Below are 55551 nucleotides of genomic sequence, written 5' to 3' on the forward strand. Positions count from 1 at the left end.
CCTCCGCCAGCGGTTCTTCCATGCTGCGGGACGCCTCGGCGGTGGCGGGCTGTTCGCCGGCTTCCGGCGCGTCCTCGTTCCCGGGGGCGCCTTCCACGTTGAATTGCAGGCCGAACTGGACGCTGGGGTCGAAGAACCCCTGCACGGCGCTATAGGGCACGACGAGGCGTTCGGGCACCTTGTTGAAGGTCAGGTCGACCGAGAAATGGTCGTCCAGCACTTCGAGATTCCAGAACTGATGCTGGAGGACGATCGTGATCTCTTCCGGGTACTGGCTGCGCAGCCGCTCGGAGATTTCGACGCCCGGCGCGCCCGTCCGGAAGGAGATGTAGAAGTGATGTTCGCCCGGCAGACCCTCGTCGCGCGCGATCCTGAGCGCTTTTCGGATCACCCCGCGCAAGGCTTCCTGCGCCAGCAGATCGTATCGCATCTGATCTTCGGACAAGTCACTTCCCCTGAGTTTGCTTTCGCGCGCAGCCGACTCGCCGCGCGACAGAAATGTTTCAGCGATTCAAGCAGCCTTATCGCACAACGTCCAGCCGATGCGGAGGGATTGGCGGGCAGGCGCCGCAGAACGCGCGGAGGGTGTGTCGTAACGGACAGTATTTCGTTCCGCAACGGTACTGACTACGGGCGGTTCCGCTGAAATGCCGACAGATATGAAAGTGGAGGCTTCTGTTGCCAGGTGCCTCCGAACCCCGCCTTACCTTGCTACAGGCAAGGACTTAAAAGAGGTTGTCGCACCGCTTACGCAGCGAGACGTGCCTCAGCATAGTTGTCGTTGGCAACTATTGAATCGGCCCGATAACGGCGGAACCATGCCGAGCGGAAGAGAAGTCTTTACGCCCTCGTCGATCCTGTTTCGCCCCCGGAATGTGCCGGCGAACCGGCAACACGCTCCTGCCTTCGCAGGGAAATCTGGTGGAGGCGCCGGGTACTGCCCCCGGGTCCGATGGGTTTATTACACAACCAGTTTACCGCCATAGTCGGAACAAGCCCGACAAGTGGAATATAGGGCCAAAGGCGGCGCTTTTAAAGAGATATGACAGGCGGTCATGCGCCGTCCTTCAGGGGTTCCGCGGGTTTCGGCGGGAGGTTTTCCCGCATGAAACGGATGATGTTGCCGCCCATCACCTTGGCGATCTCGTTCCGGGTGAAGCCGGCTTCCATCATTTCGCGCGTGAGGACGGCGAGTTCCGAGACGTCGAAAGTCGTGCCCACCGCGCCGTCGAAGTCGGAGCCTAGCGCCACATGGTCTTCGCCCAGAAGGTCGATGGCATAGCGGATCGCCTTCACCACGCCCGCGGGGCTTGCATCGCAGACGGCGCCTTTCCAGTAACCGATGCCGACGAGCCCGCCCGCTGCGGCCACCTTCTTCATCAGCGCATCGGAGATGTTACGCGGGCTGTCGCAGGCGCCCCTGACGCCGGTATGGGAGATGACCACCGGGCGGGCGGCGGCCGCCAGTACGTCGGTCACGATGGCGGGCGAGGCATGGGCAAGGTCCACGATCATGCGGCGTTCTTCCATGGCTCGCAGGACCTCGCGCCCGAAATCGGTCAGGCCGCCATCGTTCTTGCCATGGAGCGAGCCGCCCAGCTCATTGTCGAAAAAGTGCTGCAGGCCGATCATGCGATAGCCGGCGCGGTAGAAATCCTCGATATGGGCGATATCGCCTTCCAGCGGATGCGCGCCTTCCATGGCAAGGAGGCCGCCCACCACCTCCCGGCCTTGCGCGCGGGCGGCGAGAACGGCTTCGAGGTCTTCGCGCCAGCGGACGATCGCCAGCCGGCCTTCCGAGCGGCGCTCGGCATCCTCGAATTTTCCGGCCTGGTAGACAGCGCGTTCGTAAAGGCTCGTCCAGGCGCGGGCGGGCCAGCGCTGTGCCACCGAGAGGGGAGAAATGACATCCGAGCCTGCGTCGTTTTCTTCGTAGTTCTGGCCCATCGGCACCTTGGTGACGACGGAGAAGACCTGGAGCGCGACATTGCCGTCGATGAGGCGGGGCAGGTCCACATGGCCGTCATCGGCGCGGTCCAGCGGATCGCGTATCCACAGCAGCGTGTCGGCATGGAGGTCGGCGACGGTCAGCCCCTGATGCAGCCGCGTAATCTCCTGCGGAATGTCATAGGGCTCGTGATTGGCGACGCGATTGATCCTCCCGTCGAGAAAATAGGGCAGGAGGAAGAAGCCGCCGGCGAGGAGAACGACCAGCGCCGCGAGGCCGCCGATGAGGAAGCGTTTCAGTTTCATGACGTATTTTGTCCCTCCGGGTCGGCGGTCCCCCTTGAAATCATTGGGTTTTCCACCGCTTCAAGTCACTTTTGTCTGCTGGCGTGTGAGCGGGCGTCACGCTACAATTGCCGCCTATCGATTGGCTGAAATCGATGCGCTGCGTCAAGTCTTCCGGACCGGGGTCCGAGGCGGGACGGGCGGGGGGTACAGATGGCGCGCGAACTCACCGGCGGCAACCGGCTTCATACCACGAGACGGGTCTTTCTGACGGGACTGCTGGCCAGTGCTGCGGCGGGCTGCGCTTCCGCGCCCAAATCCACCGTTCAATGGGTCGATCCCGCGACGTTGCGCGCCCGCCGTCTCATCCGCGCGGCGGAAGCGCAGGTCGGCGTCACCACGACCTATGACGGTTCCTACCGGAAGATCGGTTTTCCGGGCGGCGACGTGCCGATGGACAAGGGCGTCTGCACCGATGTGGTGATCCGCGCCTATCGCGCGGCCTTCGGGCTCGATCTCCAGCGCCTCATTCACGAGGACATGGAAGCGCATTTCGACGCCTACCCGAATCTGCCGAAATGGGGCCTGAGCGCACCCGATCCCAATATCGACCATCGCCGCGTGCTCAATATGCGCACCTTCTTCCAGCGCTATGCGCAGGAACTGCCGATTTCTCCGCGCCCCCTGGACTACCGGCCCGGCGACATCATTACCCAGTCGGACGGGCAGACCTTCAACCATGTGGCGATCGTCACCGACAAGCTGTGCTGGAGCGGCAAGCGCTACGAGCTTGTCCATAATATCTCGCGCGGGACGCAGGTGAACGACATGCTGTTCGCCTATCCCATCAACGGGCATTTCCGCTTTCTGCCGCCGCCGGAAGCGACCGATATGCCGGTCGCGGCGCTCAAATCCTATATGAACCGCGCCCGGGCCTGAGCCTTTCCGAACGACTCGCCCGAATCTCTCCTTTGCGGCTAAACTCGGCTGAAACCGAGGATACCGCCATGCAGCAATATCTGGACCTGATGCGCCTTGTGAAAGAGCAGGGCGTGACCAAGACCGACCGGACGGGGACGGGGACGAAAAGCATTTTCGGCCATCAGATGCGCTTCGACCTGTCGGAAGGCTTTCCGCTCGTCACCACCAAGAAGCTGCATCTGAAGTCGATCGTCCATGAGCTTCTCTGGTTCATCGCGGGCGACACCAATATCGAATACCTCAAGAAGAACGGGGTTTCGATCTGGGATGAATGGGCGGACGAGAACGGCGATCTCGGCCCCGTCTACGGTCATCAATGGCGTTCATGGCCGACGCCCGATGGCGGCAAGATCGATCAGCTTAAAAACCTGCTGGATCAGATCGCGACCAATCCGGATTCGCGCCGTCTCATCGTTTCCGCGTGGAACGTGGCCGATGTGGACAGCATGGCGCTGCCGCCCTGCCATTGCCTGTTCCAGTTCTATGTCGCCGACGGCAAGCTCTCCTGCCAGCTTTACCAGCGTTCGGCGGACATCTTTCTCGGTGTGCCCTTCAACATCGCGTCCTATGCGCTCATGACCATGATGGTCGCGCAGGTGACGGGGCTCGAGGCGGGCGATTTCGTGCACACCTTTGGCGATGCGCATCTCTATCTCAATCATATGGAGCAAGCCGAGCGTCAGCTCGCGCGCGATCCGCGCCCGCTGCCGCGGATGAAGCTCAATCCGGATGTGACGAGCCTGTTCGATTTCACCTATGACGATTTCGAGCTGGTCGGTTACGACCCGCATCCGCATATCTCCGCGCCGGTCGCGGTATGAACGATGCCCGGCTGGGGCCGCAAGCTGGGGTTGGCCTTGCTGACGGTCGCAACGCTCGCGCTCGCTGCCTTTGCCCTGTTCCTCATTCTCGAAAACATGCGCCCGCTCAATCCGGAGCGGTTCCGCGACCGGGTTTATTCGGCGCTGCCGGTCGCTGACACGAAAGACCTTGCCTGATGACCAAACTCGCACTTGTTGTGGCCATAGCCGAAAACGGCGTGATCGGACGCGGCAACGGCATGCCCTGGCGGCTTTCGGGCGACATGGCCTTCTTCAAGCGCGTCACCATGGGCAAGCCGGTCGTGATGGGCCGCAAGACGTGGGAGTCGCTGCCGCGAAAACCGCTGCCGGGACGGCCCAACATCGTGGTGACGCGCGATGAGAGCTACAAGGCGGCAGGCGCGGACGTCTTTACCGATGTGGCGGAAGCGGTTGCCCACGGGATCGATCTCGCGCGAGAGAGCGGCGCGGAGGAAGTCGCCGTGATCGGCGGCGCGCAGATCTATGCGGAAACCATCGACGCCTGCGACCGGCTCTATATCACCGAAGTGCATGCCACACCGGAAGGCGACACGCATTTTCCGGATTTCGACCGGAGCGCATGGCGCGAGGTCTCGCGCGAGCGGCACGAGGCTGGCGAGAAGGACAGCGCCGCCTATTCCTTCGTGACGCTCGAAAGATAAGAAAGATCGGGGGAGAACGATGACTTCAAGTGACATGCAGATGGCAACGTCGCTGCAATATGTGACGTTTCCCTCGTTGCACGAGACGCCGCTCGATATCGCGGCGCGTATGTCCACGCCGACTGTCGGGGGAAAGAAGCCTGCCGTCATCATCCTGCACGGCTCTGCCGGTCCTTCCATGCGGGAGACCGGTTACGCCGATGTGCTCAATGCCGCGGGTATCGTGACGCTGGAGCCCGATCTCTGGTCGGCGCGCGGCATCGGCGGCGGGTCGGAAGGGCGCCCCAAAACGGTGGTTGAAACGCTGCCCGATGTTTACGGCGCACGCGCCTTTCTCGCGGCTCATCCGGAAGTCGACGGAACCCGTATCGGTGTCATGGGCTTTTCCTTCGGCGGTGTCGCTTCCATGCTGGTTGCCACCCATGCGCAGAACGACCGCTTTCTGAAGGATGCGCATTTCAAGGCGATGATGCCTGTCTATCCGGTTGCCTCCGCCTATAACCGCGTGCCCGGCTTCGAGTTCGGCGATCTCGTCGACGCGCCGGTCATGATGGTGACGGGCGAACTCGACGAGTATGACGACGACCCGGAAGCCGGGCCCAAGCTCGTCGCCTCCCTGGACCCGGCGGATGCGGCGAAGGTCAAGGTACATGTGATGAAGGGCGCGCATCATTGCTTCGACATGCCGGGGGCGAATGTGGTCGTGACCGACCCGGTATCCCATCGTGGTGCGGGCGGGGAGGTGCACATGCTTTTCAATGACGAGGCCATGGAGACCGCGCACAAACTGGCCGTCGATTTCTTTTCGGACGCTTTGTGAGTTTCAGGCCGTTCGGCGCTTGAGTGTCGATGACCCTGTTGTCAGAATGCGCCCTCCCCAAAACCGAGGTGATGTGATGGATGTAAAAGCGGCAGTGGCGTTCGAAGCCGGCAAACCCCTTGAAATCGAAACGGTACAGCTTGAAGGCCCGAAAGAGGGCGAGGTGCTGGTCGAGATCAAGGCGACGGGCATCTGTCACACGGATGCCTTCACGCTTTCGGGCGCGGACCCGGAAGGCCAGTTCCCCGCCATTCTCGGTCACGAGGGCGCAGGCGTGGTGGTCGATGTCGGCCCGGGCGTGAAGTCGCTCAAGAAGGGCGATCACGTCATTCCGCTTTACACGCCGGAATGCCGCGAGTGCAAAAGCTGCACGAGCCACAAGACCAATCTCTGCACCTCCATCCGCGCGACGCAGGGCAAGGGCGTGATGCCCGACGGCACGAGCCGCTTTTCCTACAAGGGCAAGCCCGTCCTGCATTACATGGGCTGTTCCACCTTCTCCAATTACACGGTGCTGCCCGAAATCGCGCTCGCCAAGGTGCGCGAGGACGCCCCTTTCGACAAGATCTGCTATATCGGCTGCGGCGTGACCACGGGCGTGGGCGCGGTCGTTTTCACCGCCAAGGTGGAGCCCGGCGCGAATGTCGTGGTGTTCGGTCTCGGCGGCATCGGTCTCAATGTCATTCAGGGTGCGCGTATCGCAGGCGCGGACAAGATTATCGGCGTCGATCTCAACCCGGCGCGCGAAGAGATGGCGCGCAAATTCGGCATGACGCATTTCGTCAATCCGAAGGAGGTCGATGGCGATCTCGTCGCGCATCTCGTCGAACTCACCGATGGCGGCGCGGATTACAGCTTCGAATGCATCGGCAATGTGGATGTGATGCGCCAGGCGCTGGAATGCTGCCATCGCGGCTGGGGCGAGAGCATCATCATCGGCGTCGCCGGCGCCGGGCAGGAAATTTCCACGCGTCCGTTCCAGCTCGTCACGGGCCGCGTGTGGAAGGGCACCGCTTTCGGCGGTGCGCGCGGGCGCACCGATGTGCCCAAGATCGTGGACTGGTACATGGACGGCAAGATCGATATCGACAGCCTCATCACCCACACCATGCCGCTCGAAGACATCAACAAGGCGTTCGATCTGATGCATGAGGGGAAATCGATCCGCTCCGTCGTCGTCTATTGAGGTCGTAAATGAGTATCGAAATTCTGGAAGAGCATCGCTGTTTCGACGGCGTACTGAAGATCTGCCGCCATGCGTCTCAGGCGACAGGCACCGATATGCGCTTTTCCGCTTACGTGCCGGATGGCGACGGGCCTTTTCCCGTCGTCACCTGGCTCTCGGGTCTCACCTGCACGGAAGAGAACTTCACCACCAAGGCCGGGGCCTATGGCGCGGCGAGTGCGTTGAAGCTCATCGTCATCGCGCCGGATACGAGCCCGCGGGGCGAGGGCGTCGCCAATGACGAGGCTTACGATCTCGGGCAGGGCGCAGGCTTCTATATCGATGCGACGGAAGCGCCCTGGGTGCCGCATTTCAGAATGCAGAGCTACATCACCGAAGACCTGCACGCCGTCGTCGCGGCGAATTTCCCGGCGGACATGTCGCGTCACGGCATCATGGGGCATTCCATGGGCGGGCACGGCGCGCTGACGCTCGCGCTGAAACGGCCCGACCTCTACAGCTCCGTTTCCGCCTTCGCGCCTATCGTCTCGCCGACGCGCTGCCCATGGGGCGAGAAGGCGTTCACCGCCTATCTCGGTGCCGACCGCGAGGCATGGAAAGCGCATGATGCCTGCCTGCTCATCGAAGGCGGCGCGGCGAAGGGCCATTACGACGACATCCTCGTCGATCAGGGGCTCGGCGATAATTTCCTCGAAAAGGAACTGAAGCCGGAACTTCTGGAAGAGGCCTGTGCCGCCGCGGGGCAGGGGCTTACGCTGCGGCGCCAGCCGGGGCATGACCATTCCTACTACTTCATCCAGTCCTTCATCGCCGATCACCTGGCCTTTCATGGCGAAAGACTGAAAAAATGAGCGAGGTGTATGACGTCGTGATCGTCGGGGCGGGGGCCGCGGGCCTCTCCGCCGCGCGGCAGGCGCGCGAGACGGGGCTGAGCTTCAAGGTGTTCGAGGCGAAGAACCGGATCGGCGGGCGGACCTTCACCGATACGACGAGCCTCGGCATGACATGGGATCGGGGCGCTCACTGGCTGCATTCGGCCGACGTCAATCCGCTGACGAAGATCGCGGACGAACTCGGTCATCCTTATCACCGGCAGGAAGGCAGCTTCTATCGACATCTCTTTCTGGGTCGGAAGGCGGGCAAGCCGGTCTGGGCCGATGAGGAAACCTACGAGGCCTATCGGGCGGAGTTCGAGTCGGCCTATGACGTCGCGCATGTTCAGGGCGAGGCGGGGGAGGACATTCCGGTTTCCCGGACGCTCGATCCCGATACGCGCTTCAATCGCATCACGCGCCATCTTTTTCAGGCGATTTGCGGTGCGGATCCGGAAGATTTGTGTGCCGTCGATTTCGCCCGCTACTCGGACACGGAAAAGAACTGGCCGCTGGAGCGCGGTTATGGCGCGCTGATCGCCGCTCTCTTCGCCGACATTCCCGTCACGCTTTCCTGTCCCGTGCGGCGTATCGATATGACGGACGCTCATGTAAAGGTCGCGACCGATGACGGCGTGGTGGAGGCAAAGTCCGTTATCGTGACGGTCTCCACGAATGTGCTTGCTTCCGGCGCGATCCGTTTCCTGCCGCAATTGCCCGCCTCCCTGCAGGAGGCGCTAGACGGCGTGCCGACCGGCCATGCGAACAAGGTGGCTTTTGCCTTCAGGCGCGACATATTCGGCCTGCCGGAAAAATCCCATGCGCTGGCGATCGACGAAAGGAAACCGGCACGCTCTGCGCTGTCCTTCCAGATCCGCCCCTTCGGGCAGAATATGGCCATCGCCTATTATGGCGGGTCGGAGGCGGCCGATCTTGAGCGAGCGGGACGCGACGTCATGATCGCCCATGCGCGCGGCATGTTGGGGGACATGTTCGGCACCGGTATTTTCAAGGAGATGAGCGGCGTGGAGGCGACCGCGTGGACGACCGATCCGCATATGCTGGGCGCCTATTCCTATGGCAAGCCCGGCAAGGCCGACATGCGGGCGCGTCTTTCGGAGCCCGTGGGCGACCGGCTGTTCCTTGCGGGCGAGGCGGTGCCGCTCGACTGGTACTCGACCGTCCACGGCGCCTATGAAAGCGGGATCTCCGCGGCGCAAAAAGCCGCGCATTGTCTGGGACGGGGCGTTGCGGGAGAGGCGTCGGCCTGAGAAGATACCCTCATCAAAATCAATAATTCGCCATGGGGAGGATCAAATGGCAGAGATGAAACTGATCGCGGACGGCCTGAAATTTCCGGAAGGCCCGATTGCAATGCCCGACGGCAGCATCGTGCTCGTGGAAATCGCGGCGGGCCGTCTCACCCGCATTACGCCGGAGGGCAAGAAAGAGACGATCGCGGAACCGGGCGGCGGGCCGAACGGCGCGGCCATCGGGCCGGACGGGGCCTGCTATGTCTGCAACAATGGCGGCTTCGACTGGCACGATCAGGACGGTTTGCTGATCCCGGGCGACATTGCGACGGATTATTCGGGCGGGCGCATCGAGCGGATCGACCTCGAAACCGGCAAGGTCGATGTTCTTTATACGGAAGTAAATGGCGAGCCGCTCAAGGGGCCGAACGACATCGTGTTCGACAAGTCGGGCGGGTTCTGGTTTACCGATCTCGGCAAGGGCCGCGGTCGCGTGCAGGATCGCGGCGGCCTCTATTATGCGAAGATCGACGGCTCCATGGTGAAGGAAGTCGTCTTCCCGATCACCAGCCCGAACGGCGTCGGCCTGTCGCCGGACGAGAAGACGGTTTTCGTGGCCGATACGATCCCCGGCCGTCTCTGGGCCTTCGACGTGACGGGCGAGGGCGAGGTCGCGCCGAGCCAGGGGCCGCTCAATGGCCGTTTCGTCGGATCGCCGGCCGGGCTCAACTTCTTCGATTCGCTGGCGGTGGATGCGGACGGCAATGTCTGCGTCGCGACGATCTTCAATTCCGGCATCACCATTTTCGCGCCGGACGGATCGAGCATCCGTCATTTCCCGACCGACGATCTCATCACCACCAATATCTGTTTCGGCGGCAAGGATCTGAAGACGGCCTATATCACGCTGTCGACCACGGGCCGTCTGGTGTCGACGGAATGGGAACGTCCCGGCCTCCCGCTCAACTTCCTCAACAAGTAGGGCGCGGCGTGTGAATTAGCTGTTTCGGATACGGAACATTCATTCCGGCCTTCCGTTAACCATGTCAGGATGCCCGCGCCCGAGGAGGGGTACCCCCCGAAAAAGGGGCGGGCATTCAACATGTCAGGGAGGAGAAACATGCGCCTGATTTTCAGCGCGGCCATTGCATTGCTCATGCTCACGGGCGGGGCCTATGCCGCCGACGCGTTTGCGAGTTTCTACGGCAACACCGTGAAGATCACGGGCGAGGCCGGCAAACGCACGGTGATGATCAATGAAGACGGCACCTATTCGAGCACGCTGCCGGACGGTTCCACCATCACCGGCACATGGACCAACAAGGACGGAACAGCCTGCTTCAACCAGGACGGCAGCGATGCCGAGCCCTATTGCGTGGCTGCCGAACCTCGTGAGGTCGGCGAGACGTGGGAACTCACCGCGCCCGACGGCACCAAGGAAAAGGCAACGCTGGTGGCCGGCAACTGATCGGCATTCTTCGGAACGACAGGATGGGGCCGGCCCGGTTTCGGGCCGGCCTTTTCATGTGCCGGGTGCCGGGGTGCGATCGTCAGCCTTCGACGGAAATGCGCGGCGCCTTGCGTCCCCCGCCGCCGAGCGCCTCGTCGATATGGCCGGCCACTTTCCGCGCGATCTCGATGAAGGGTTTCGCTTCCTCGCTGTCGGGCGCGGTTGCCGTGATGGGCGCGCCGCCGTCAGAGGTTTCGCGAATCGTCATGTGAAGCGGCACCTCGCCGAGGAAGTCGCAGCCCAGCGTTTCCGCCATTTTGCGCGCGCCGCCCTGGCCGAAGATATAGGAGCGCTCGCCTGAATCCGGGCTCACGAAATAGGCCATGTTCTCGACGATGCCGAAGACGGGCACATGGGTCTTTTCGAACATGGCGACGCCCTTGCGCGCGTCGATCAGCGCGATTTCCTGCGGGGTGGAGACGATCACGGAACCGGTCAGCGGTATGCGCTGGGCAATCGTCAATTGCGCATCGCCCGTGCCGGGCGGCATGTCGATCACCAGCACGTCGAGTTCGCCCCAGTTCACGTCGCTCATCATCTGCATGAGCGCGCTCTGCACCATGGGGCCGCGCCATATCATGGGCGTGTCCTCTTCGACCATGTAGCCGATCGACATGGTCTTGATGCCGTAATTCTCTTTCGGCTGGATTTTCTTGCCGTTGCTTTCGGGCTTCCCCTTGAGGCCCATCATGCGGGGAATGGAGGGGCCGTATATATCGGCATCCAGCAGTCCCACCTTGCGGCCCAGATGGGAAAGGGCCAGTGCCAGATTGACGGCGACGGTGGATTTGCCGACGCCGCCCTTGCCGGACGCGACGGCGATAATGGCTTTCACGCCCGGTATTTCGAGCCGGCCTGTCTGCTGTTCGCCTTGCGGGTTCCCCTGCCGGCCGTGCGAATGTCCGGCATGCGCGCTCTGCTGCGGTGCGGAAGGCTTGTCGCTATGGGCGGTCAGCACGGCCGTGACGCTCAATATGCCGGGAATTGCCCGCACGGCCTCCTCGCAGGCCTTCCGGAGCGGCTCCTTTTCGGCCCCTTTGGCCGGATCGACCTCGATCGAGAAGCCCGCATGGCCTTCGCGCAGCACGACCCCTTGGATTATGCCTGCCGAGACCACATCTTTTCCCAAGTCTTTATCGGTGACACGGGAGAGCGCGGTAAGAATGTCTTCTTTTGTCGGGGTCGGCTTTTGGGGCGAAGACGTCATGAGGGGCTTGTCCGGGTTTCATTGCACGGGCCTAATGGGTGTCATATAACCTCCGGCAAGTGTGTTTCCAACCGATCTATCATCACGAAATCAAAAGGATTTTTGATGCCCTGGAGCAATGAGAACGGCGGCGGCGGCTGGCAGGGAGGCGGCGGTAACCGCGGCCCCTGGGGGCAGGGACCTTCGGGAGGCGGCGGTGGCGGCGGCAACCAGCCTCCGGACCTCGATGAATTGCTGCGCAAGGGCCAGGACAGGTTCAAGAAAATCTTCCCCGGCGGTCAGGGGCAGGGGGCCGGCGGCAATGGCCGCGGCATCGTCCTGCTTCTCATTGTGGCCGTCGTGGCGCTTCTCGCCTACAGCTCGGTCTATCGCGTCAATACGGACGAACAGGGCGTGGTGCTGCGCTTCGGCAAGTTCTCGCGCGAAGTGCCGCCGGGCCTGCATGTGAAGCTGCCTTACCCGCTTGAGGTCGTCTATACGCCGACGGTGACGCGCATCAACCGCGTCGATGTGGGCATGCGCGACACGGGCGGCGGCAAGCCGATCGCGGTGCCGGAAGAAAGCCTGATGCTGACGGGCGACGAAAATATCGTCGACATCAACTTTTCGGTCTTCTGGCGTATCAACAGCGCGGAAAGCTACCTCTTCAATGTGGAGCGTCCCGATCTTGCCGTGAAGCAGGTCGCCGAAAGCGCCATGCGCGAGGCTGTGGGCCAGTCCAAGATCGAGTTCCTGCAGACCACCGGCCGAAACGACATCCAGAAGCAAGTGCGCGGCTATATGCAGACCGCGCTCGATACCTATGGCGCAGGCGTGGAAATCACGGAAGTGAAGCTCCAGAAGGTCGATCCGCCCTCTCAGGTGATCGATGCCTTCCGCGACGTTCAGGCGGCGCGCGCCGACCAGGAGCGTCTGCGTAACGAAGCGCAGTCCTATGCCAACACGGTCGTGCCCAAGGCACGAGGCGAGGCCGCCAAGATCACCGAGGCCGCCGAAGCCTATCGCGAACAGACGGTCGCGGAAGCGCAGGGTGAGGCGCAGCGCTTCATCTCGATCTATGACGAGTATCGCAATGCAAAGGACGTGACGCGCAAGCGTATTTATCTGGAAACGATGCAGGACGTTCTGGGCAACACGAACAAGGTGGTGACCACGGATCAGTCGGGCGTTCTGCCTTATCTGCCGATGGATCAGCTCAAGCCGTCCGCGCAGCGCTCTTCGTCATCATCCGGCAACAACTCGTCGAGCGTCGGCTCGTCGGGCTCGAATTGAGGAGGCCGAAGTCATGAATAAATCCATCGGACTCGGTCTTGGCGTCGTTGCGGCCCTTGTCGCTTTCGTTGCCTATTCCTCCACATTCATCGTCAGCATGACGCAGCAGGCGATCGTGCTGCAGTTCGGCGACCCGAAGGCGCTCATCACGGAGCCGGGGCTGCATTTCAAGCTGCCCTTCGTGCAGAACGTCGTCTTCATCGACAAGCGCATCCTGAACCTCGATGCGCCGACGGAAGAAATCATCGCGTCGGACCGCAAGCGGCTCGTGGTGGATGCTTTCGCCCGCTACAAGATCGTCGATGCGCTGAAGTTCTATCAGGCGGTGGGCGATCCGCGTCTGACCGAGAACAGGTTGCAGCCGAACTTCGCGTCCTCGCTCCGCAACGTGCTGGGCGATCACACGCTGGAGGCTGTGGTGCGGGACGACCGTTCCGGCCTGATGCAGCAGATCGAAACGGCGTTCAACCAGACTGCGAAAAGCTTCGGCATCGAAGTGGTGGATGTGCGTATCCGCCGCGCCGACCTGCCGGAAGCGAACAGCCAGGCGATCTTCCGCCGTATGCAGACCGAGCGTGAACGCGAGGCGGCCGAGATTCGCGCGCAGGGTCAGGAAGAGGCCCAGCGTATTCGCAGCCGTGCCGACCGCGACCGCACCGTTATCGTCGCCGATGCGCAGCGCGATGCGGAGATCACCCGAGGCGAAGGCGATGCCAAGCGAAACGGGATTTTCGCTAGCGCCTTCCAGAAGGACCCCGAATTCTTCGACTTTTACCGGTCGATGCAGGCCTACAGACAGAGCCTGAAGGGCGATAACACCACAATGGTGATTTCTCCCGACTCGGAGTTCTTCCGGTACTTCCGGAGCGATGCCGGTAAATAGCCGGTCGCCCATTGCGTGATTTGGATTTGGAGTTCGCGGGCTTGTCCGCCATTCGTCGCGGAGGCGAACTTCAAATCCGAAGCCGCATTGCATTCCTCAAGGCCGTTCGGGTTTCCGACGCCAGACGCTGAAGGCGAAAATTGACCGATCTCCTGGCCGCTCTCGGACTGGTTCTCGCGCTGGAAGGTGCGCTTTACGCGGCTTTTCCCGGGCCGATGAAGAGGGCCCTGGCCATAGTGGCGGTGCAGCCGGAGGGGCAGATCCGTTTTGGCGGGCTTGTGGCCCTTGCGCTGGGCGTGTTGCTGGTCTGGCTGGTGCGCGGGTAAGAGCGCGGTGACATCGTTTCGGAGGCGAAATTCCACGGCGATGGTGCGCAGGCGCCGATTTTCCGCTTGAATGGCAGCCGAGGCTGGTGGGCAGGCCGGGAATTGGCGCTTTAAATGTTTTCGATCGGTGAGATGACGCGACAGGTTCAGACAAACCGGAACGATTTCCGATCGCTTCGGGGGGCGGGCTTTCTCGTCGTCCTGTTCTCGCTGCTGACCCTGTTTGGGGGGAGTGGCCCGGCGCGCGCCGCCGATGGCTTCGGCGATCTTGTGCATCGCCTTTCTCCCGCCGTGGTGAATATCACCACGAAGCAGCAGCAATCATTGCCCGACAAATTCAGGAACCTGCCGGAGGATTCTCCGTTGCGGGAATTCTTCGACGACGAGGGGGAGGCGGGCACGACGACCAGTGCGCTCGGCTCCGGTTTCGTCATCGATCCGTCGGGCGTCATCGTCACCAACAATCATGTGATCGACGGTGCCGATGAAATATCCATCGTCTTCGCCAACGGCGAGACGCTGGATGCAACGCTGCTGGGGCATGACGAGAATACCGACCTTGCCGTTCTGAAAGTCGACAGTCCGCATCCGCTGCCGTCGGTGCGTTTCGGCGATTCCGACGATCTGCGCGTCGGGGACTGGGTCATGGCCATCGGAAATCCGTTCGGCCTTGGCGGCAGTGTGACCTCGGGGATCGTGTCCGCGCTCCATCGTGCCATCTATGCGCGCGGCTTTACCGATTTCATCCAGACGGACGCGGCGATCAACAAGGGCAATTCCGGCGGTCCGCTTTTCGATATGCAGGGCCGCGTCGTCGGCATCAACACCGCGATCATTTCGCCGTCGGGCGACACCGTGGGCATCGGTTTTGCCTTGCCGTCCTCCACCGCGAAGGTCGTGGTGGACGACCTCATTCATTTCGGCGAGGTCCATCGCGGCTGGCTGGGTGTGCGGGTTGTGCCGCTGACGCGCGATCTGGCGCGTGCACTTCGGGCGCCGGCCGATGCGGGCGTCGCCGTCGCCGCCGTCGTGGAGCACGGTCCCGCCCAGGCGGGCGGGCTCCGGGCGGGCGATGTCGTCACCCGGTATGACGGCATGACGGTCGATCGGGTGCGCGATCTGCTCCGTCTCATTGCCGAAACGCGCGTCCGCAAGCGCGTCGAAGTCGAGATCCTGCGCGAGGGAAAGCCTCTTGCCGTCTGGCTGACGGCAGGCGAGCTGCAGCGCGGCGAAGCCGGTGAGGACGAAGCCGGAGAAGCCGTGGCGGAAAAGAAGCCGGTCCCGAGGCCGCGTGCGCGCGACGAGATGCTGGGGCTCGATCTTTCTGCTCTGACGCCGGATATACGCTCCGCCCATCATGTGCCGTTGCAAGTGAACGGCGTCGTGGTCATGGGCGTGGCGGCGGGCGGCGCGGCGGACGGCAAGGGCATTCGCGCGGGAGACGTGATCGTCGAGGTCAATCGCAAGGCGGTGGATGCGCCGGACGATGTGAGGCGCGCGGTGAACGAGGTCCGGCAGCGCGGTGACGGCACCAAGGTATTGCTGCGCGTTTATTCCAACGGCCGAACGCGCTTTTTCGCGATCGACGTCAAACCGAGCTGAGGCCTAGACGCCGGCGAGGTCGCTTTCCCGGTAGCCCTGAATGAAGAGCAGGGCGGAAAGATCGCCATGGTCGATGCGTGCATCGGCGGCTTCGGCCACGACGGGCTTTGCGCGAAAGGCGACGCCGAGGCCCGCTTCCCCGATCATGCCGAGATCGTTCGCGCCGTCGCCGACGGCCATGGTTTCGTGCCGGGCGAGGCCGAGCGTGGAACGGAAATGCACCAGCGCGTCGATCTTGGCCTGACGGCCCAGAATGGGTTCGCCGACGTCGCCGGTCAGCAGGTCGTTTTCGAAAATGAGTTCGTTGGCCTGATTGTGGTCGAAGCCCACGGCCTTCGCGACGCGGTGGGTGAAGAAGGTGAAGCCGCCGGAGACGAGCGCGCAGGTGGCGCCATGGGCGCGCATGGTGGCCGTCAGCAGGCGCCCGCCGGGCGTTTCGGTAATGCGCTTGTCGAAGACCGCTTCAAGCGAGGCCGCCTTGAGGCCCTTCAGCAGCGAGACGCGCTCGCGCAGGGCGGGCTCGAAATCGATCTCGCCGCGCATGGCGCGCTCGGTGATTTCGGCGATCCGGTCCTTGATGCCGAGTTCGGCGGCCAGCTCGTCGATGCATTCCTGCTCGATGATGGTGGAATCCATATCGGCGACCAGCAGCTTCTTGCGCCGGCCTTCGGCGGGCTGGGCGACGATGTCGATGGGGGTTCCCTGAAGCGCCTTGCGGGCCCCGGCTTCGGCGTGGGCCATGTCGTCGGCATCGAAGGGCAGGTCGCAGGCATGGGCGTCTTTCAGCCAGTCCGCCCGGGGTTGGCCCGGAAGCGCCGCCGCCGCGGCCTCGACATGAGCCTTGTCGAGCGGCGTTTGCGAGTTGCCAATGAGCGTCAGGACGTATTTCATCGCCAAACCAGAGTTCTCCTGAAATCTTCGTCTAGAGTTCGTCGTGCCGGATCACGCCGTCAAAGCGCCTTTGAAGCTGAAAACCGCCGTCCTTATTGCAGGGCCGACCGCCAGCGGCAAGTCCGCGCTCGCCATGAAACTGGCCAAGCGGGTGGACGGCGAGATCGTCAATGCCGACTCCATGCAGGTCTATCGCGAGCTGCGTGTGCTCACCGCGCGGCCGAGCGAGGCGGATGAGGCCCGCGTGCCGCATCACCTCTACGGCTTCATGAGTGCCGCCGAGGCCTGTTCGGCGGGGATATGGGCGGCTCATGCGGCGCGGGTCATGCAGGAAATCGAGGCGAGGGGCCGCATTCCCATCCTTGTGGGGGGAACGGGGCTCTATTTCCGGGCGCTGGTGGACGGGCTGTCGCCCATTCCGGACGTTCCGGCGGAGGTCACCGCCGAGGTGAGGGCGGAGGTGGCGCAGGCGGGCCCCGGGGCGCACGGGTTGCTGCGGGCCGCCGATCCGAAACTTGCCGAAACGATCTCGCCCTCGGACAAGCAGCGCATCGCCCGCGGCCTCGAGGTGAAAAGGGCGACCGGCAAGCCCCTGAGCGCATGGCAGGCCTTGCCGCCGGAGCCGCCGGTCGCGGGGGATTTCCTGAAGGCGGTTCTCGCGCCCTCGCGGGAGTTTCTCTACCGGCGGATCGATTTCCGGTTCCGTCATATGGTCCGGGAGGGCGCGCTGGCGGAGGTCGAAGGGCTGATGGCGCTCGATCTCGATCCCTCGCTGCCGCTGATGAAGGCGTTGGGCTTGCGGCCGGTCATGGCTCATCTGCGCGGCGAAATTTCGCTTGAGGAGGCCATTCTGCTCGGTCAGGCGGAGTCCCGGCGCTATGCGAAACGGCAGGAAACCTGGTTTCGGACGCAAATGATTTCGTGGAACAGGCTCATCGCGCAAGATTTGGAAAGCCTTGAGGTGAATTTCTTTCCATTAATTGATGATTTTGGCTTGACCGGGGCATGAGGCGGGGCTAGTTTGCGCCCGCTTTCACGCGGCATTGCGTGCCGGTGGCCGGTTTTTCGCTCTTTTCAGGATGAAACGGGGCTTTGAGAACGGGCCGGGCGCGAGGCCGCGTTGTTGTTTACCGCGATCGATAATCTTCAAGACGTAAGGACCCGACCCATGGCCGAAAACGAGATGACTGGCGCAGAGATCGTCATCAAATCGCTGGTCGATCAGGGCGTAGACACGATTTTCGGCTACCCCGGGGGCGCGGTGCTTCCGATCTATGACGCGCTTTTCCAGCAGAACAAGATCCGGCATATCCTCGTCCGGCACGAGCAGGGCGCCGTCCATGCGGCGGAGGGCTATGCGCGCTCCACGGGCAAGCCGGGCGTCGTTCTGGTGACGTCGGGGCCCGGCGCGACCAATGCCGTGACGGGGCTGACCGATGCGTTGATGGATTCCATCCCGATCGTCTGCCTGACGGGGCAGGTCGCCACCCATCTCATCGGCTCGGACGCCTTCCAGGAGGCGGACACGGTCGGCATCACGCGCCATTGCACCAAGCATAACTGGCTGGTGAAGTCGCCGGAGGAGCTGACGCGCGTCATGCACGAGGCCTTCTATGTCGCGACGAATGGCCGTCCGGGGCCGGTCGTCATCGATATTCCGAAGGACGTTCAGTTCCAGTCGGCGGAATATGTCGGGCCGAAGAATGTCGCGCATCGCACCTACCGTCCGACGGTGAAGGGCGATGTCGAGGCAATCAAGGAAGCGATCGACCTCATCGCGAATGCCAAGAAGCCTGTCTTCTATACGGGCGGCGGGATCATCAATTCCGGCCCGGTCGCGAGCCAGCTCCTGCGCGAATTCGTGAAGCTGACCGGTTATCCGATCACCTCCACGCTGATGGGCCTCGGCGCTTTTCCGGCGAGCGACAAGCAGTGGCTCGGCATGGTCGGCATGCATGGCACCTTCGAAGCCAACAATGCGATGCATGACTGCGATGTCATGATCAATATCGGCGCGCGCTTCGACGACCGCGTGACGGGCCGCCTCGATGACTTCGCGCCGAACTCGAAGAAGATTCATGTCGATATCGACGCCTCGTCGATCAACAAGAATGTCCGTGTCGATGTCGGCATCATCGGCGATTGCGCGCATGTCCTGGAAGACATGCTGCGGATCTGGAAGGCGAAGGCGCGCCAGCCCGACAAGGCGGCGCTCGGCGACTGGTGGAAGCAGATCGAGGTCTGGCGTGAGCGCAAGTCGCTCTCCTTCAGGCAGAACGGCGAAACCATCAAGCCGCAATACGCCGTCCAGCGCCTTTACGAGCTGACCAAGGATCGCGAGACCTACATCACCACGGAAGTGGGGCAGCATCAGATGTGGGCGGCGCAGCATTATCATTTCGACGAGCCGAACCGCTGGATGACGAGCGGCGGCCTCGGCACGATGGGCTATGGCCTGCCGGCCGCCGTGGGGACGCAGATCGCGCATCCCGACGCGCTCGTCGTCGATATCGCGGGCGAAGCCTCGATCCTGATGAACATGCAGGAGATTTCCACGGCGGTTCAGTTCATGCTGCCGGTGAAGATCTTCATCCTGAACAATGAATATATGGGCATGGTGCGCCAGTGGCAGGAATTGCTGCATGGCGGGCGCTATTCGCACAGCTATTCGGAATCGCTGCCCGATTTCGTGAAGCTCGCCGAAGCCTATGGCGCGAAGGGCGTCCGCGCGGAAACGCCGGACGAGCTCGACGCGAAGATCCAGGAGATGCTGGATACGCCCGGGCCGGTCATTTTCGACTGCATCGTGGACAAGTACGAGAACTGCTATCCGATGATCCCGTCGGGCGCGGCGCATAACCAGATGATCCTCGCCGACGACGCGGATGCGCCGACCGTCACCGAAGCAGGCAAGATGCTGGTTTGACCGTCGCTGCCGTCATAGCCGGGGTTAACCCATCGCCCTCCAATCAGAGTTCGGGAATGAGCCAGGAAGAAAAAATCGAACGGCATGCCATTGCCGTGCTTGTGGATAACGAGGCCGGCGTGCTCGCCCGCGTCATCGGGCTGTTTTCGGGCCGCGGCTACAATATCGAAAGCCTGACGGTGGCCGAGGTGGACCAGGCGGAGCATACCTCCCGCATCACCATCGTCACCTCGGGCACGCCCATGGTGATCGAGCAGATCAAGGCGCAGCTCGACCGGCTCGTGCCGGTTCACCGGGTGATGGACCTGACGGCGGAGACCCATGCGGTCGAGCGTGAAATGGCGCTTGTGAAAGTCGCCTCCACGGGCGAAAAGCGCGTGGAATCGCTGCGGCTGGCGGATGCCTTCCGCGCCCGCGTGATCGACACGACCCACACCTCCTTCATTTTCGAGGTGACGGGCGCGCCGGACAAGATCGATGCCTTTATCGGCCTGATGAGGCCGCTGGGGCTGGTGGATGTATCGCGGACCGGCGTGGTCGCGATCGCCCGCGGCCCGGAAGCGATGTAACGAACGAGGATATAAACCTTCGTCCCGTGTTTGCGCGCGGGGGAGGGATGTTGGAAGAAGGAAACAAAGACCATGCGCGTTTATTACGACCGCGATGCGGACGTGAACCTGATCAAGGGCAAGAAAGTCGCCATCATCGGTTACGGCAGCCAGGGCCATGCCCATGCGCTGAACCTTCGCGATTCCGGCGTGAAGGAAGTGGCCGTGGCGCTGCGCGCCGGCTCTTCTTCCGCGAAGAAGGCGGAGGGCGAAGGCCTGAAGGTGATGACCGTTGCCGAAGCCGCCAAATGGGCCGACGCGCTGATGATGCTGACGCCGGACGAGCTGCAGGGCGACATCTATTATCAGGATCTGGCCGACAACATGAAGGAGGGCGCCGCGCTCCTCTTCGCGCATGGCCTCAACGTCCATTTCAACCTGATCGAGCCGCGCAAGGACATCGACGTCCTCATGGTTGCGCCGAAGGGCCCGGGCCACACGGTGCGTTCCGAATACAAGCGCGGCGGCGGCGTGCCCTGCCTCCTCGCGGTGGAGCAGGATGCAAGCGGCAACGCGCATGATCTCGGCCTGTCCTACGCCTCCGCCATCGGTGGCGGCCGCGCGGGCATCATCGAGACGACCTTCCGCGAAGAATGCGAAACCGACCTCTTCGGCGAGCAGGCCGTTCTCTGCGGCGGTCTCGTGGAGCTTATCCGTGCCGGTTTCGAAACGCTGACCGAAGCGGGCTATGCGCCGGAGATGGCCTATTTCGAGTGCCTGCACGAGGTGAAGCTCATCGTCGACCTCATCTATGAGGGCGGTATCGCCAACATGAACTACTCGATCTCCAACACGGCCGAGTATGGCGAATACGTCACCGGGCCGCGCATCATCACGCCGGCAACCAAGGCGGAAATGAAGCGCGTGCTGGACGACATCCAGAGCGGCAAGTTCACCCGCGACTGGATGCTCGAGAACAAGGTCAACCAGACGAGCTTCAAGGCCACGCGCGCGCGCAACGCAGCCCATCCGATCGAGGAAGTGGGCGGCCGTCTGCGTGAGATGATGCCCTGGATCACGGCCTCCAAACTCGTAGACAAGGAAAAGAACTGACGCGATCTCGCGAACAGCACCCTTTGGATGGGCCCGCCGCGAAGATCGCGGCGGGCCTTTTCTTTTTGGAACTCCCTATTTTTTGGAGAGTGGGCCCATGCCTCCTGCCCAATATGCTCACGGCGCCGCCATTGCCTTTCTGCACAGCTCGGCGCTTCACATCGGCACTTTCAATGCGCTGGGCGCGGCGCTCGCACCGGGGCTGAAACTTGCCCATACGGTGCGCGAAGACCTGCTGGTGGCGGCGGAGAAAGCAGGCGGCGTCACGCCCTCCATCGAGCTGAAGGCGGGCGAGGCGATGCTGGCGCTGGCGGAGGGCGGCGCGCGCGTCGTCGTCTGCACCTGTTCGACGCTGGGTCCCGTCGCGGAGCGCGTTGCCGACGATGCGGATATACCGGTCATGCGTATCGATCGTCCGATGGCGGATGAAGCGGTGAGAAGCGGCGCGCGCATCGGCGTCTGCGGCGCGCTGGCGCCTGCCATGGAAACGACGTTGCGCCTGTTGGAGGATTCGGCGGGTAAGGCGGGGCGGTCATGCCGTTTCACGCCCGTTCATTTCGAGGATGCCTGGGACCGGTTCAAGGCCGGGCGCCTTGGCGCCTATCATGAACGGATCGCGGAAGGTCTGGCGCGCGCAGCGGCTGACCATGACGTGTTGGTTCTGGCGCAGGCGTCCATGGCGCCCGCGGCGCAGCAGGCGGGAGATCTCGGTATTCCCGTCCTGTCCAGTCCGCAATCCGGTTTCACGGCGGCGGTGCGGATCGCCAACCGCTTCAAATAGGGCGGTTCAGGGCTGGCGTATCATGTGAGTTCCATGCCGTATTTTTCGGCATGGGTGGCGATGACCTCATGCAGATCCGCCAGCAGGGCCTGCCAGGCGGCCTCCGTTTCCGACGTCCATTCCGCGCCCAGAATGTCGCGGAAGGTTTCCGTCACCACCTCGAAGAAGGTGGCGAAGACGCGGGGCGGTACGCCCAGTCCCTGATGGTTGGTCAGTTCGCACTGGATCAGCACCGGCGCATAGCTTCTCGGGCCCAGCATGTCGAAGACGCAATTCAGCGCCTCGCTCAGCATGTGGCCGCGCGCATTGCCGTCCAGATCGAGCACGAAGAGCGCCTTCATCTCCGGCTGTTGCGTAAAAAGCTTTTCGTAAACCAGCGGGGTGGGGTCGCCCGCCAGTTCGGCGGCGCGTTCGATGCTGTGCGAGATGATGTCGGCGTCGTGTTCGCTCAGGGGCATGGGCGGCTCCTCCGGCTGTTTGTTTTTCTTTTTGCAATGGCAAGCCTACCCGAAACCTGCCTCCCGGTCCCTTCCGGGGTGGGTGGCGCGTCCGGGGCCCGGCTTGCATTTGCGACAGATTGACACTTGCACCTATAGTTGAGAATGAATATCAGTAACCAAATTCTCATCCCCACGAAAGGAAACGCCATGCTTCGCTCCCTCTCGGCCAGGACGCTGCTTACCGCGACGGGCATTGTGGCGTTGATTTTCGCCGCGGCGGCTTTCCAGCCTGCCCGGGCCGCCGACGAAATGCCGACCTTCGAAATCCACATCAAGGATCACAAGTTCGACCCGTCGAATTTCGAGGTGCCCGCCGATACGCGGATGAAGCTGGTGGTCCATAATGACGACCCGACGCCGGAAGAGTTCGAGTCGCATGACCTTTTCCTGGAAAAGATCATCCCCGGCGGCGGCAAGGGCATCATGTATGTCGGGCCGCTCGAAGCGGGGACCTATCACTTCTTCGGCGAGTTCAACGAAGCGACCGCGCAGGGCGATCTGACCGCCAAGTAAAAGCCAATTCAGGCCGGCTTACACAAGCCTCATTCAGGAAGGCCCGACATGCTTGCCACGCTCATCATCGTGTTCCGCGAAGTGCTTGAAGCGGCATTGATCGTCAGCATCGTCGCCGCCGCCACCAAGGGCGTCGCGGGGCGGGGGCGCTGGCTGACGGCCGGTATCGTGGGCGGACTTGCCGGCGCCAGCCTCGTCGCGGTCTTTGCAAGCGCCATCTCCAATTCGGTGGAAGGCACGGGGCAGGAAATCTTCAATGCGAGCGTGCTCTTTCTCGCCGTCATCATGCTCGGGTGGCACAATGTCTGGATGGGCAGTCATGGCCGCCAGCTCGCCACCGAGATGAAGGAAGTCGGGCATGACGTGACCGTCGGCACCAAGCCGCTCTATGCGCTGGCCATCGTGGTCGGCGCGGCGGTGATGCGCGAAGGCTCCGAAGTCGTGCTTTTCCTCAACGGTATCGCCAGCGGGGGTGTCGGCAATATGTCGATGCTCGCGGGCGGTCTTCTCGGTATCGTGGCGGGCGGGGCGCTCGGTCTTGCGCTTTATTTCGGCCTGCTCAGGCTGTCGCTCAACATGCTTTTCCGCGTGACGGGCTGGATGATCCTGCTGCTGGCCGCCGGCATGGCCGCGCAGGGGGCCAAGTTCCTCGTGCAGGGCGGCTTTCTGCCGCCGATGGGCGGGTTCATGTGGAACACGTCCTGGCTTCTGTCGGAAAACAGCCTGATCGGCCAGACGCTCCACACGCTTGTCGGCTATACGGCCCGGCCGCTGCCCGTTCAGGCGATTTTCTATGTCGGTACGCTCGTCATCATCGGCGGCCTCATGAAGATCGTCGGCGACGGCGTGTCGAACAAGGCGAAAGCGCAGCGCGCCGCGGCCGGTCAGGTCGCCGGGGACTGAAACCCCTCGCTCGACGACCGTGCTCGTCATGCCCCGCTTTATGCGGGGCATCCACGTCTTTTTCATAGGTCAAGACGTGGATGGCCCGGACAAGCCGGGCCATGACGACGTTTGGTATTGGGAACCAGCCAACACAGGCACGCTGTCATCCCGGCCACCTTTACATGCAGGGAAGGCCGGAACGACACGAAGTGAGAGGTCTCAGGCGAACCCCGCCTTCAGACGTAAAACCATTTGTGAAAGCCTGACCGGTCGAAAGGCTTCCATTCGCCTTCCGTTTGCGACAGCCGGTCGGCGACGGCCCAGAAGACGAGCGGATTGCCGCCCATGCCCAGATGCGTCGCGGGGACTTCGATGTTTTCCGTGCGTGGCGTTTCCTGTTCGCGGCAGGCGGCCCATGGCACCAGCCCGTCGAAGCGGGAATAGATGGCGGTGGAGGGAACCGGCGGCGGTACGCGCAGCCGTTCGGCGAGTACGGGGTCGACTTCGCCGCTGACCCGGTAGCCCGCCCCGAAGGGGCTGCCGAGCGTCACCACCTGGCGCACCTGATGGGGAAATTCGCGGGCGAGTTCGCGCGCATAGATGCCGCCGAGGCTCCAGCCGACGATGCTGATGCGCCGTTCGTAGCGATCGGCGAGTTCGTTGAGCCTGTCCTTCAGCTTGCGATGGACGTGGCGGCTCGGTCCCCAATTGTGCCCCTGTTTCCAGGCATGGGCGACATAGCCCATCTCCTTCAGATAGGTGCGCAGAAACGACGTCGACTCGTCGCCCGTCAGCATGCCGGGCAGCACGAGCACCGCATGACCGTCGCCCTTCGGCGCGTTGAGGAGGGCGGGATAGGACGCGGCAAGGGCGCCATATTCCGCGACGAGGCCGAATTCACTCCAGGCCCGCCAGAAGATCGGATCGCTCGCAGATGAAAACATAGATGGGAAGCTCCGCCGGAAATGGCTTGTCCTGCATTATACTGCATTGCAGCAAATTCCGTAGCGGAAACTTTTCAGCAGGCGGTATGCCCCTGACGATTTTCCGGACGAGGGTGAGCAACCGCCCGGAAAATAGTCAAAAACCAAGGTCTACGAGCAGATCCCTTTGGTATCTGCTCGTGGATTTTCGGCCAGTTTCGTCAGCTTTTCGTCATGGTCGGGGCAATCTTCCGGTTCGATCTGCACCGTTGCATGGGTCACGCCATAGCGCTCTGCGAGTCGTTCCTTGATGGCGGTCAGGGCTTCGCTCGGCATCGCGCCCGGCGCGGGGACGGCATGCAGCGTGACGAGAATGCGGCCCGAGGCGAGCGACCAGGCATGGATGTGGTGGACATCGCTGACCGAGGGGATGCCGGTGGCGAGGTCTTCGGCCATGGCGTCGGTGTCGAGCCCCTCCGGCGTGCCTTCCATCAGGATATGCGCCGCGTCGCGCGTGACGGCGAATGCGCCGCGCAGGATGAGCACGGCCACGAAAACCGAGAGGATCGGGTCGATGGGCGTGAAGCCGGTATACATGATGACGATGGCGGCCACGATGGCGGCGACGGAACCCAGCAGGTCGCCCAGCACATGGAGCGCGGCGCCGCGCATGTTCAGATTGCCTTCGCCGCCGTGGAGCAGCGTGAAGGAGACGATATTCACCACAAGGCCGACAATGGCGACGACGAGCATCGGTCCGGCAAGGATCGGTACGGGCTCGAAGATGCGCATGGCGGCTTCGGCGATGATCCAGGCGGCCAGTGCGATCATTACCGCGCCGTTCAGGAAGGCGGCGAGAATTTCGGCGCGCATATAGCCGAAGGAGCGGGCCGTGTCCGCCGGGCGGCGGGCCAGGCGCACCGCGAGCCATGCGAGCGCCAGCGCGCCGGTGTCGGTCAGCATGTGGCCCGCATCGGCGATGAGCGCCAGCGATCCGGATATCCAGCCGCCGGCCGCTTCGACGATCATGAAGCCGCCCGTGATCCACATCGCCCAGGCGATGCGGCGCTCATTCGCGCCGTCCGGTACGTGCGAGTGGCCGTGGCTATGAGAATGACCATGACCATGATCGTGCGAATGGCTGTGCGTCATGGTCCTTTACTCCGGCTCTTCGTTGACATGGGCGACCATGTCGCGAATGACATGGGCGACCATGTCGCGAATGACATGGGCGACATGGGCATCATGGATCGAATAGAAGATCTGCTTGCCGCGCCTGTCTGCGCTGACGAGGCGGGCTGCCCGCAGGAGCCTCAAATGATGACTCACCAGCGACAGCGAAAGGCCGAGCCGGCTCGCGATCTCGCCCACGGAGCGCGGCTCGCCCAGCGTTTCCAGCACGATGCGCAAGCGGCTGGGGTCGCCGAGCAGGCGGAACATTTCCGCCAGTTCGATCGCCCGGTCGTCGTCGAGCGGGGGCAGGCTTTCCGTGTCGGGGCAGATCGCCATGTTTCGGACCTAACAATTGAACATATGTTCAAGTGTAGTCAGTTGGGGCGATCCGTCAAGTCCCGGCGGCGGGGAGTTCCGAACCTCTTCCGCCCGTGCTAAAGCGCGGGGAAACAGATGAGAGGGAATCGCTCATGCGCATCGGTACGCCGCTTTCGCCTTCGGCCACTCGCGTCATGCTTCTGGGCTCGGGGGAGCTCGGCAAGGAAGTCGCCATCGAGCTTCAGCGCTATGGGGCGGAAGTGATCGCCGTGGATCGGTACGAGAATGCACCCGCCATGCAGGTGGCGCATCGTTCTCATGCGATCGCGATGACGGATGGCGCGGCGCTCAAGGCGCTGGTGGAAAAGGAGCGGCCGCATCTCATCGTGCCGGAGATCGAGGCCATTGCGACCGACATGCTGGCCGAGATCGAAGCGGAGGGGCTTGCGGAAGTCATTCCCACGGCACGCGCGACGCAGCTCACCATGAACCGCGAAGGCATCCGCCGTCTCGCCGCCGAGGAGCTGGGGCTGGCGACCTCGCCCTATGCTTTTGCCTCCAATGTGGATGAATTGCGCGCCGCTATCGAGGGCGACATCGGGTTTCCGTGCTTCGTGAAGCCGGTCATGTCGTCCTCGGGCAAGGGGCAGAGCCTGCTCGAGGGCCCCGGCGACATCGGGCCGGCATGGGAGAAGGCGATGCAGGGCGGGCGCGTGGAAGCGCCGCGCATCATCGTCGAGGGGCTCGTCGATTTCGATTTCGAGATCACGCTGCTTACCGTTCGGGCGGTCGGCGCCTCGGGCGAGGTCGAGACCTCTTTCTGCGCGCCGGTCGGCCATCGTCAGGTCAGCGGGGATTATGTGGAAAGCTGGCAGCCCCAGGCGATGAGCGAGGCGGCGGCGCAATCGGCGCGCGACATCGCCGGGCGCGTCACCGCCGCGCTGGGCGGGCGGGGAATTTTCGGCGTCGAATTGTTCGTGAAGGGCGACAAGGTCTGGTTCTCCGAGGTCAGCCCGCGCCCGCACGATACCGGGCTGGTGACGCTGGCCACCCAGTATCAGAGCGAGTTCGCGCTCCATGCCCGCGCCATTCTCGGTCTGCCGGTTTCGGTGGAGACGATTTCGCCCGGTGCCAGCGCCGTCATCTATGGCGGCATGGATGAGAAAGGCATTGCCTTCGCCAATCTCGACAAGGCTCTTGCTGTATCTCACTCGGAGCTTCGGCTTTTTGGCAAACCTGAAGCCTATATCAAGCGCCGGATGGGCGTTGCGCTGGCCCGGGGGCAGGATACGGACGAGGCCCGAAAGCGGGCCCGGCAAGTCGCCGACGCCGTTTCCCCCGTAAAACCATAATCAACTCAATAGGTTAGTTCTTCTGCAAATCCGCATAGGCTTTTTTGCAAAACGCCCTTTCTCTTGCTGAAACGCAAGCGTAGTTTTGCCTCAAAGCAAATGTGGAGCCGACAGGCCATGAACTGGGACGATCTGCGTTTCTTTCTCGCCGTCGCCGCGGCAGGCAGCCTTTCCGGCGCGGCCCAGCAACTGGGCGTGAACACCACCACGGTGCTGCGCCGCGTGGCGTCGCTGGAAGACGACCTGAATGCCCGTCTTTTCGAGCGTGAGCGCACGGGATATCGGCTGACTCCCGCGGGCGAGAAGCTCGCCGAAGCGCTGGAGCCGGTGGACCGGCGGCTGGCGGCATTGCCACGCGATTTCGAGGCGAACCGCGAGGGATCCGGCGGCGAAGGGACGGTCCGGCTTGCCGCGGGTGAGGTGCTCGCCGCGGAACTCCTTGCGCCGGCATTCGGTGATTTCCGCCGGTCTCACCCCGGTATCGAGATCGAGATCGTCGGCGATCCGAGGCTGGCGATGGCCGGATCGGCGCCGCGCGTGGGCAATCCGCTGAAGGACGTGGATGTCGCGCTCAGGCTCGCCCGCCCGACCCAAGGCGATATGCTGATGCGCAAGGCGGGGGAGCTTTCCTACGGTCTTTATGCCTCGTCGGCTTATCTGGAGGCGCATGGATGGCCGACGCAAATGGGCGATATGGGCCGTCATGACCTGATCGGGTTTCCGCGCGCCGAATTGCCGCTCGGGCCGGTCTGGTGGCTGTCGCGGGCGGAAAAAACGGCGAGCGTCGTATTGCGGGCAAGCAGTGTGGCGGTGCGGGCGGAAGCGGCACGTCAGGGGGCGGGGCTTGCGGCGCTGCCATGCGTCAGCGCCGATCGGGACGAGCGTCTGACGCGCGTCTTCGGGCCGGATGCGCTGGGTCATCTGGAGATCTGGCTGATGACGCGAAACGACCTCGCACAGCTCGCTCATGTGCGGGCTGTTATGGAGTTTCTCATCGAGACGTTGAAGAATGCGCGCGGTGCATTGGAAGGGCAGTCGGTCAAGGTGGTGGAACTGGAGGATGCGGGTCGGCCACGCTGATCCCAAGCCCTTGAAAATGCGTTCAAAACGGGGCTCACCATTGATATTCCGGGCTGTTTCAGCGTAAAAACAGAGCTTGGGTCGGTGCCGGAATCAATTGTTTCTTGTTTAGCGGGAATTAGTCGGTTGGCGCTAGGCTGACTCACCGAAACGGCGCTGGCGCTGCCTCAGTTTTGTCTCAAAACCGGCACAAACTGTAGGCTCATGGGGGTTCTCTCCTGAAACCTTCTGCGAGCGGGAAACCCTCCGCGCGAATCCGTGCGGAGATCCCTCAGTTGCCGCGGGCGTAACGAACAGCCGCTTCGTGACGGAGCGCCGTCACGCCGACAACATGGCGCCGGCAGGGAAGGCCGCAGAAAGGACCCGGGAGAAATGGGTAACCGGACGGAAGACATGGCAGGCAAGGACACCGGTTCGACGGAAAGCAACCGTGTGCTGATTTTCGATACCACGCTGCGCGACGGAGAGCAGTCTCCCGGCGCGTCGATGACGCTTGACGAAAAACTCCAGATCGCCGAACTGCTCGACGATATGGGCGTGGATGTCATCGAGGCGGGATTTCCTATCGCTTCCAACGGCGATTTCGAATCCGTGCGCGAGGTTACGCGCGTCGTGAAGAACGCCGTCGTTTGCGGCCTGGCGCGCGCAGGCGCGAAAGACATCGAGCGCGCGGCGGAAGCGCTGCGCGGTGCAAAACGCGGGCGTATCCATACCTTTCTTTCCACCAGCCCCGTCCATATGAAGCACAAGCTGCAGATGGAGCCCGAGCAGGTTCTGGAGGCGGTTGTCTCCAGCGTCACCCATGCGCGCAATCTGGTGGATAACGTCGAATGGTCGCCGGAAGATGCGACGCGCACGGATCATGATTTCCTTTGCCGCTGCGTCGAGGCCGCGATCAAGGCCGGGGCGACCACCATCAACATTCCCGATACGGTGGGCTATTCCGTGCCGGCGGAATATGGCGCGCTGATCGCCATGCTGCGCGAGCGCGTGCCGAATATCGACGGGGCAGTGATCTCCACCCATTGCCATAACGATCTGGGCCTGGCGGTCGCAAATTCGCTGGCGGGCGTTGCCAATGGCGCGCGGCAGGTGGAATGCACCGTCAACGGGATCGGCGAGCGTGCGGGCAATGCGGCGCTGGAGGAAATCGTGATGGCGCTCAAGGTGCGCCAGGACGCGATGCCCTATGAAACCGGTATCGATACGACGGTGATCGCGCGGGCCTCCCGGCTCGTGGCGGCCGTTACGGCGTTTCCCGTCCAGTACAACAAGGCCATTGTGGGGCAGAATGCCTTCGCGCATGAAAGCGGCATTCATCAGGATGGCATGCTGAAAAACAATCAGACCTACGAGATCATGACGCCGGAAAGTGTCGGCATCACGAAATCGTCTCTGGTCATGGGTAAGCATTCCGGCCGTCACGCCTTTCGCGAGAAGCTCAGGGAGCTGGGCTACGAGCTGGGTCAGAATGCGATGGAGGATGCCTTTACGCGCTTCAAGGACCTTGCCGACAAGAAGAAACTTGTTTTCGACGACGATATCGTTGCGCTGGTCGATGATGAAGTGGCGCGCGGCAGCGAAAAGATCCGTTTCGTCTCCCTGCGTGTGATCGCCGGGTCGACGGGGCCGCAGGAAGCGACGCTGGAGCTCGATGTCGAAGGTGCGCGCAAATCGGTGACCGCCACCGGATCCGGGCCGGTGGATGCGACCTTCAACGCGATCAAGGAACTGGTGCCGCATGATGCGAGCCTGCTTCTCTATCAGGTCCATGCTGTGACCGAGGGAACGGACGCTCAGGCGGAAGTGAGTGTGAGACTGGACGAGGCGGGCAGAACGGCGACGGGCCGGGGCGCGGATACCGACACGCTGGTCGCTTCGGCAAGGGCTTATGTCAGTGCCCTGAATAAACTGCTGGTGAAGCGCCAGCGACATGCGCCCGGTGCGGAACGGGCCGTCTCGGCTGCGTCTGAGTGAGGGTGGGCGTCGGAGCGAAGACGCGCAAAGGAAACACGGCCATGACACATGGCGAATTTGAACTTGAGTTGATGCAAAGGCCGGCGCGGCCGGGCGTCAACGCTTTGTCGAAGGAAAAAGAAAGCACATGATTTCCGGTCTGCTCGGCATGTTCTCCGCCGATATGGCGATCGATCTGGGCACAGCGAATACGCTGGTCTATGTGAAGGGGCGCGGCATCGTGCTCAATGAGCCATCGGTCGTCGCAATCGTTGAAAAGGGCGGGAAAAAGCAGGTGCTTGCCGTCGGCGAGGAGGCCAAGATGATGCTGGGCCGTACGCCGGGCAACATCCAGGCGATCCGCCCGATGCGCGACGGCGTGATTGCCGATTTCGAAATAGCGGAAGAGATGATCAAGCATTTCATCCGCAAGGTTCACAATCGGCGCACTTTCGCCAATCCGCAGATCATCGTCTGCGTGCCGTCGGGCTCGACGGCGGTGGAGCGGCGCGCCATTCAGGAATCGGCCTTGTCGGCGGGGGCACGCCGCGTCTATCTCATCGAAGAACCGATGGCCGCCGCCATCGGCGCCGGTTTGCCGGTGACCGAGCCGACCGGCTCCATGGTCGTCGATATTGGCGGCGGTACGACGGAAGTGGCCGTGCTTTCGCTCAACGGTATCGTCTATGCCCGCTCGGTGCGCGTGGGCGGCGACAAGATGGACGAGGCGATCATCGCCTATATCCGCCGCAACCATAACCTGCTGGTGGGCGAGGCGAGCGCCGAGCGCATCAAGAAGGAAGTCGGTTCCGCCGCCATGCCGCAGGACGGTGAGGGCATGACGCTCGAAATCAAGGGCCGGGACCTGATGAACGGCGTGCCGAAGGAAATCCGCATTGGCCAGCGCCAGATCGCGGAGAGCCTGGCCGAGCCTGTGGGCGCTATCGTGGAGGCCGTGAAAGTCGCGCTCGAAGCGACGCCGCCGGAGCTTGCCGCCGACATTGTGGACAAGGGTATCGTGCTGACGGGCGGTGGCGCGCTCCTTGCTAATCTCGATCAGGTGCTTCGCGACGAGACGGGGCTGCCCGTGTCGATCGCAGACGATGCGCTTTCCTGCGTTGCGCTGGGAACCGGCAAGGCGCTGGAGCATATCCGGACGATGAAACACGTTCTCTCGTCCGTTTACTAAAGGAGGCGGCGCCTCGCCATGAGCGCGTCCGGTCCTTGCTGGGTTTGGTATTTCTCGTATGGGGACGCCGGGAGCGTTCCGTTTCGGGGCGGGGCATGGTGCCAGGGGGCAGGCAGGCGTAATGGATCCGAACAGGACATCGCAGCCTTTTCGTGAGTTTTCGCACAGGCTGTCCCTGATCTTCATGATCACGCTGGCGGCGGCGCTTCTGCTGCTGGGCCGGGCGGAGACCTATGTCTTCGACCGGGCGCGCCAGACGGTGACCGACCTTGCCGCGCCGTTGCTGGAGGTCGCCTCGCGGCCGGTCGCGGCAACGCGGCGGCTGATCCAGCGCACCGATGAATATGCCTATGTCTTCGACGAGAACGAGCGGTTGCGTGCGGAGAACCAGCGTCTTCAGGCGTGGCGCGAGAAGGCGCTCAAGCTGGAAGCGCGTCTCGCCCGCTATGAGGCGCTTCTGAGCGTCCAGCTCGATCCCAGCATCAAATATGTGAGCGGCCGCGTGGTCAGCGACAATGGCGGTCCCTTCGTCGATACCGTGCTCGTCAATGTGGGCGGGGATCAGGGGGCGAAGAGCGGCCAGGCGGTGATCGACGGCAATGGCCTTGTGGGGCGCGTCGTGGCGACGGGGCCCCATGCCAGCCGTGTGCTGCTTCTTACCGATCTCAACAGCCGCGTGCCGGTGGCCATCGAGCCGTCGCACTACAAGGCGGTGCTGGCCGGCGACAACACCAAATGGCCGAAACTCGAATATCTCGCCGTGAGCGGCGCGGTGGCGCCGGGCGACCGTGTAGTGACGTCGGGCGATGGCGGTCTCATGCCGGCGGGGCTGCCTGTGGGTGTCGTCATCCAGACCAGCGAGGGCGATCTGCGCGTCCAGATGTTCTCCGACCGTGACAGGCTCGATTTCGTGCGTGTGCTTCAGTACCAGTTTCCCGGCAAGGTGAAGCGGCAGGATCCGCCGGAGGGGCTGAAGGATGAGCCCGAGCCGGTTGCGAGCGCTGCGGCCGCCGGCGGTAATGCATCCGGCAGTAGCGGGCAGGGGGAGTAGGGCGATGGCGCGGCTCGACCCCTATACGCCGACACCGGCCGCCCGCGCGGGCCGTATCGTGATGACGGTGGTGCCTTTCGCCGTGGCGCTGGTGCTTGTCTTCCTGTCTTTCCTGCCGATCGGGCGCATTTTCGGATCGTCCGTCATGCCGGCCTTCGCCTTTATCGCGATCTACTACTGGGCTGTGGCGCGGCCGGAACTGCTGCCGCCCATGGCGGTGTTTGCGATCGGGCTGATCTTCGATCTTCTCTCAGCCGGTCCGATCGGGCTCTGGGCTTTCGTCTATCTGTTCGCCTATGCGCTGACGGTGACGCAGCGATTCTTCCTCATCAACGCACCGTTCTCCGTTTTCTGGATCGGTTTCGGCGCGGTAGCGGGCATTGCGGGACTGGTGGCCTGGGCGGCGGCATCGCTCTTCTTCGGGCAGGCGCTCGCCATTAGCCCTATACTCTGGCACATGGGCATGACCGTCGCGCTGTTTCCGCTGGTGGCGGTCGTGCTGACGCGCATTCAGGCGCGCGTCCTGCCGGGAACGTGAGGAGGCGGTCAATGCAGTTCGATAATCGCGACAACTCACGCTACCAGACCTTTACCCGCCGCGCGGCGCTGCTGGGCGGGGCGCAGGCGCTTGCTTTCGCCACGCTGGCGGGCCGCATGTATTACCTTCAGGTGCTGAAGTCCGACGAGTACAGGATGCTCGCGGATGAAAACCGCATCAATGTTCGCCTCCTTGCGCCGCTGCGCGGCAAGATCGTCGACCGGTTCGGCCGCGTACTCGCTTCCAACAGGCAGAACTACCGCGCGGTGATGATCCCCGAGCAGACCGACAATATCGAGGAGACGCTGGACCGGCTTTCCCGCATCGTCGAGATCACCGATTACGACCGCAAGAAAATCATGCGCGACGTGAAGCGGTCGCCGCGCTTCCTGCCGATCACCGTGGCGGAGGACCTGAGCTGGGACCAGTTCGCGCGCGTGAACGTCAACGAGCCGGACCTGCCAGGCGTGCAGCCCGATGTCGGCGAGACGCGTCACTATCCTTACGGCGAGGATCTCGCCCATGTGGTGGGGTATGTCTCTGCCGTGTCGGAAAAGGAGCTCAAGGCCGCGGGCAAGGACGAGCCCATCCTGCGTCTGCCGGGTTTTCGCACGGGCAAGCAGGGCATCGAGAAGACCTTCGACAAGGAACTGCGCGGTGTACCGGGCTCGAGCCATGTCGAGGTGAATGCCTATGGCCGCGTGATCCGCGAACTCAGCAAGGATCCCGGCCAGCCGGGCAAGGAGATCGTGCTGACGCTGGACATGGATATTCAGGAGTTCGCCTGGAACCGCATGAAGGACGAGTCGGCAAGCGCCGTGGTGATGGATATTCATTCCGGCGATGTGCTGTCTTTCGTTTCGACGCCGGCTTTCGACAGCAACAAGTTCAATATGGGCTACAGCACGGCGGACTACAAAGCCCTGCTGGACAACATCCATCTGCCGCTCGTCAACAAGGCGCTGGCGGGGCTTTACCCGCCCGGGTCGACCTTCAAGCCCATCGTGGCGATGGCCGCCGTCGATGCGGGTATCGATCCGAAGGAAACCGTCTACTGCCCCGGCTATTACAGGTTGGGCGACAGTCTCTTCCATTGCTGGCGGCATGGCGGCCACGGCAACATGAACATGCATGACGCCATCAAGCACAGCTGTGACGTCTATTTCTACGAAATCGCCAAGCGTATCGGTATCGAGAAGATCGCCGAGATGGCGACGCGCTTCGGTCTCGGTCAGACCTATGATTTCGACATTCCCGGCGCGCGGGAAGGGCTCGTGCCGACGCCGGGATGGAAACGCGCCATCAAGGGCGAGAGCTGGCATCAGGGCGAAACGCTTATTACCGGCATCGGACAGGGCTATCTGCTGACCTCGCCGCTGCAACTTGCCGTCATGACGGCGCGTCTTGCCAATGGCGGCATGGCCGTGGTGCCGCGTATCACGCGCGCGGTGGGCGGCGAGATCATTCACCCTGCCGAGGCGGCGAAGATCGACGTCGATCCCAAGGGCCTCGGGATCGCGCAGGGCGGCATGGACGGCGTGATGAACGAAATCGGCGGTACCGCCTGGCGTTCGCGCATTCCCGAGAAGGGAATGCATATGGCTGGCAAGACGGGAACGGCCCAGGTGCGCCGCATCAGCCGGGCGGAACGCGCCAGCGGCGTACTGAAGAACGAGGACCTTCTGTGGAAGCAGCGCGACCATGCGCTCTTCATCTGCTTTGCGCCGGTGCATGCGCCGAAATACGCCATGGCCGTGGTGGTGGAACATGGCGGATCGGGGTCGGGCGTCGCTGCGCCGATCGCGCATGACATCATGTATGAAGTGCTGAAGCGCGATCCGACGCAGCGCCAGGCCTATATGCCGTCCGAGGCGGATCCGAACCGGGGGAGGGGCTGATGGTCGATTTCAGCCGCTTCACCAGCGGGCGCGACATGCGCATCGGCGAAAAGCTGATCGAGTTCAACTGGGGCTTCCTGCTGCTGGTCACGCTCATCGCCTGTATGGGCTTTGCCATGCTATATTCGGTGGCCGATGGCAGCCTGTCGCCCTGGGCTTTTCGGCAGATGATCCGCTTTGCGGTGGGTGCGGGCATCATGATCATCGCCGCGATGATCGATATTCGTACCTGGATGCGTTTTGCCTATCCGCTTTATGCCGTCACCTTCCTGATGCTGGTGGCGGTGGAGTTTATCGGCCTGCGGGGAATGGGCGCGCAGCGATGGCTCGATCTGGGCTTCATTCAGATACAGCCGTCCGAACTGATGAAGATTACCCTGCTGCTCGCGCTGGCGCGCTACTTCCACGGGCTGACGCTCGAAGAGGTTTCCATGCCGCGCCATGTGGTGATCCCGGTTCTCATGATCGGGTTGCCGATGGGGCTTGTGGTCATCCAGCCCGACCTCGGCACGGCGCTGCTCCTTGGCGCAGGCGGCGCGGTGCTGTTTTTCGCCGCGGGGCTTCGTTGGCGTTATTTCATCATCACGGGTGCCTCGGCGCTTGCCGCTATCCCCGTGGTCTGGAGCCGGCTGCACGATTATCAGAAGAACCGCGTCTTCACCTTTCTCGACCCCGAGCGCGATCCGCTTGGCGCGGGCTATCACATTCTCCAGTCCAAGATTGCGCTTGGCGCGGGCGGGCTTTTCGGCAAGGGCTTCATGGAGGGCACGCAGAGCCATCTGAACTTCCTGCCGGAAAAGCATACCGACTTCATCTTCACCATGCTGGGCGAGGAGCTGGGGCTCGCGGGCGGCATCGCGCTGCTGGGGCTTTATTTCCTGGTGCTGGCCTTTTCGTTCAATGTGGCGCTTCAGTGCCGTAACCAGTTCGGGCGGCTGCTCGCGATCGGCGTAGCGGTGAATTTCTTCTTCTACATCTTCATCAATGTGGCGATGGTGATGGGCCTGCTGCCGGTGGTGGGCGTACCGCTACCGCTCGTTTCCTATGGCGGCACGGCCATGCTCTCGCTCATGTTCGCTTTCGGCCTGATGATGAGCGTCTATATCCACCGGAACGTGGAAATCAGCCGGGGGCCGACCGCTTTCTGGTGAGGCGCGGGACGGCTCGTGCCGGCTCGGGGCCGGGTCGAAAAATGACCGGGGCGGGAGGCGTTCCCCCGCTTGCAAGGGGCCTCCAGCTTTGCTATACGCAGGCTCCTTCACAGGAATTGGTGATCCCACCTCACAGGTCGCTCAGGCGGCAGGTGATTCCGGCTCCGAGGGGCAGGACGGCGGGCGCATAGCTCAGTTGGTAGAGCAGCTGACTCTTAATCAGCGGGTCCAAGGTTCGAGTCCTTGTGCGCCCACCAATTTCTCCGGATTTCCTCTCTTTGATCCATCTCACATCCGCCCCTTGCGGCTGACGCTAGGCTTTTTCCGTTGCTGGAACTCTCCAATCGGGAAAACGAGGCGTTGGATGAAGAATTTCGTGGAAGTCGGGCAGGAGCTTCAGGCCGGGATGGCAAAGCTCGGTGAGGAAGAGCCGGCTGCGATGCAGGCTTTCGGGGCGCTGATGGGTGCGACCGTCGGCACCGATGGTGCATTGTCGGTTAAGGTCAAAGAGCTGATCGCGCTGGCCATCGCCATTTCCGTGCGTTGCGACGGATGCATTGCGCATCACGTCCGTGCGGTGATCGAGGCGGGGGCGACGCGCGAGGAGTTGATCGAGGTGATCGGCGTTACGCAGCTCATGGGCGGCGGGCCCGCCACCGTTTACGGTATCGAGGCGATGCAGGCCTGGGATCAGTTCCAGAAGGCCTGACGTGAAAACGGCGCCGAGGTTATCCGGCGCCGTTTCCTGTTCGCGGGTCAGCTTGCAGCTGCCGTCCGTTGCCGCTTGCGGGCGCGCGAGCCGGGGCGGTTGGCGCTCCTCTTGGCTGGACCGTCGGGGCGGTGGCCGCCGCGGTTTTGCGGGGCGCCCTTGCCTTTGCCGTTGCCGCGGCCTTTTCGCGGCGGGCGCTGGCCTTGCGGCTTGGGTTTCGTTTCCTCAGGCATTTCCCCCGCCGTCTGGCCGAGATAGGGCACGGGGTCCATGATGCTCAGCGGCTTGCGGGTCAGCTTCTCGATGCTTCTGAGATAGGAGCGCTCGGTTCCATCGCAGAAGGAAATCGCGATGCCGCTGCGGCCTGCCCGGGCGGTGCGGCCGATGCGGTGAACGTAGTTCTCCGGCTCGTTCGGCAGTTCGTAGTTCACGACATGGGTGATGTCGTCGATATCGATGCCGCGCGCGGCAATGTCGGTTGCCACCAGCACGCGGGACTTGCCGTCCCGGAAACGGCCGAGGGAGGCCTGTCGGGCGGACTGCGATTTGTTGCCGTGAATGGCATCCGATTTGACGCCCGCCTTGTCCAGCACCTGCGCGACGCGGTTGGCGCCATGCTTCGTCCGGGTAAAGACGATGACACGTTCCATGTCGGTGTCGTCCAGCAGGCGCAGCAGAAGTTCGCGCTTCTTCTTGCCGTCCACATGCAGCACATGCTGGTCGATGCGGTCCACCGCGACCTTTTTCGGCGTGACTTCCACACGAAGCGGGTTGTGCAGCACTTCCGCGCCGAGTTTTTCGATCTGCTTGGGCATGGTGGCGGAGAAGAGGAGCGAATGACGCTTCTTCGGCAGGGCGCTCACGATTTTCTTCACATCGTGAATGAAGCCCATGTCGAGCATACGGTCGGCCTCGTCGAGTACGAGGATGCCGGTTTCATGCAGACGGATGAACCCCTGCTGCATGAGGTCGACGAAGCGGCCCGGCGTGGCGACGATAATGTCGACGCCGCTTTTCAGCGCGCGCACCTGGGCGTTCTGTTTCACGCCGCCGAAGATGACGGTGTGGGTGATTTTCATATGGGCGCCATAGGCGGTCAGGCTTTCGCCGATCTGGATGGCAAGCTCGCGTGTCGGCGCCAGGATGAGCGCGCGCGGATGGTGCGGCTTCGGGCGGCCACGGGCCTGCTCGGCCAGCAGGTGAAGGATCGGCAGGGAGAAGGCTGCCGTTTTGCCGGTGCCCGTCTGGGCAAGACCCAGCACGTCGCGGCCTTCGAGAAGGGCGGGGATGGTGCCGGCTTGAATGGGAGTCGGGTGGGTATAGCCCTGCGCTTCAAGAGCGCGGGTCAGCGGTTCGGCAAGGCCGAGCGCCGCGAAGGTCTTTTCAGTCATTAAAATCTTTTTCTTTCATGCAGGCGTATGCCGCCGGTCCGCTTCGATGCGGAACGGTCGTGTGACGCGGGTTGCGTACCGCGTTCCAACGCGCATGGAATTCGGGAGGGTTGTCGAACCGGGGTCAGGCGGCAGGGAAGATCCCTTTAGAGGCCGCAGAGCGCGCTACATGGGCTCGACGCACGTTAGATGGGGGTTCGCGGGCACAAAGTCAAACGAAATCGCGTTGGGGAGGGCGTGGCCGGGACTCGCGCATTGTGAGCCGCCATGTTTGAGGGCATCATCCCGGCACCCGGAAGACCGCCGAATATCGTCGAATACCGCCCTTGGGGGAGGGACGTTCCATGATCACCTGCTATATCCGCGCCAATGGCGGCCTTGTGCCCACACCCTTGCCGGAGGCGGGAAACGACCTGCCGGCTGAGACGATCTGGATCGATATGCTCGATCCGACCGAGCAGGAGCGCCACCTCATCGATGAGGCGCTGGGCCTCGCCATGCCGAAAAAGGAGATCATGAAGGAGATCGAGCCGTCGAGCCGTCTCTATCAGGCGGGCGAGGCGGCCTATCTTACCGTGGTTGCGATGACAGCGGCCGATACGCTGAAGCCGAGAAACGAGCCGGTGACCTTCGTACTCACGCGGAACATCCTCGTCACGCTGCGCTATGCGGATCCGCAACCGTTTCGGAATTTCATCGCCAATCTGCGTCGTCACACGCTGGCCTGTTCCTGCGGGGAAGATGTCATGGCATCGCTCTGCGATGCGGTGGTGGCGCGCGTCGCGGATATTCTCGAAAAGGTGAATAGCGAAACCGATGACATTTCCGGGCAGATCTTCCATCGCGACCGTATCTCCAAACCTGACTATGACGAGGTGTTGCGCAAGGTCGGCCGCAACCAGACGGTAACGGTGCTGGCACGGGACAGTCTCGTCAGCCTGGCGCGCGTTGTGACCTACATGCTGCGCCCGGTCGAAAGCAAACTGCAGAAGCAGACCGGGCGCGCCTTCAAGACGGTGTCGCGGGATATTTCCTCGCTGAGCGATCAGGCGAGCTTTCTTTCCAGCAATCTGACCTTCCTGCTCGATGCGACGCTGGGGCTCATCAATTCCGAGCAGAACGGCATCATCAAGATCTTCTCGGTGGCGGCGGTGGTTTTCCTGCCGCCGACGCTGATTGCGAGCATCTATGGCATGAACTTCAAGGACATGCCTGAGCTGGACTGGCTTTTCGGCTATCCTTTCGCGCTGGGGCTGATGGTGGCCTCGGCGGTCTTTACCTATGTTTTCTTCAGGCGGAAGGGGTGGCTGTGAGCGACGCAGGCGAGCGGACGGAGTGGTACTGGCTTTGCCATATGCCCGCGCAAGGGGCTGAAAAGCGCTACTACGGCCAGCTCGATGTCGCGCCGCAGCCCGTACCGCCGGAGCGCGCGGCGCGGTTGCAGAAGGCTTTTCCCGAGCATGCGGTCTGGGTTTCCTCGCCGCTGTCGCGCGCGGTGACGACGGCGCTGGCGCTTATCAACGGCAAGCCGCCCATTGCAGTAGGCGATTTCACCGAGCAGGATTTCGGCAAGTGGCAGGGGCGGAGCTTTGCCGATGTCTTTGCCGAAAACCGGACGCTCGATTGGTCGCAGCCGCATGAGATCGTGCCGCCGGGCGGCGAGAGTTTCTACGATCTGGGCGAGCGGGTTGCCGATGCGATCGATCGGCTGAGCGAGCATTATGCCGGCAAGGCCATTGTCGCGGTTGCGCATCAGAGCGTCATTCGCGTCGCCATCGCCTATGCGCTGGAGCTCGAAGCGGATCAGGCCTGGCGTGTCAGCGTGGCGCCCCTGTCGCTCACGCGGCTGGGTCTTCAGGTCAAGGATGGAAAGAAGCTCTGGTCGGTCGGCTGTATCAATGCCGAGATCGGTCAGTGAAGGTCGGTGTCCATGCGGGCCGCTTCTTCCTCGAAGCGAGCGAGGATGCGGGTCACATGCTCTTCCATCATCTCCATCGCCTCGATGACGGTAGACAGACGGCTTGATGTGAAATCCTGAAACGAAGCGGCCATATAGATGCCCGCGGCATGGCTTCCCAGTTCGTCGCAGATATCCGTTTCGATTCCTTCGGCGCGCAAGGCATCGGCGATCTGCTGGATGCGTTCGGCCGCGCCCTGCATATCGGCTTCGGTGCGTTTGGCCGCTTCAAGCACATCGGTGGCGCGCTTTGCCGCATCGATGGCGTCGTCGTCACGGTTCGTTTCGGCCAGGTCCGTCCTCGCCCGGTCGATCGAGTGTTTCAATTCATGCAGGTCGTGATAGATGAAGCCGAAACGGGCGGAGACGGCGGTTTCGCGCGCGGTGCGGTAGAGTTTCTTCACGGCCTCGATCATGCGGTCCGTGTCGGCAGCGCGGTTGCGGCGTGAAAATTCGCGCAGGAACCAGCGACCGCGCTCAGTCTCTTCGACCGCCGCCTCGATCTCCCGGTATTCCCTTTCCTCGTCTGCCTTGCTTTCCGCGCGCTCGCCCATCATGCCTCCTGAGGTTGGGGCATTCTGGGGACAAATCCTTGAGCAATCGTTGACCCGGCTTCATGCGATAAACAGCTTGCGGCCAAATGCGCCCCGTGCGAGTGAAAACGGTCGGTATTTCAGGACAATTGTCGAAGGACGGGAGGAGAGGGCGCATGCGGCTAGTGCGGTTTGGCGGCGCGGGGGCGGAGAGCCCCGGCCTTCTCGATGACGAAGGCCGTGTGCGCGACCTTTCCGGCCATGTGGGGGAGCTTGCCGGCGAAACGCTGTCGCCGGAAAGTCTGGAGAGGCTGCGCGGGCTGGACCGGAGCTCCCTGCCGCTCGTGCCCGACGGGGTGCGCCTTGGCGTCTGCGTGGCGGGAACGGGCAAAATTCTTTGCATCGGCAAGAATTATGCGGATCACGCCGCCGAGATGAAATCCGACCTGCCGCCGGAGCCGCTTCTTTTCATGAAGGCGACAAGCGCGCTGGCCGGTCCTTTTGACGAGGTTTGTGCACCGCGCCGTACCGCCAAACTCGACTATGAGGGCGAACTGGCGCTGGTGATCGGCCGGGCGACGAAATATGTGAGCGAGGCGGATGCGCTTGCTCATGTTGCGGGCTACACCATCATGAACGATGTCTCGGAGCGCGCGTTCCAGAACGAGCGGGGCGGGCAGTTCACCAAGGGCAAGAGCAGCGATGGTTTTGCGCCGCTGGGGCCGTGGCTCGTCACGACGGACGAGATTGCCGATCCGCAGGCGTTGCGTGTCCGAACATGGGTGGACGATGAGCTTCGGCAGGACGGAAACACATCGAACATGATTTTTTCCGCCGCCTTCATCGTCTCCTATCTCAGCGAATTCATGACGCTTTATCCCGGGGATGTGATTTCCACCGGCACGCCGCATGGCGTTGCCGCGGGTATGACACCGCCCGGCTGGGTGCGCGACGGGCAGACGGTGCGTGTCGCGATCGACGGGCTCGGCGAAATCGCCAACAGATTTACGGTGGACAAATGACAAGGTTGGCACTTCCCATCGAGATCGAAGCGGTGAAGGGGTTCATGCCCGAGGATGAGGGTTGGGTGCTGCATGAGGCGGCGCTGGAAGCCTCGAAGCTCGGACCGGTGCTTGAGATCGGCTCCTATTGCGGCAAATCCACCGTCTATATTGGCATTGCGGTACAGGCCAATGGCGCAGTGCTTTATGCGCTCGACCATCATTACGGCTCGGAAGAAAACCAGCGCGGCTGGGAACATCATGACGAGGCGCTCTACGACGAAGAGACGGATCGTCTCAACACGTTTCCGCTCTTTCGGCACACGATCCGCTCGGCGGAACTTGAAGATACGGTGGTGCCGCTGGTGGCGCCGTCCGCCGTGGCGTCGAAGGGCTGGGCGACGCCGCTTGCCATGGTTTTCATCGATGGCGGGCATGGTATGGAGCCAGCGCTGACGGATTACCGTCTCTGGGCGCCGCGCGTCATGCCGGGCGGGCTCTTGTGTATTCACGACGTCTTTCCGAACCCGGAAGATGGCGGACGTCCGCCTTACGAGATCTACAAGCTGGCGATAGCGTCCGGCCTCTTTGAGGAGGAGAAGGCGGTGGGTAGCTTGCGTGTGCTCAGGCGGCTGAGCTGACACTCACGGATAGTCATGTACGTGAACCGGGATCGGCAGATTGCCGATGCGCCGGACCATGAGCGGATAAACCTCTTCCCAGTCGAGCCCGCCAATACCGCAGCCGAGCTTGGGGAACGAGACGCTTTCAATGCCCCATTCGCGATAGCTGTCGGCGAAGGCGACGAGCCCCTGTTCGATCCAGCCGAGTTGCGCGCCTTCAGCAAGCGTATCCATGGTGGGGAAGTTGAGAACCCATTTCTCGTCGCCCTTCCAGAGATGCGGGCGACCGGGGCGGAGCTCGCCCGTCTCGCAGGCCGCGACATAGTCGATATACATCTCCGGGTAGCGGTCCTTGAAGAGAGCGGCAAGCCCGCCGCCCATCACGCCGACACAGTTCACCGCATTGACGAGCGTTTGCGCGTCGGATGAGAAGATGTCCGTCTTGACGATCTTGAGCATGGTGCCGCCTTTCTCCCGCTGTTTGCAGAGCGTGTCAGGCGGAAGGGGAGGAAGCAATCCCGTATGGTCTATTCCGCCGCTTCCGCCAGTACGCGCTCGCCGAAGAGGTGCGAGGCCGCGCTCGAACCGGTTACCGCGTCGGCGGCGAGGATCACCGCGGCGGCGGTCCATGCCGGTTTTTCGGCGGGCCAGGCCACTTCGTCGCGGAACTGGTAACCCATCCAGTAGGCGCCTTCCTCGTCGCGCCATTGATGCTGCCATGACAGGAGTGCTTCGGCTTCCCTGCGCTGTCCGGCGGCCAGCAGCGCCATGGTGAGTTCGGCGGATTCGGCGACCGTCACCCAGGGCTCTTCCAGCACGCAGCGGCAGCCCTTGCCTTCGGCGACGAAGAGGTCCCATTTCCAGGCAATGCGTTTGCGCGCGGCTTCGCCCGTCAGCACGCCGGCGAGGACGGGGTAGTACCAGTCCATCGAATAGCGGTCTTTGGGCTCCCACGTGCGGTCGAAGCGATGGGGCTTTTCGCGGAGCGCCTCGCCGAGTTTCCGGCGGGCGGCCATCCAGTCGCGGGAAGGATGGCCCAGGGCGCGCGCGATATGCGCGGCGCATTCAAAACTTTTGTAGATCGAGGAGCAGCCGGTGATGAGGCTGTCGTCTTCCGGGGTATGCGGATCGTCTGCGGCCCAGCGAATGTCGCCATGCGCGCTTTGATGGTCGATGACGAAATTCATCGCCGCTTCCACATGCGGCCAGATTTCCGCGAGCCACACGCGGTCGCCCGTCACGAGATAATGGTGCCAGGCGCCTGTGGCGATATAGGCGGCGAAATTCGTGTCGCGAACCGGCATGCCGGCGCCTTCGCCCGTATAGGCTTGCGTCTCTTCGTCGAAAGGCACGGCGGCGCCCAGTTCGCCCCACCACGAGCCGTCCTTGAGCTGCGTTGCCTTCAGATAGTCGAAGGCGCGGCGCGCATTCTCGATGTCGCCGAGAACGGTGAGTCCCATCGCGGCTTCGGTGTGGTTCCACGGGTCCACGACACCGCCATCGTACCAGGGGATCGCGCCGTTCTCGCGCTGCAATTCGAGGATGCGGTTGCGTGCACCGTCGAAATAGCCGTCGGGAATGGCGTCGCCATGTTTCAGATGCACCATGCCGTCAGCTTGCCTTGGAGAAGTACAGAACCACACTCTTGCCCATCAGCGGACCGGCTATCTTTTCGAGCGTGCGCGTCAGCCAAGGTCCCTTCATGATGTCCCATTCGAGAAACTTCTTGTAGGCATTGACGAGCGCATTGTCCTCACGTTTCACGCCCACGGCGCATTTCAGCCACCAATAGGGCGAATGGAGCCCATGCGCGAAATGCCGATGGAAGAAGGAAAGGCCGCGATCTTCCACCGCGTCTTTCAACTCGCGTTCCTGGAAGATACGGACATGGCCGCCGGGCTCGTTGTGATAATCGTCTGAAAAGGCCCAGCAGATGCGTTCCGGCCAGGCGCGCGGCACGGAGCAGGCAAAGGTGCCGCCCGGCTTCAGGATGCGGTCGACTTCCTTCAACGCCTGTTTGTAGTCCGGAATGTGCTCCAGCACTTCCGAGCAGAGGATCTTGTCGAAACTGTTGTCCGGGAAGGGCAGGGACAGCGCATCGCCGACGCTCAGCGAAAAGGAGCGCTTCGTTTCCGGGTCCATGTCCGGATTGTCCTCGAAACCCTTACGCGCAGTCACAACGTCATCGAAGCAGAGATCGATGCCGACGACATGGCAGTTCGCGAAATAATACATGGCGTGGACATGCCGTCCCGTCCCGCAGCCAAGGTCCAGCACACGCTGGCCGTCCCTAAGCCCGAGCAGCTTGAAGTCGATGGTCTGCATGGGCAATCGTCTCTCTGTAAACGTCAACACAATCGCGGGCGGCGCGTTCCCATTTGAACTGGTCAAGAATGCGTTCGCGGGCCGCTATGCCATATCTGGCACGAAGTTCAGGGTCGTCGAGATAGGTGGAAATCGCCTCGGCGAGCGCATCCGGATCGGAATGCTGCACGACGAGGCCCGCATCGCCGACGACTTCCGGCAGCGATCCGCCATTGGTCGTGATGACGGGCGTCCCGCAAGACATGGCTTCGCCCGCGGGAAAGCCGAAACCTTCATAGACGCTCGGCGAAATGGACATGGTCGCTTCGTTGTAGAGTTCGGTCATTTCCTCATCGGTAATGCCGGAAACGAACTCCACCTTGTCCATGATACCGAGCTGGCGCAGCTCGTCGGAGGTATTGCCCTCGCGCAGCTTGCCGATCACCCGGAGTTTCAGGTCCGGGTAGGTCTTCAGCAGTTTCGCATAGGCGCGGATGAGGAAAATCAGCCCCTTGAGCGGAACGTCGGCGCTGGCGCAGGTGACGATCAGGTCGTTGCGCCGTTTGACATGCGGCATGGGGCGGAACTGGATGTGGTCGATGCCATGCAGGACGAGACGGGTCTTGTCCGGCTCGATGCCGAACTCGCGCACCACATCGCGGCGGGTGCTTTCCGACACGACGATAAGCGGGTCGAGCTGACGGGCGACCTTGATCTGCATATTGAGGAAGGAGTACCAGCGCTTTTTCAGCAGCTTCAGCTTCAGCGTTTTGGCAGCGTCGACGTCGATCCGCCGGTCCATGGTGATGGGGTGGTGGATCGTGCCGACCACGGGCAGACCCATGTCGCGCATCTTCAGCAGGCCCCAGCACAGCGTCTGGTTGTCGTGGCAGATGTCGTAATCGGTCCATGTGCCGCGCGCATAGCGCGTCATGCGTTCGCCGAACGTATAGGGTTCGGCAAATCCGCCAGTCGCGTGGCTCCACCATTCGAAAAGGTCGATGGGGGAGGCGAACATCCAGGGACGGATGGAAAGTATCGGATGCGGATTTGCGTAGAGGTCGAGCGAGGGCAGTTTGATGAGGCCGGCGCGCTTGTCCGTATGGGGATAGGGCGGACCTGAAATCACATCGACTTCATGCCCGAGATCCAGAAGCGCTTTGGTGATATGGCGCATATAGACGCCCTGTCCGCCGGTTGTCGGATTGGAGCGGTAACTCGGCAGCAGGATGCGCAAGGGCCGGTCGCCCTTAACCGCTGCGAGGGAGGGGGGGTGTTGTGTCGTATGAACGGCCGGTGCTGACGGCCCTGATGCAGGCGCCTCATCGAGGGCTTGGGACATTAACTTCTCCTGTGACCCTATTTCTTCGTCACTTCTCGGGATGCGCCTCAAGGGCCGTGCGGATTTTCAATTTCGCGGAATATAGACAGATCAACCTTTTGCAACAACCCGCTAACAGGAATGTAAGTGGCTTTCAGTTGATCCGTGGCGCCACGCCGCGAATATCCTCATCCGGCTCGGGCGCGGGGCTCGACTGGTGGTGAAACAGCAGCCAGCCTTCATTCGCCCTGGTGAAGACATTCGTGGCCAGGAGAAAGTCCTCGCCGATCTGCTCGTAGCAGATCACGAGCCCCGTGTCGCCCTGTATGCCCGGGCGGGGCGCGATACATTTGATGGCGGGGCTTGCCGGGCCGGAGAGGATGGCATGCCAGCTTTGCAGCACCGCGTCTCGGCCTTCCACGGGCGGCCAGCCGGGGTGAAGGCAGGTCACCGGCTCTCGCTCTCCCCATATGGCGGTCATCAATGTGTAATCGCGGTCGGCGAAGGCCCGATAAAATGTGTCATTGGCAAAGAGAAGCGCAGCGCGATCCCGTTCCGTCATAGTTTTCCGCAAGTTGCCATGAGCTGAATTCGGTCGATCATAGCAGCGGAGGATGCGGCATGCAGCCGGAACCGGGGATCGGCCGGTATTTCGGTGGGCAATCTGCCCGTAAATTCCGAACGAGGTCGTTCAGACCGGAAAACGCCGCTTCAGCCAGTCCAGCATCAGCCGGTTCAACTCGTCGGGTTTTTCCGACTGGGTCCAGTGGCCGCAATCGGGGATGATGTGCTTTTCGAGGTCGGGCACATATTTTTCCATGCCCTCCGCCATGGCGGGCGGGAGAGCGATGTCGTCGGCGGCGGAGATCATCAGCCCGGGCACGTCGACGCGCTGGGGCAGGTTTTCGCTTCTCTCCCAGTTGCGGGTGAAGTTGCGGTACCAGTTGATGCCGCCTTCCCAGCCGTTTTTCTCGAAGGCCTTCGCATAGACCTCGAACTCTTCCGGCGTCAGGAGCGCTTCGCCGGTCCATGTGTCTTCGGGCGCCTGCAGCGCGGTGAGTAGGGTAAGGCGACGCATTTCTTCGGGGAGTTTCAGATATTCCTCCATCGTCACGCCCGAGCGGCGATAGAAGAAGCGCAGCGAGCGGCGCGTGTCCTTGCCCAGCAGTTTCTCCGCTTCGCCGAATTTCTGGAAGAAGACGATATACATGTCCTCACCATAGGCGGCGCGCATGGCGGCGATGGGGTCGGAACCAAGGCGTGGAATGAAGGGCGTATTGACGCCGATATTGGCCATCACACGGGAGGGATGCATGAGCGGCATCTGCCAGGTGACGAGGCCGCCCCAGTCGTGGCCGACCATGATCGCCTTGTCGATCTCCAGGGCGTCGAGAAGGCCGGCGAGATCGCCGGTCAGGTGCTCCATGTCGTAAAGCGGTATGGCGTCCTGGCCCAGCGGGCCGCCCGTATTGCCATAGCCGCGCATGTCGGGGGCGATGGCCCGGTAGCCCGCATCGGCCAGCGCCTTGAGCTGGTGTCGCCAGGAATAGGCGATTTCCGGCCAGCCATGTACGAGCAGGACGGGTATGCCGTCTTTCGGCCCTGCTTCATAGACCGCCATGCGGATGTCATTGGTCTCGACGAAATACGGCTCGGGAAATGTCATGCCCGTCCTCCCTCAAATCGTGTTTGTTTCGTTCGGATTATTTTTCGGATTTCTTTATATCAGGCCGCGTCGCGCAGGCGTTCCCAATCGCTTGTCGCGGGCAGGTTCAGCAGCGCCATCATTTCCTGCCGATCGGGGCCGAGTTTCGGTGGGTAGTAGGATGCATTGCGTTTCTTGCCGCGTGCCCAGGTTCCCATGATCTTTGCGACATTGCCGGGATTGCGCAGGAACTCGCTGGGCTTGTCGATCATGTGGAAGGCGCGCATGAAATCGCGCAGAAGTTCCGTGTCGCCGCGCAGGGCCGGCATGATCGCATCTTCGGCAAAGCTCCGGATGACACGGTTGCGCAAGCTGGGGCGGTAATTCGGGTTCAGTGCGTTGCGTGCGCGGCGTATCGCGGCCTTGTCCTGCTTGACCATGTCCGAATAGTAGGGACGCAGCGCGTCGTGCACATTGTTGAAATAGAGCGTGGCGCGTGCGACAGGGTTTTCCGTCCGGTCGAAGGTATGTACCAGCGTTTCCGCCTCGATGGCGGCGAAGGTGCAGCCGCGTCCATAGAGCGGATTGGTGCGGATCAGGCTGTCGCCGAGAGGAAAGAAATTCAGCACGCGCGGGCCGTCGTCATCGGCAAGCCTGCGCCAGCGGCTGATCAGTTCGCCCATTCCATAGACTTTCGACACCGGCGTCGAGCGGTCTTCCGCCGTCCACGGCGCCACGCCGGGCAATTGCGAGCAGATGAAATCGAATGTCTCGGGGCGGATGATCGCCTTGCGTAGTTCCATCTCGATTTCAGGGACGGCGATGGTGATGGAGAAGCATCCATTGTCGGCAGGAAACACGCCGTATTTCATGAAGCCCATATCCCCGGCGCTCGGCACCTTGTTGCGTGCGGGCTCGCTCATGCCCTCATGCAGGCGATAATGGCGCGTGAAATAGAGGATGCCCGCGCGTTCGTTTGTTTCTTCGATGCCGGCGCCACGCTCGTTCAGCATATCGATGAGTTGGCTGTTCTTGCCGGCGGCGTCGATCACGACGTCGGCGGGCCATTCCTGTCGTTCGCCGGCGCGTTCTATGGTGAGGCCGGTCACGGCAAGGCGGCCGTTCCGCGTTTCCGTCGCCACGTCGCGGACCAGCGTGTCGGTGACGAATTCTATGCCGGGCTGGCGGAGCGCATAACGGCGCATCACGAATTCGAGCGTGGTGCGGCGGCTCGTCAGGATGGTGAGTTCTTCATCGCCCGGCGCAGGAACATAGGTCTCGCGCAAGGCGAGGGGCAGGTTGTCCGCAAAGCCGATTTCGCGACAGCCTGCGTCCAGCAGATCCTGCATCAGTTCCGGGTGCCATTCGCGGAGATGCTTGTGGAGCCGGGCAAGAAAAGCGTGAGAGTGGCGTAAATGGCCGACGCCGCGCCGTTCCCAGTCGGTGAACGCGAGATCGGCGGGATTTTCGCCTTCCGGCGCGGGCGGATCGCGTTCGACGATCGTGACGGATCGCCCGCTTTTTGCCAGCGCGAGGGCCGACCACAGGCCGGCGATGCCGCCTCCCACGATCAGAATGCGCTCCTCCATCGACAACCTCCCCGTTTCGACATGGATAAGCCAGGCTACTTGACCTTGGTACATTTATAGACCGAGGTCTATAAAAAATAGGGGCGGTTCTCGTTCATTTCCAGACCCCGGGGGGGGGGCCGGGAGGCTGGTTTCCCTTAAGTCAGTTTCCGATTTTCCAGGCCGCGAAGGCGAGGCAGGCCCAGCCGATCATGAAGGCCAGTCCGCCAAGTGGCGTGACCATCACCAGCGCGCGGCTCCCCGTCAGGGCGAGGATATAGAGCGAACCGGAAAAGAGGATCGTACCGGCAAGGAAGGCGCTCCCCGCCATCGTTGCGAGACTGCCCGCGCCCATGCTTGCCACCCAGGCGACCGCGACGAGCGCCAGTGCGTGATACATCTGGTAGCGCGCGCCGGTTTCGAAGACGCCGAGTTCGTATTCGCCGACATGCGATTTCAGGCCATGAGCGGCGAAGGCGCCGAGCGCCACGGAGATGAGGCCGCTCAGGGCCGCGACGGTGAGCCAGATACGCATCGAATCCTCTTCCTGTCTGCCTGTGACATCTGCGCGGCAGTCTAACCTGCTTTGGCGCCGGCGTGCAGGAGGTACCGGCGCTGCCGCTGCGTCACGTTGACCGCCCCATGCGCAGGCGTCATTGTCGTCGCCAAACAGAGGTCCGGCCACAGGCCGAGGCCGACAAAAACAATATGGGAGGATCCGGTCATGCTCACCGAGGCAGACGAATTTCGTGTGCGTTTCCGCCGCGCCGCACTGGGGAGGGGGTGTCGTCATGGATGAGTTTTCGTCGCGTATCGCAGCCTATCTCGAGGCGAAAATGCCCGCCGTGTCCAATGTGGAAGTGAGCGGCGTGTCGCGTATTCATGGCGGTGCCAGCCGCGAGACCTATCGCTTTCACGCTGCCTGGGAGGAGGGGGGCGCGAAGAAGGAGCGGGCGCTCATTCTGCGTCGCGATCCGGAAGCGAGCCTCATCGAGACCGAGCGCGATCTCGAATACAACGCCTACAAGGCATTCCATCCGACCGGCCTGCCGGTACCCGAGCCGCTTTTTCTCGAGACCGAAACCAAATGGCTCGACCGTCCCTTCTTCGTGATGGAACAGATCATGGACAGCCAGGCGGCTTCGCCGTTCTCGCCCGATCCGTTCGGCGAGCTGAAGGACAAGCTGGGCGAGCAGTTCTGGCGCTATCTCGGACAGATTTCCGGCGCCGACCCGGATGCGATCGGCTTTTCCGCGTCCATGGAGCCGGTGAAGCCCGAGGCGTGCTGGAAGCGCGAGCTCGACAAATGGGAACAGGTGATCGACGAGGACGAGTTGACGCCGCAGCCTATTGCGCGCGCCGCCATCCGCTGGCTGAGGCAGAACCCGCCGCCGCCGCCGAAGAAACTTGCCGTCGTGCATGGCGACTACCGCACCGGCAATTTCATGTTCAATGGCGCGGGCGACATCACGGCGATCCTCGATTGGGAGATGTGCCATCTGGGCGATCCGCTGGAAGATCTTGCCTGGGCGGCAGACCCGCTCTGGGCCTTTGGCAATCGCGAGCGGCCCGCCGGGCTCATCGCCCGTGAGGAGGCTTTGAGGATCTGGCAGGAAACGAGCGGCGTGACGTTCGACCCGCGGGCATTCAAATGGTGGGAAATCTTTGCCGCGGTGAAAGGGCTCGCCATCTGGATTTCCGCCGGCAAGGAATATCAGAGCGGGGCCAATCGCGATCCGGTGCTCGCCTTTTCCAGTTGGTACTGCACGGATGTTCACAACAGGCTGCTGGTGGCTCGTATGGCCGAATTGAGGGAGGAGGCACGCAAATGAAACCTGTCGTCGATAATGTCCTGCAGGGCTGCTTTGCGACCCTCCTGATGGAAGTTGCTCCTCATCTGGGTGCGGAATATTCGGTGGGCGATGTCAGCGTGATGGGGCTGATGCTTTTCATGTCGGCCGAGGAATATGACCGCGCGGCGGAAGTTCGCACCGAGGACAATTCCGAGATGCGTTCCATTTTCGCCGAGGCCGCCTCCCAGATCGAAGATGCGGAACTTCGCCGCCGGCTCGGCGACGCATCCGATATGCGTGACACCTCCTTGCGCATCAGCGCATTGGACAAGATCAATGATGCGTTGAAAGCCCTGCTGATCGACCTCCAGACCTATCTGGAAGGGCAGAGCGGCGACTGGGCGGCCCATATGGAACGACGGATCTGGAAGCATTTGTCCGCCTCGGCGGAGAGGCGGAAGCTTCCCCATCCCGCGATGTGATTTCGACAAGGCTCTTCGCGGCGGCAGTCGGTTGCGATATGAGTGATCGCATCGCTGTCGCCGCAGGCCAATCATGCCGCTCTCCATCCGCCTTTCGATCTTTTACGGTTCGCTCTGCCTCTTCTCCGGCGTGCAGCTTCCGTTTTTTCCGGTCTGGCTGAAATCGGCGGGTCTGGGCTCGTCGGAAATCTCCATCATCATTGCGGGAAATATGCTGTTGCGCATCGCGGCGGGGCCGGTGTTCGCCTATACGGCAGACCGGCTGGACGACCGGCGCCGCGTCGTGGTGGCGCTGGCGTGGAGTTCGGTGGCAGCGGGCTCGCTACTTTTGTTGGTCAACGGGTTCTGGGCGTTGCTCGCGGTCAGCATCGTGCTCATGTCCTGCTGGCCGTCCATCACGCCGCTGATCGAAACCATTGCCATGAAGGCAACGCGGGAAGGGCGCATCGACTACGGGCGGGTGCGTATCTGGTGTTCCATCACCTTCATCGCGGCGAGTACGGGGACGGGCTGGCTGGTCGGCTGGTTTTCGGCGCATGTGATCGTCTTCTGCATGCTGGGCGGTCTTCTCACGACCCTGGCGGGGACCTTTCTTCTGGCGCGCGAAGTACCGCAGCCGAAAAAGCGCAAGAGAAAGGGCGGGCAACTCATCGCCACGCTTCAGATCGCGCGCCATCCGGTCTTTATGCTCGGTCTGGCGACGGGCGGGCTCATTCAGTCCAGCCATGCGGTCTATTATGCTTTCGGTTCGATCAACTGGCAGCGGCTGGGATATGGCGACGGGCTGATCGGCATTCTCTGGGGGATCGGCGTCGTCGCCGAAATCCTGCTTTTCACGCAATCGGGGCGTGTTTTGCGCGTGGTCGGGGCGCCGCGCCTTTTGATGCTGGCAGCGGGCGGGGCGGCCATCCGCTGGATATTGCTGGCGTTCAATCCACCTCTCTGGCTTGTGATTTTCTGTCAGGCGCTGCACGGATTGAGTTTCGGCGCGGCGCATCTGGGGGCACTTCATTTCGTTGCCCAATCCTCGCCGCCCTCGCTTGCTTCGACCGCGCAAAGTCTTTACGCCTCCATTTCCGCCGGGATTATGATGGGGCTGATGACACTTGCCGCGGGGCCGCTTTACGACCATTTCCTGTCGGAGGCCTATCTGCTGCCGGCCGTGGCGGCGCTGGCAGCTTTCGCAGGCGCCGTCCTGCTCCAATACCGCTGGCAGGGTGGTGCGGTCGTTTCGGACGAGGAGGAAGAAGATGCCGGTTGAGATCGTTCCCACAGGCGCGGCGCTGGGCGCGGAAGTGCGCGGACTGGATCTGTCCCGCCCGCTGAGCGACGATGATTTCGAGGCTGTTCTTCAGGCCTGGTACGATCACATCGTATTGCTGTTCCGTGGACAGAAAATTTCAGATGACGATCTGATCGGGTTTTCGCGCCGTTTTGGCGATCTCGACATTGCACCTGCCAGTGCGACCGACATGGCAGGATCGCAGACCAAATCCCGACCGGAAATCTGGATCATTTCCAATGTCGTCGAGGATGGAAAACCCATCGGTGCGCTGGGCGACAAGGAAGCCGAGTGGCATACCGACATGTCCTATGTCGATGAGCCGCCCATGGCGAGTTGCCTTTATTCGCTCGAAATTCCCGATCACGGGGGCGATACGAGCTTCGCCAATATGTACAAGGCGCTCGAAGAACTGCCGGAGGATTTGCGTACGGCCATCGAAGGTCGGGTCTGCAATCACGATTCAAGCACGACCAGCGTCGGCGAACTACGGGCGGGCGCGGATGAGGTGATCGACGTCACGAAGGCACCCGGGGCGAAACACCCCGTCATCCGCACGCATCCGGCAACGGGCGGCAAGTCGCTTTATCTGGGGCGGCGTCTCAATGCCTATATCGAAGGGCTGCCGCTTGCCGAAAGCGAGGCGCTGCTCGACCGTCTCTGGGCGCATTGTGCGAAACCGGAATTCGCCTGGACGCATCGATGGGCGGTCGGTGATCTTCTGATCTGGGACAATCGCTGTGCGATCCATCGGCGCGATGCCTTTGACGGGGCTCAGCGGCGCGTGATGCACCGGGCCCAGATCAAAGGCAAACAGCCGTTCTGAAAACGCCCGTTTCTGACGTCGCGGCAAACTGGCCTTCCTGCAGCATCGGCGATGCGGGATTGACAGCGCATGCCTAACGGGCAGCCTTGCGCGCATCGACATCAGGATTCAGGGAGAAAAGTCCATGCGAGCGATGGAAATTCAGGGCGATTTCGGCATCGACAATCTGAAACTTGCCGAGCGCGAAACGACGAAGGCCGGACCGGGGGAGGTCGTTATCCGCATGAAGGCCGCCTCGCTCAACTATCGCGATCTTGCGACCGTTGCGGCGATTCACGGCATCCGGGGACAGCTTCCGCTCGTGCCCCTGTCGGATGGTTGCGGCGAAGTCGTGAAAACCGGCGAGGGCGTTACGCGTGTGAAGACAGGCGATCGGGTCGCGCCGGGCTTCTTTCAAGGATGGTTTTCCGGCGAGCCCACCATGGAGGCTCTAGGGACTTCCCTGGGCGGGCCGATCGACGGTTGCGCGCAGGACTATATGCGCCTGTCGGCAGAGGGCGTGTCGAAGGCGCCCGACAATCTGTCCGACGAGGAGGTTGCATGTCTGCCATGCGCCGGGCTGACGGCGTGGCGTGCCTTGATGGTCGAGGGCCGGGTGAAGCCGGGCGATACGGTGCTGGTGCAGGGTACGGGCGGCGTGTCCATCTTTGCGCTGCAATTCGCCAAGGCGGCGGGTGCGCGGGTGATCGTTACCTCCTCGTCGGATGCAAAGCTCGAGCGTGCGGGGGAACTCGGCGCCGACATGTTCATCAACTATGCCAAGACACCGGATTGGGCGACGGAGACACGCAAACTCACCGGCGGGCGGGGCGTCGATCACATCGTGGAAGTCGGCGGTGCCGAAACCTTCCAGCAGTCCATCATGGCGGCGCGCCTTGGCGGGCATATCGCGGTGATCGGCCTTCTGTCGGGCGTGATGAAGGATCTCAATGTCGCGGCGATCTTCTCGCAAAACCTCAAGATCAGCGGCATCACGGTGGGCAGCCGGACAATGTTCGAGGAAATGTCGCGAGCCATTGTCGCCAACGACATTCATCCCGTGATCGATAAACGCTTCGGCCTGGAGGATGCGCAGGAGGCATTCCGGACAATGGAGAGCGCCTCGCATTTCGGCAAGATCGTGCTTAATCACGTTTGATCGGGGTCTGCCTGGTCGGTGGCGGGGTCAGCCCCAGAGTTCAGGCTCGGGCGGGTGAACCTCGCTGCCGTCATAGCGCAGAGACGGTGCGCGGTCCCTGGCCAAAAGGAGCGGGCCGTCAAGATCGACGAACTCCGCGCGTTGTGCCAGCAGCATGGCGGGGGCCATGGCAAGCGATGTTGCGACCATGCAGCCGACCATGACGCGCAGGCCGCGTCTTTCCGCGCAACGCAGCACGGCGAGCGCTTCGGTCAGACCACCGGTCTTGTCCAGCTTGACGTTCACATAGTCGTAAAGGCCGACCAGACGGCGCATGCCCTCGAGGCCATGCGCGGATTCGTCGGCGCAAAGGGGAATGGGGGACTCGATTCCGCGTAGTGCCTCATCGTCCTTGGCGGGTAGCGGCTGTTCGATCAGGCTGACACCGAGCTTTGCAAGTTCGCTTGCGAGAGGGCGCACCTCGTCCGGTGTCCAGGCTTCATTGGCGTCGACAATAAGGGCCGGGCTGGGGGCGCCCTCGCGCACGGCTCGCAGGCGGTCGATG

58 protein-coding genes, 1 tRNA gene and 1 other RNA gene (2 of these 60 running past the window's edge) are annotated in these 55551 nt (G+C 62.6%); 40 read left to right on the top strand and 20 right to left on the bottom strand.

Annotated features, from left to right (window positions below; all coding sequences use genetic code 11):
• From FHS78_RS06500 to FHS78_RS06510, 3 genes are all read right to left on the bottom strand, one after another.
• A protein-coding gene (locus FHS78_RS06500) for an SspB family protein (RefSeq protein ID WP_167092063.1) crosses the window boundary here: on the bottom strand, nt 1-445 show its 5' portion. Its footprint begins 71 nt before the window's first position; only the first 445 of its 516 coding nucleotides appear in the window; it begins with the start codon at nt 443-445; its stop codon lies beyond the left edge, outside the window.
• A gap of 219 nt (nt 446-664) precedes the next feature.
• Nucleotides 665-1041: a transfer-messenger RNA gene (gene ssrA / locus FHS78_RS06505) on the bottom strand.
• A gap of 12 nt (nt 1042-1053) precedes the next feature.
• Nucleotides 1054-2253, bottom strand: a complete 1200-nt coding sequence (locus FHS78_RS06510) for a dipeptidase (RefSeq protein ID WP_246220374.1) — start codon at nt 2251-2253, stop codon at nt 1054-1056.
• Nucleotides 2254-2445: 192 nt separating this feature from the next.
• Between FHS78_RS06510 and FHS78_RS06515 the strand changes: the two genes are divergently transcribed.
• The 10 genes from FHS78_RS06515 (at nt 2446) to FHS78_RS06560 (ending at nt 10316) form a co-directional block, all read left to right on the top strand.
• On the top strand, nt 2446-3171 hold the full coding sequence (locus tag FHS78_RS06515; protein WP_205305226.1) for a DUF1287 domain-containing protein: 726 nt from the start codon (nt 2446-2448) through the stop codon (nt 3169-3171).
• Nucleotides 3172-3239: 68 nt separating this feature from the next.
• A complete protein-coding gene (locus FHS78_RS06520; RefSeq protein ID WP_167092066.1) occupies nt 3240-4034 on the top strand; it encodes a thymidylate synthase in 795 nt (264 codons plus the stop codon).
• A gap of 3 nt (nt 4035-4037) precedes the next feature.
• The gene (locus FHS78_RS06525; RefSeq protein WP_167092070.1) at nt 4038-4211 is read left to right on the top strand and encodes a hypothetical protein; all 174 of its coding nucleotides are present in this window, start codon (nt 4038-4040) and stop codon (nt 4209-4211) included.
• Nucleotides 4211-4717: a dihydrofolate reductase gene (locus tag FHS78_RS06530; protein WP_167092073.1), complete on the top strand. Its 507-nt coding sequence runs from the start codon at nt 4211-4213 to the stop codon at nt 4715-4717. The genes FHS78_RS06525 and FHS78_RS06530 overlap by 1 nt, the downstream gene beginning before the upstream one ends.
• Before the next feature lie 19 nt (nt 4718-4736).
• A complete protein-coding gene (locus FHS78_RS06535; protein WP_167092076.1) occupies nt 4737-5537 on the top strand; it encodes a dienelactone hydrolase family protein in 801 nt (266 codons plus the stop codon).
• A 76-nt stretch (nt 5538-5613) separates the two neighbouring features.
• Nucleotides 5614-6723, top strand: a complete 1110-nt coding sequence (locus FHS78_RS06540) for an S-(hydroxymethyl)glutathione dehydrogenase/class III alcohol dehydrogenase (protein ID WP_167092079.1) — start codon at nt 5614-5616, stop codon at nt 6721-6723.
• An 8-nt stretch (nt 6724-6731) separates the two neighbouring features.
• A complete protein-coding gene (fghA, locus tag FHS78_RS06545) occupies nt 6732-7574 on the top strand; it encodes an S-formylglutathione hydrolase (RefSeq protein WP_205305227.1) in 843 nt (280 codons plus the stop codon).
• Nucleotides 7571-8866: a flavin monoamine oxidase family protein gene (locus FHS78_RS06550; RefSeq protein WP_167092082.1), complete on the top strand. Its 1296-nt coding sequence runs from the start codon at nt 7571-7573 to the stop codon at nt 8864-8866. Before fghA ends, FHS78_RS06550 begins: the two co-directional genes overlap by 4 nt.
• A gap of 46 nt (nt 8867-8912) precedes the next feature.
• Nucleotides 8913-9830, top strand: coding sequence for an SMP-30/gluconolactonase/LRE family protein (locus FHS78_RS06555; RefSeq protein ID WP_167092085.1), 918 nt, complete (start codon nt 8913-8915; stop codon nt 9828-9830).
• 138 nt (nt 9831-9968) lie between these two features.
• On the top strand, nt 9969-10316 hold the full coding sequence (locus FHS78_RS06560) for a hypothetical protein (protein WP_167092088.1): 348 nt from the start codon (nt 9969-9971) through the stop codon (nt 10314-10316).
• 82 nt (nt 10317-10398) lie between these two features.
• Here FHS78_RS06560 and FHS78_RS06565 read toward each other — a convergent pair whose 3' ends face one another.
• The gene (locus FHS78_RS06565; protein WP_167092091.1) at nt 10399-11565 is read right to left on the bottom strand and encodes an Mrp/NBP35 family ATP-binding protein; all 1167 of its coding nucleotides are present in this window, start codon (nt 11563-11565) and stop codon (nt 10399-10401) included.
• A gap of 105 nt (nt 11566-11670) precedes the next feature.
• On the opposite strand from FHS78_RS06565, the gene hflK reads away from it, so the two are divergent.
• The 4 genes from hflK to FHS78_RS06585 all read left to right on the top strand — a co-directional run bounded on the left by hflK (nt 11671) and on the right by FHS78_RS06585 (nt 15648).
• A complete protein-coding gene (hflK, locus tag FHS78_RS06570) occupies nt 11671-12837 on the top strand; it encodes an FtsH protease activity modulator HflK (protein ID WP_167092094.1) in 1167 nt (388 codons plus the stop codon).
• Nucleotides 12838-12850: 13 nt separating this feature from the next.
• Complete coding sequence (gene hflC, locus FHS78_RS06575; protein WP_167092097.1) at nt 12851-13720, top strand: protease modulator HflC; 870 nt, start codon at nt 12851-12853, stop codon at nt 13718-13720.
• Nucleotides 13721-13860: 140 nt separating this feature from the next.
• On the top strand, nt 13861-14046 hold the full coding sequence (locus FHS78_RS06580; RefSeq protein ID WP_167092099.1) for a DUF2065 family protein: 186 nt from the start codon (nt 13861-13863) through the stop codon (nt 14044-14046).
• Nucleotides 14047-14160: 114 nt separating this feature from the next.
• A complete protein-coding gene (locus FHS78_RS06585; protein ID WP_167092102.1) occupies nt 14161-15648 on the top strand; it encodes a Do family serine endopeptidase in 1488 nt (495 codons plus the stop codon).
• 3 nt (nt 15649-15651) lie between these two features.
• Here FHS78_RS06585 and serB read toward each other — a convergent pair whose 3' ends face one another.
• The gene (gene serB, locus FHS78_RS06590) at nt 15652-16539 is read right to left on the bottom strand and encodes a phosphoserine phosphatase SerB (protein WP_167092105.1); all 888 of its coding nucleotides are present in this window, start codon (nt 16537-16539) and stop codon (nt 15652-15654) included.
• A gap of 43 nt (nt 16540-16582) precedes the next feature.
• Between serB and miaA the strand changes: the two genes are divergently transcribed.
• The 5 genes from miaA (at nt 16583) to FHS78_RS06615 (ending at nt 21907) form a co-directional block, all read left to right on the top strand.
• Nucleotides 16583-17548 (top strand): tRNA (adenosine(37)-N6)-dimethylallyltransferase MiaA, encoded by a 966-nt coding sequence (gene miaA / locus FHS78_RS06595; protein WP_343041936.1) that lies wholly within the window; start codon nt 16583-16585, stop codon nt 17546-17548.
• 159 nt (nt 17549-17707) lie between these two features.
• Nucleotides 17708-19465 (top strand): acetolactate synthase 3 large subunit, encoded by a 1758-nt coding sequence (locus FHS78_RS06600; RefSeq protein WP_167092108.1) that lies wholly within the window; start codon nt 17708-17710, stop codon nt 19463-19465.
• 56 nt (nt 19466-19521) lie between these two features.
• Entirely contained in the window at nt 19522-20034 is a 513-nt protein-coding gene (gene ilvN / locus FHS78_RS06605) for an acetolactate synthase small subunit (RefSeq protein WP_167092124.1), read from the top strand.
• A 72-nt stretch (nt 20035-20106) separates the two neighbouring features.
• Nucleotides 20107-21126, top strand: coding sequence for a ketol-acid reductoisomerase (gene ilvC / locus FHS78_RS06610; protein WP_167092127.1), 1020 nt, complete (start codon nt 20107-20109; stop codon nt 21124-21126).
• Nucleotides 21127-21223: 97 nt separating this feature from the next.
• The gene (locus FHS78_RS06615) at nt 21224-21907 is read left to right on the top strand and encodes an aspartate/glutamate racemase family protein (RefSeq protein ID WP_167092130.1); all 684 of its coding nucleotides are present in this window, start codon (nt 21224-21226) and stop codon (nt 21905-21907) included.
• 20 nt (nt 21908-21927) lie between these two features.
• On the opposite strand, the gene FHS78_RS06620 is transcribed toward FHS78_RS06615, so the two are convergent.
• The gene (locus tag FHS78_RS06620; protein ID WP_167092133.1) at nt 21928-22365 is read right to left on the bottom strand and encodes a globin; all 438 of its coding nucleotides are present in this window, start codon (nt 22363-22365) and stop codon (nt 21928-21930) included.
• A 189-nt stretch (nt 22366-22554) separates the two neighbouring features.
• Here FHS78_RS06620 and FHS78_RS06625 point away from each other — a divergent pair, with 189 nt between their 5' ends.
• A complete protein-coding gene (locus FHS78_RS06625; protein WP_167092136.1) occupies nt 22555-22920 on the top strand; it encodes a cupredoxin domain-containing protein in 366 nt (121 codons plus the stop codon).
• Between the two features lie 48 nt (nt 22921-22968).
• Nucleotides 22969-23823, top strand: a complete 855-nt coding sequence (locus FHS78_RS06630; protein ID WP_167092139.1) for an FTR1 family iron permease — start codon at nt 22969-22971, stop codon at nt 23821-23823.
• A gap of 218 nt (nt 23824-24041) precedes the next feature.
• Here FHS78_RS06630 and FHS78_RS06635 read toward each other — a convergent pair whose 3' ends face one another.
• From FHS78_RS06635 to FHS78_RS06645, 3 genes are all read right to left on the bottom strand, one after another.
• Nucleotides 24042-24749, bottom strand: coding sequence for an esterase/lipase family protein (locus FHS78_RS06635; RefSeq protein WP_167092142.1), 708 nt, complete (start codon nt 24747-24749; stop codon nt 24042-24044).
• A gap of 150 nt (nt 24750-24899) precedes the next feature.
• Nucleotides 24900-25880, bottom strand: coding sequence for a cation diffusion facilitator family transporter (locus tag FHS78_RS06640; protein ID WP_167092145.1), 981 nt, complete (start codon nt 25878-25880; stop codon nt 24900-24902).
• 6 nt (nt 25881-25886) lie between these two features.
• A complete protein-coding gene (locus tag FHS78_RS06645) occupies nt 25887-26237 on the bottom strand; it encodes an ArsR/SmtB family transcription factor (protein ID WP_167092148.1) in 351 nt (116 codons plus the stop codon).
• Between the two features lie 134 nt (nt 26238-26371).
• Here FHS78_RS06645 and purT point away from each other — a divergent pair, with 134 nt between their 5' ends.
• The 10 genes from purT (at nt 26372) to FHS78_RS06695 (ending at nt 37143) form a co-directional block, all read left to right on the top strand.
• Entirely contained in the window at nt 26372-27571 is a 1200-nt protein-coding gene (purT, locus tag FHS78_RS06650) for a formate-dependent phosphoribosylglycinamide formyltransferase (RefSeq protein ID WP_167092151.1), read from the top strand.
• Between the two features lie 117 nt (nt 27572-27688).
• The gene (locus FHS78_RS06655; protein ID WP_167092154.1) at nt 27689-28651 is read left to right on the top strand and encodes a LysR substrate-binding domain-containing protein; all 963 of its coding nucleotides are present in this window, start codon (nt 27689-27691) and stop codon (nt 28649-28651) included.
• 393 nt (nt 28652-29044) lie between these two features.
• Nucleotides 29045-30628: a 2-isopropylmalate synthase gene (locus tag FHS78_RS06660; protein WP_167092662.1), complete on the top strand. Its 1584-nt coding sequence runs from the start codon at nt 29045-29047 to the stop codon at nt 30626-30628.
• A 127-nt stretch (nt 30629-30755) separates the two neighbouring features.
• Nucleotides 30756-31796, top strand: a complete 1041-nt coding sequence (locus FHS78_RS06665) for a rod shape-determining protein (protein WP_167092157.1) — start codon at nt 30756-30758, stop codon at nt 31794-31796.
• Nucleotides 31797-31917: 121 nt separating this feature from the next.
• Nucleotides 31918-32847: a rod shape-determining protein MreC gene (gene mreC / locus FHS78_RS06670; protein ID WP_167092160.1), complete on the top strand. Its 930-nt coding sequence runs from the start codon at nt 31918-31920 to the stop codon at nt 32845-32847.
• A 4-nt stretch (nt 32848-32851) separates the two neighbouring features.
• Nucleotides 32852-33385 carry a rod shape-determining protein MreD gene (gene mreD / locus FHS78_RS06675; RefSeq protein ID WP_167092163.1) on the top strand — a complete coding sequence of 178 codons (534 nt, stop codon included), beginning with the start codon at nt 32852-32854 and terminating at the stop codon, nt 33383-33385.
• An 11-nt stretch (nt 33386-33396) separates the two neighbouring features.
• Complete coding sequence (gene mrdA / locus FHS78_RS06680) at nt 33397-35283, top strand: penicillin-binding protein 2 (RefSeq protein WP_167092166.1); 1887 nt, start codon at nt 33397-33399, stop codon at nt 35281-35283.
• Nucleotides 35283-36434, top strand: a complete 1152-nt coding sequence (gene rodA, locus FHS78_RS06685) for a rod shape-determining protein RodA (protein WP_167092169.1) — start codon at nt 35283-35285, stop codon at nt 36432-36434. Before mrdA ends, rodA begins: the two co-directional genes overlap by 1 nt.
• A gap of 181 nt (nt 36435-36615) precedes the next feature.
• Nucleotides 36616-36691 (top strand) — tRNA-Lys (locus FHS78_RS06690).
• Between the two features lie 107 nt (nt 36692-36798).
• Nucleotides 36799-37143, top strand: a complete 345-nt coding sequence (locus FHS78_RS06695; protein ID WP_167092172.1) for a carboxymuconolactone decarboxylase family protein — start codon at nt 36799-36801, stop codon at nt 37141-37143.
• Nucleotides 37144-37190: 47 nt separating this feature from the next.
• Here the strand turns inward: FHS78_RS06695 and FHS78_RS06700 are convergent, their stop codons facing one another.
• Nucleotides 37191-38534 carry a DEAD/DEAH box helicase gene (locus tag FHS78_RS06700; RefSeq protein WP_167092175.1) on the bottom strand — a complete coding sequence of 448 codons (1344 nt, stop codon included), beginning with the start codon at nt 38532-38534 and terminating at the stop codon, nt 37191-37193.
• A 344-nt stretch (nt 38535-38878) separates the two neighbouring features.
• Between FHS78_RS06700 and FHS78_RS06705 the strand changes: the two genes are divergently transcribed.
• Together FHS78_RS06705 and FHS78_RS06710 are read left to right on the top strand one after the other, a co-directional pair.
• Nucleotides 38879-39847 (top strand): magnesium transporter CorA family protein, encoded by a 969-nt coding sequence (locus FHS78_RS06705; RefSeq protein ID WP_167092177.1) that lies wholly within the window; start codon nt 38879-38881, stop codon nt 39845-39847.
• The gene (locus FHS78_RS06710; RefSeq protein WP_167092180.1) at nt 39844-40452 is read left to right on the top strand and encodes a histidine phosphatase family protein; all 609 of its coding nucleotides are present in this window, start codon (nt 39844-39846) and stop codon (nt 40450-40452) included. The genes FHS78_RS06705 and FHS78_RS06710 overlap by 4 nt, the downstream gene beginning before the upstream one ends.
• Here the strand turns inward: FHS78_RS06710 and FHS78_RS06715 are convergent.
• Complete coding sequence (locus tag FHS78_RS06715; protein WP_167092183.1) at nt 40446-41048, bottom strand: hypothetical protein; 603 nt, start codon at nt 41046-41048, stop codon at nt 40446-40448. The genes FHS78_RS06710 and FHS78_RS06715 overlap by 7 nt on opposite strands.
• Nucleotides 41049-41200: 152 nt before the next feature.
• Between FHS78_RS06715 and FHS78_RS06720 the strand changes: the two genes are divergently transcribed.
• Both FHS78_RS06720 and FHS78_RS06725 read left to right on the top strand, forming a co-directional pair.
• Nucleotides 41201-42046, top strand: coding sequence for a fumarylacetoacetate hydrolase family protein (locus FHS78_RS06720; RefSeq protein ID WP_167092186.1), 846 nt, complete (start codon nt 41201-41203; stop codon nt 42044-42046).
• Nucleotides 42043-42666: a class I SAM-dependent methyltransferase gene (locus FHS78_RS06725; protein WP_167092189.1), complete on the top strand. Its 624-nt coding sequence runs from the start codon at nt 42043-42045 to the stop codon at nt 42664-42666. Before FHS78_RS06720 ends, FHS78_RS06725 begins: the two co-directional genes overlap by 4 nt.
• 3 nt (nt 42667-42669) lie before the next feature.
• Here FHS78_RS06725 and FHS78_RS06730 read toward each other — a convergent pair whose 3' ends face one another.
• The 8 genes from FHS78_RS06730 to FHS78_RS06765 all read right to left on the bottom strand — a co-directional run bounded on the left by FHS78_RS06730 (nt 42670) and on the right by FHS78_RS06765 (nt 50021).
• Nucleotides 42670-43107, bottom strand: coding sequence for a macro domain-containing protein (locus FHS78_RS06730; RefSeq protein WP_167092192.1), 438 nt, complete (start codon nt 43105-43107; stop codon nt 42670-42672).
• Nucleotides 43108-43175: 68 nt separating this feature from the next.
• Entirely contained in the window at nt 43176-44255 is a 1080-nt protein-coding gene (locus tag FHS78_RS06735; RefSeq protein WP_167092195.1) for a glycoside hydrolase family 15 protein, read from the bottom strand.
• Nucleotides 44256-44259: 4 nt separating this feature from the next.
• Nucleotides 44260-44973, bottom strand: coding sequence for a class I SAM-dependent methyltransferase (locus tag FHS78_RS06740; RefSeq protein ID WP_167092198.1), 714 nt, complete (start codon nt 44971-44973; stop codon nt 44260-44262).
• A complete protein-coding gene (locus FHS78_RS06745; RefSeq protein WP_246220375.1) occupies nt 44939-46189 on the bottom strand; it encodes a glycosyltransferase family 4 protein in 1251 nt (416 codons plus the stop codon). The genes FHS78_RS06740 and FHS78_RS06745 overlap by 35 nt, the downstream gene beginning before the upstream one ends.
• A gap of 238 nt (nt 46190-46427) precedes the next feature.
• Nucleotides 46428-46835: a nuclear transport factor 2 family protein gene (locus FHS78_RS06750; RefSeq protein ID WP_167092205.1), complete on the bottom strand. Its 408-nt coding sequence runs from the start codon at nt 46833-46835 to the stop codon at nt 46428-46430.
• A gap of 129 nt (nt 46836-46964) precedes the next feature.
• Complete coding sequence (locus FHS78_RS06755; RefSeq protein ID WP_167092208.1) at nt 46965-47939, bottom strand: alpha/beta fold hydrolase; 975 nt, start codon at nt 47937-47939, stop codon at nt 46965-46967.
• Nucleotides 47940-47998: 59 nt separating this feature from the next.
• Nucleotides 47999-49507 carry an FAD-dependent oxidoreductase gene (locus FHS78_RS06760; protein ID WP_167092211.1) on the bottom strand — a complete coding sequence of 503 codons (1509 nt, stop codon included), beginning with the start codon at nt 49505-49507 and terminating at the stop codon, nt 47999-48001.
• A gap of 142 nt (nt 49508-49649) precedes the next feature.
• Nucleotides 49650-50021, bottom strand: coding sequence for a DUF423 domain-containing protein (locus FHS78_RS06765; RefSeq protein ID WP_167092215.1), 372 nt, complete (start codon nt 50019-50021; stop codon nt 49650-49652).
• Between the two features lie 256 nt (nt 50022-50277).
• On the opposite strand from FHS78_RS06765, the gene FHS78_RS06770 reads away from it, so the two are divergent.
• The 5 genes from FHS78_RS06770 (at nt 50278) to FHS78_RS06790 (ending at nt 55007) form a co-directional block, all read left to right on the top strand.
• A complete protein-coding gene (locus FHS78_RS06770) occupies nt 50278-51318 on the top strand; it encodes a phosphotransferase family protein (protein WP_167092218.1) in 1041 nt (346 codons plus the stop codon).
• Nucleotides 51315-51761, top strand: a complete 447-nt coding sequence (locus FHS78_RS06775) for a hypothetical protein (RefSeq protein ID WP_167092221.1) — start codon at nt 51315-51317, stop codon at nt 51759-51761. Before FHS78_RS06770 ends, FHS78_RS06775 begins: the two co-directional genes overlap by 4 nt.
• Nucleotides 51762-51834: 73 nt before the next feature.
• Nucleotides 51835-53022, top strand: coding sequence for an MFS transporter (locus tag FHS78_RS06780; protein ID WP_167092224.1), 1188 nt, complete (start codon nt 51835-51837; stop codon nt 53020-53022).
• Nucleotides 53012-53869 carry a TauD/TfdA dioxygenase family protein gene (locus FHS78_RS06785; RefSeq protein WP_167092227.1) on the top strand — a complete coding sequence of 286 codons (858 nt, stop codon included), beginning with the start codon at nt 53012-53014 and terminating at the stop codon, nt 53867-53869. The genes FHS78_RS06780 and FHS78_RS06785 overlap by 11 nt, the downstream gene beginning before the upstream one ends.
• A gap of 124 nt (nt 53870-53993) precedes the next feature.
• Complete coding sequence (locus FHS78_RS06790) at nt 53994-55007, top strand: zinc-dependent alcohol dehydrogenase family protein (RefSeq protein ID WP_167092230.1); 1014 nt, start codon at nt 53994-53996, stop codon at nt 55005-55007.
• Nucleotides 55008-55034: 27 nt separating this feature from the next.
• On the opposite strand, the gene dgcA is transcribed toward FHS78_RS06790, so the two are convergent.
• Nucleotides 55035-55551, bottom strand: partial view of an N-acetyl-D-Glu racemase DgcA gene (dgcA, locus tag FHS78_RS06795; RefSeq protein WP_167092233.1) — the 3' portion only. Its footprint extends 464 nt past the window's final position; the window shows 517 of its 981 coding nt (coding positions 465-981); the start codon falls outside the window, past its right edge; the stop codon is at nt 55035-55037.

Source organism: Parvibaculum indicum, assembly GCF_011762095.1.
GTDB classification, from domain to species: domain Bacteria; phylum Pseudomonadota; class Alphaproteobacteria; order Parvibaculales; family Parvibaculaceae; genus Parvibaculum; species Parvibaculum indicum.

Coding starts and splice junctions, on each gene's coding strand:
- FHS78_RS06760 (WP_167092211.1), bottom strand. CDS start 49,507: ATGGAGGAGCGCATTCTGATCGTGGGAGGCGGCATCGCCGGCCTGTGG.
- FHS78_RS06510 (WP_246220374.1), bottom strand. CDS start 2,253: ATGAAACTGAAACGCTTCCTCATCGGCGGCCTCGCGGCGCTGGTCGTT.
- FHS78_RS06600 (WP_167092108.1), top strand. CDS start 17,708: ATGGCCGAAAACGAGATGACTGGCGCAGAGATCGTCATCAAATCGCTG.
- FHS78_RS06555 (WP_167092085.1), top strand. CDS start 8,913: ATGGCAGAGATGAAACTGATCGCGGACGGCCTGAAATTTCCGGAAGGC.
- FHS78_RS06790 (WP_167092230.1), top strand. CDS start 53,994: ATGCGAGCGATGGAAATTCAGGGCGATTTCGGCATCGACAATCTGAAA.
- FHS78_RS06750 (WP_167092205.1), bottom strand. CDS start 46,835: ATGACGGAACGGGATCGCGCTGCGCTTCTCTTTGCCAATGACACATTT.
- FHS78_RS06715 (WP_167092183.1), bottom strand. CDS start 41,048: ATGATGGGCGAGCGCGCGGAAAGCAAGGCAGACGAGGAAAGGGAATAC.
- ilvN (WP_167092124.1), top strand. CDS start 19,522: ATGAGCCAGGAAGAAAAAATCGAACGGCATGCCATTGCCGTGCTTGTG.
- FHS78_RS06535 (WP_167092076.1), top strand. CDS start 4,737: ATGACTTCAAGTGACATGCAGATGGCAACGTCGCTGCAATATGTGACG.
- FHS78_RS06515 (WP_205305226.1), top strand. CDS start 2,446: ATGGCGCGCGAACTCACCGGCGGCAACCGGCTTCATACCACGAGACGG.
- FHS78_RS06775 (WP_167092221.1), top strand. CDS start 51,315: ATGAAACCTGTCGTCGATAATGTCCTGCAGGGCTGCTTTGCGACCCTC.
- FHS78_RS06665 (WP_167092157.1), top strand. CDS start 30,756: ATGATTTCCGGTCTGCTCGGCATGTTCTCCGCCGATATGGCGATCGAT.
- FHS78_RS06735 (WP_167092195.1), bottom strand. CDS start 44,255: ATGGTGCATCTGAAACATGGCGACGCCATTCCCGACGGCTATTTCGAC.
- serB (WP_167092105.1), bottom strand. CDS start 16,539: ATGAAATACGTCCTGACGCTCATTGGCAACTCGCAAACGCCGCTCGAC.
- FHS78_RS06770 (WP_167092218.1), top strand. CDS start 50,278: ATGGATGAGTTTTCGTCGCGTATCGCAGCCTATCTCGAGGCGAAAATG.
- FHS78_RS06615 (WP_167092130.1), top strand. CDS start 21,224: ATGCCTCCTGCCCAATATGCTCACGGCGCCGCCATTGCCTTTCTGCAC.
- FHS78_RS06740 (WP_167092198.1), bottom strand. CDS start 44,973: ATGCAGACCATCGACTTCAAGCTGCTCGGGCTTAGGGACGGCCAGCGT.
- FHS78_RS06525 (WP_167092070.1), top strand. CDS start 4,038: ATGCCCGGCTGGGGCCGCAAGCTGGGGTTGGCCTTGCTGACGGTCGCA.
- mreD (WP_167092163.1), top strand. CDS start 32,852: ATGGCGCGGCTCGACCCCTATACGCCGACACCGGCCGCCCGCGCGGGC.
- FHS78_RS06780 (WP_167092224.1), top strand. CDS start 51,835: ATGCCGCTCTCCATCCGCCTTTCGATCTTTTACGGTTCGCTCTGCCTC.
- FHS78_RS06755 (WP_167092208.1), bottom strand. CDS start 47,939: ATGACATTTCCCGAGCCGTATTTCGTCGAGACCAATGACATCCGCATG.
- FHS78_RS06645 (WP_167092148.1), bottom strand. CDS start 26,237: ATGGCGATCTGCCCCGACACGGAAAGCCTGCCCCCGCTCGACGACGAC.
- FHS78_RS06700 (WP_167092175.1), bottom strand. CDS start 38,534: ATGACTGAAAAGACCTTCGCGGCGCTCGGCCTTGCCGAACCGCTGACC.
- FHS78_RS06705 (WP_167092177.1), top strand. CDS start 38,879: ATGATCACCTGCTATATCCGCGCCAATGGCGGCCTTGTGCCCACACCC.
- FHS78_RS06785 (WP_167092227.1), top strand. CDS start 53,012: ATGCCGGTTGAGATCGTTCCCACAGGCGCGGCGCTGGGCGCGGAAGTG.
- FHS78_RS06540 (WP_167092079.1), top strand. CDS start 5,614: ATGGATGTAAAAGCGGCAGTGGCGTTCGAAGCCGGCAAACCCCTTGAA.
- FHS78_RS06560 (WP_167092088.1), top strand. CDS start 9,969: ATGCGCCTGATTTTCAGCGCGGCCATTGCATTGCTCATGCTCACGGGC.
- FHS78_RS06640 (WP_167092145.1), bottom strand. CDS start 25,880: ATGACGCACAGCCATTCGCACGATCATGGTCATGGTCATTCTCATAGC.
- FHS78_RS06520 (WP_167092066.1), top strand. CDS start 3,240: ATGCAGCAATATCTGGACCTGATGCGCCTTGTGAAAGAGCAGGGCGTG.
- FHS78_RS06730 (WP_167092192.1), bottom strand. CDS start 43,107: ATGCTCAAGATCGTCAAGACGGACATCTTCTCATCCGACGCGCAAACG.
- ilvC (WP_167092127.1), top strand. CDS start 20,107: ATGCGCGTTTATTACGACCGCGATGCGGACGTGAACCTGATCAAGGGC.
- FHS78_RS06550 (WP_167092082.1), top strand. CDS start 7,571: ATGAGCGAGGTGTATGACGTCGTGATCGTCGGGGCGGGGGCCGCGGGC.
- FHS78_RS06635 (WP_167092142.1), bottom strand. CDS start 24,749: ATGTTTTCATCTGCGAGCGATCCGATCTTCTGGCGGGCCTGGAGTGAA.
- FHS78_RS06655 (WP_167092154.1), top strand. CDS start 27,689: ATGAACTGGGACGATCTGCGTTTCTTTCTCGCCGTCGCCGCGGCAGGC.
- FHS78_RS06720 (WP_167092186.1), top strand. CDS start 41,201: ATGCGGCTAGTGCGGTTTGGCGGCGCGGGGGCGGAGAGCCCCGGCCTT.
- mreC (WP_167092160.1), top strand. CDS start 31,918: ATGGATCCGAACAGGACATCGCAGCCTTTTCGTGAGTTTTCGCACAGG.
- FHS78_RS06565 (WP_167092091.1), bottom strand. CDS start 11,565: ATGACGTCTTCGCCCCAAAAGCCGACCCCGACAAAAGAAGACATTCTT.
- FHS78_RS06765 (WP_167092215.1), bottom strand. CDS start 50,021: ATGCGTATCTGGCTCACCGTCGCGGCCCTGAGCGGCCTCATCTCCGTG.
- FHS78_RS06625 (WP_167092136.1), top strand. CDS start 22,555: ATGCTTCGCTCCCTCTCGGCCAGGACGCTGCTTACCGCGACGGGCATT.
- FHS78_RS06725 (WP_167092189.1), top strand. CDS start 42,043: ATGACAAGGTTGGCACTTCCCATCGAGATCGAAGCGGTGAAGGGGTTC.
- hflC (WP_167092097.1), top strand. CDS start 12,851: ATGAATAAATCCATCGGACTCGGTCTTGGCGTCGTTGCGGCCCTTGTC.
- rodA (WP_167092169.1), top strand. CDS start 35,283: ATGGTCGATTTCAGCCGCTTCACCAGCGGGCGCGACATGCGCATCGGC.
- FHS78_RS06530 (WP_167092073.1), top strand. CDS start 4,211: ATGACCAAACTCGCACTTGTTGTGGCCATAGCCGAAAACGGCGTGATC.
- FHS78_RS06585 (WP_167092102.1), top strand. CDS start 14,161: ATGTTTTCGATCGGTGAGATGACGCGACAGGTTCAGACAAACCGGAAC.
- FHS78_RS06695 (WP_167092172.1), top strand. CDS start 36,799: ATGAAGAATTTCGTGGAAGTCGGGCAGGAGCTTCAGGCCGGGATGGCA.
- purT (WP_167092151.1), top strand. CDS start 26,372: ATGCGCATCGGTACGCCGCTTTCGCCTTCGGCCACTCGCGTCATGCTT.
- fghA (WP_205305227.1), top strand. CDS start 6,732: ATGAGTATCGAAATTCTGGAAGAGCATCGCTGTTTCGACGGCGTACTG.
- FHS78_RS06660 (WP_167092662.1), top strand. CDS start 29,045: ATGGCAGGCAAGGACACCGGTTCGACGGAAAGCAACCGTGTGCTGATT.
- FHS78_RS06630 (WP_167092139.1), top strand. CDS start 22,969: ATGCTTGCCACGCTCATCATCGTGTTCCGCGAAGTGCTTGAAGCGGCA.
- hflK (WP_167092094.1), top strand. CDS start 11,671: ATGCCCTGGAGCAATGAGAACGGCGGCGGCGGCTGGCAGGGAGGCGGC.
- FHS78_RS06620 (WP_167092133.1), bottom strand. CDS start 22,365: ATGCCCCTGAGCGAACACGACGCCGACATCATCTCGCACAGCATCGAA.
- mrdA (WP_167092166.1), top strand. CDS start 33,397: ATGCAGTTCGATAATCGCGACAACTCACGCTACCAGACCTTTACCCGC.